Below are 55686 nucleotides of genomic sequence, written 5' to 3'. Positions count from 1 at the left end.
TGGCTCAAAGTATCAATACACAGAACGGTGGTGGTGATCCTTTAGAATGGATTAATTATACTGCATCAACTGCCGGTGATTACGCAATTATGGTTGAAAAAAAATCGGGAGTTGCCAAAACTTTAGAGGTCTATATTTATCCAGATAGCATAACGAGTGTCTATACAAACAGTTTAACACCTGTTGATGCGATATTCGGTCAGCCTGCCGTTGTTGGCGCAATCGCTGTTGGTGCTGTTCGAGCAGCAACGCCGGATACGATCGAGTATTTTTCTTCTCAGGGTCCAGTGACAATTAGTTTTCCTTCATCCCAGACGCGTGCGAAGCCGGATATTTGCGGAGTTGACGGGGTTACCGTCACTGGTGCCGGCGGTTTTTCAAATCCGTTTTACGGCACTTCTGCGGCTGCACCTCATGTTGCTGCTGTAGCCGCGCAAATGTGGGCGGCATTTCCAGGCAAGACCGGAAACCAAATTCGCGATGCTATCGAATCAACTGCTGATGATTTGGGCACGGTGGGATTCGATAATATCTATGGTTGGGGACGTGTTGATGCTCTAAATTCCTACGGCGTTCTTCCAGTAGAGCTTGTGTCGTTTACCGCTTCAGTAGAACATTCTCGTACCACTCTGAAATGGGGAACTGCAACAGAAATAAACAATTATGGATTCGAGGTAGAGAGACGAGCGGTGAAGTACCAACCGTTAACAATGAGTCGTTGGGAGAAGATTGGATTTGTGCAAGGCAGCGGTACCAGTAATGCAATACACAATTATAGTTTTATCGACCAGATACTTCCGGCCGGCTATTTTGCCTACCGTCTGAAACAGGTTGATAACAGCGGAACGTATAAATATTCGAGCGAAGTGGAAATAAAGAATGCCATACCGAATGTATTTGTGTTGAACCAGAACTATCCAAATCCTTTCAATTCAGAAACAGTCTTGAGCTTTGAGATTGGAGCTTTTGGATTGGTGAAATTAATAATCTATGATGTACTTGGACAAGAAGTGGCAACGCTCGTGAATGAAATAAAACCTGCAGGAGCATATACGATTCAATGGAATGCTTCATCTATGCCAAGCGGTGTATATTTCTATCAGTTACAGACAAATCATTTTATTGATACTAAAAAACTTGTATTGCTGCGATAAAAGAAGCAGAGGCAAGAAGATAGAAAAGAGAATACAAGTCACCTTACAACTCCCTCCCCATGATACCTTATTATGAGTGAATTATCTAGAGTAGAGCTTACCTTGCTTGTACATCGTTTTCTGGCTATATTCTATCAAGAAAGACTCGAAAATTTTGGAAACGTTCAATGGTTAATTTTACTCCGAATCGTCTGGAAGAAATTCAAAAAAGCTTTACTGGTAAGCGTATCGCAGTGGTGGGTGATTTGATGCTGGATCGGTATTTTTGGGGAAAAGTATCGCGTATTTCTCCAGAAGCGCCTGTTCCGGTAGTAGAGGTAGAAGAGGAATCCACGCGACTCGGCGGTGCGGCTAATGTTGCAAACAATATTGCATCGCTTGGCGGTGTGCCAATTATGATTGGTATTGTTGGTAACGACGCCGGCGGAGACGCTTTGCGAAAATTAGTAGCAGAAAAAGAATTCCCGACTGATGGAATCATTACTGATGAATCCCGACCAACAACTGTGAAGACACGGGTCATTGCACATAACCAGCACGTTGTCCGGATAGATCATGAAGAAAAAACCGATCTCAACGCTGATGTAGAAACAAGAGTTATTGCGAGCTTTGAAAGACAGATTCAATCATTGGATGGAATCATTTTAGAAGATTACAATAAAGGTGTGCTGACGCAAGGATTGATTGCATCGCTCATCCGGCTTGCAAAAGAGCACAAAAAGACCATTACAGTCGATCCTAAGTTCAATCATTTCTTCGAGTATCAAGGCGTATCTGTTTTCAAACCAAATAGAAAAGAAACTGAGGAAGCGTTGGGCAGGCGTCTGAATGTTTTTCAAGACATAGAAGAGGCGGCACATGAACTCATTTCTCGTCTCAACGCAGACAATGTATTGCTCACAATGGGCGAGAAAGGTATGCTGCTCCTTGAGCGAAACGGAGCTCTTGCACATGTAGAAACAAAAGCAAGACATGTGGCTGATGTCTCTGGTGCAGGCGATACTGTTATTGCAACACTGACAATGGCGATGGTGGCGGGTGCATCTATTGGAGAAGCTGCTGCGATAGCAAATTACGCCGGTGGAATTGTTTGCGGTGAAGTTGGTATTGTGCCAATAGACAAGGGAGGATTGATTCAAACGATCCTCAAAGACATCAATCAGGAAGGCAGACGGTAATGGGTGCTGTCGTTACACGCGCCGCGTTGGCAGAGATAAGAGAAAAATTGAAGCGTGAAGGAAGGAAAGTTGTTTTCACAAACGGCTGTTTCGATATCGTGCATCGAGGACACGTGGAATATTTGACAAAGGCAAAAGCGCTCGGGGACGTACTTGTGGTTGGAATGAATACCGACGCATCAGTGAAACGCCTCAAAGGAACATCACGGCCCATCGTCTGTCAGGATGACCGTGCCTTGGTGCTTGCCGCTTTTCGTGTGGTTGACTATGTGTGCCTCTTTGATGAAGACACGCCGCACGAACTCATCAAAGCCGTTATGCCCGATGTGCTTGTGAAAGGTTCCGACTGGACGGTTGACTCCATTGTAGGAAAAGATATTGTTGAGGCAGCAGGCGGCACTGTGCAAACGATTGATTTTGTTCCAAATCGCTCCACAACAGACATCATTAAAAAAATTGCAGACGGCAAAACGCACTGAATGAACGCCGGAATTTTTTTTGCGTTTCCCTACGTCTGCGCCGCTTTTTTTGTTCTTCGTCATGTGCCGGTGGAATGAACAACGTGCGCAAGCTTTTCCGAATCACATATTACATAGGCGGTATTCTCTTATTTGTCCTTATTGCCATCATCGGGTATACGCAGACCCGATCCTTTAAGACATACCTTCGCGATCTTCTCCTGCATGAATCCTTGACCGCCATCAACGGTGAGCTTCAACTTGGCGTTATCGATGGAAATCTTATCACAGGGTTCAGGGTGAACGATGTCATTGTGACTGAAGGCGGTGTTGAGCTTCTTTCGGCTCAACGGATCGAATTGAAATACGATCCGTTTGGAATTCTTTTCAAACGTGTGGGAGTCAGCAACGCTATCGTTGTGAAACCCCGCATTCATATCTCTCGATCACTGAACGGTACAATAAACATTGCCCGCCTCATAAAACCAAACCCGACTGATACGACTTCCTCAGTGTGGACCATTAATATCAAGCGATGGGAATTAGCAGACGCAGAAGTACTTTTCATAGATTCACTTCTGCTTCATCAACGGCAGATGGGAGAACGCGAAGCGCCGCCGGATAGCGTCATCGATTATGCACGCATTAATTGCCACGCACTTACGCTTGTGTTTTCTGCACAAATACAAAACAATACATATGCTGTGAAGATAAGAGATCTTACCACATCAATTTATCGAGATGAACAGTTCATTTCAGCCGCTACCGAAAACCTATCAAAAGGGCAGCATCAAGCGCCGGTATTTACCTTTAAACACTTGAGCGGCGATTTTCTGCTGACGAAGAATGAAGTCAGTGTGCGAAATATGAGTATTGAAACACCAGGGACACATCTCCGTTTCGATGCCGGAATGAATGGATTTGATATTACTCACTTGTCCAGTTTGGAGGAGTTGAAATCAATTCCAGTCGATCTCTCGCTATCAGCGGATGATATTGATACTCGGGAGCTAAAGCAATTTCTCTATCCCTCCGTAAACTTTCTTGATCATTCACTCAAGCTCCAATTAAAAGCAAAGGGAACGCTTGGAGCATTAAACGTTGAGAACCTTTCTATCCAAATGCCCAATTCGATGGTCAAACTCCATGGTCAGGTTCGCAATATTCACCATCCCCGTGATTTGGAAATGACCGCGGTGGCTGGCGATAACTTCATTGTTCCGCGCGACCTTTTCGACTGTCTGCCGGGTCTTCATCTGCCGAACCTAACATTTCTTGGTTATGTGAAATATTCGCTGACGTATGAAGGACGGCCGTTAGATTTTAAAACTCGATTTTCGGGCAGCACAGCTGTCGGAGATATAAACATTGATGGAAAAATGAAAATCGACACGGAGAATACTGCGTATTCTGGTATGGTAGCTGTACATTCATTGGCAATGGGAACTATTCTGAATGATCAAAAACTATCCAGCAATCTTAATGCAAAGATGACCATCGATGGAACCGGATTTAATCTGCGCACCATGACCGGAATTGCGAAAGTGGAAATGGATTCCTCCTTGTTCAATGGACTTTCCATTCAGCATTCAGTCGCCGTATTCGATGTTGCTGACGGAATACTGCGATCTCATGTGGCAGCTTCCGTTGGAAGCGGAATCTATGAGATATCAAGTCTTCTCACGTTTTTTCAAAAAGACTCAACAAGGTATAACATTTCCGGCAGAATTCGATCGCTGGATCTTGCCGATGTGCTGAAAGATCCACAATACGGAAGCGATCTTTCCTTTGATCTTACTGCTGCTGGAGCAATCGGTGCTTCGACACGATCCGACACAGCAGAAGTACATTTTTATCGTTCGGCGTTCGCGCTGCAGACGTTCGAATCGGCGCAGGCAAAGGCAATATTTCAAGTGAAAGATAGTGTGAATAGTAATTTGCAGATTACATCAACAATAGGCGATTTGAATGTGAGCGGCAATTTTACACCTGCCTCATTTATCGCGGCATGGCAAAATTCTTATCAACTGGTCACCGAGGGAGTTGCGTACCGGTTTCAAAGTCTTGACTCCATACGCTCGTTCAACAGATACTTGACGACACCGCAAAAATTTCATCCTTCGCACGTGTCTAGTGTCAATCCGATTGATGCACACTATCGCTTGCAAGTAAAAGATCTCAAACCAATCGGTGTCTTCATTCATGTGCCGCTTGCGGGCATGGGAATCATCGAGGGTACAATTGCTGGAGATTCAATAGATATGCAGCTTCGCGGCAAAGCGGATCTTGAACAATTTGAGCTTGATGCCGCAACCGATACGCTGACGACGGATATGGCGTCGTTCAAATACTTCTTCGGCGGCATTGGGTATGAGAAACTCTTTAAAAAATTCCACGCATCCGTCGAACCGGAGCTTACTAATTTTGAGATCAACGGACTTCTCTTCAATCGAATTTCCGGTGAAATGAAAGCGGATGCCGACTCAAGTGATTTCCAATTTTCAGCATACATAGATTCTACTGCACGTGTTGAATTCGAGGGAACGTCTCATGTGAATGCTAACCTCATGGAATTTGATATTCCACGATTAAAAACCGAGATAGGTCGGTACATTGCTGAAAATAAAGACACCGTTCGATTGATATTGGGACGTGATGGGTCCTACATCAAAACGCTCAAGATGGAACACGAAGATGAAGAAGCATCATTGGCGGGGCACTTCAGCCCGACAGGGATTTCAGATCTGAATATTTCGCTCAATAAATTTCATCTCTCTCATCTGAGACAGATACTTTATCGCGGTCCCTACGCCAAATCTTCTATGCAGTTTGACGGGATGCTTAATGCGAAAACTCTTTTTCGCGGCAGTTTTAAACATCCCAACATCGTTATAGATATGCACGCTCAGGACGTTCGTGCAATTGATTCGGTACAAAACAAACAAAAAACTCTCGGTAAAATCGATTCATACATATCATATTTCGAACATGTTCTTGGATTGGACGTGAAATTCACAAGCCGGTCTGGCGATACACAAGCCCCGCCAGATTTACTCCTTTCTGGGTCGCTCCCATATGATTTTGTTCTTGTACGAGAAGCACCGCATCCGTTGGAAGGAAGTGTGGATCTTACGCTGAAGTCCACCGGCATGAATTTGGAAATTCTTGATCCATTTATTCCTGTTATTTCGAATCTCTCGGGAGTCATGACATGCGATATGCAAATGAAAGGTCCAATCGATGCACCGCACTATCAAGGGTCAATGTCGATTCGGAATGCGAACTTTGTTTTTGATCCGCTTGGAATGCCGTTTGTCTTGAACGGCGATTTAATTCCAGCAGGAGACCGAATTCAATTGGAAAAGTTCACCATTCAGAACAGTCCGCAGGAACGGTTGCATGTTGGAACGATGAAAGTTTCGGGAAACTTTACTCTTCTTGGATTGAATTTTAAGCAGTTCGATCTGCTGGCGCAGGGCGATTTAAAGGTTATGAGTGAAGAAAAGCGACTTACCGGACAAAAACTGTATGGCAATTTGTTTGCAGCAACAGGACCGAGTGGACTTGTTTGGCAGGGTGACCTTACTGCTTCTACGGTACGCGGCGAGGTATTTGTAAAAGACGCAGCATTAACTCTCCCGCCGGAGCAAGAATCAGAATTAGCCCGCACAACCGGTGTGAACATCACGTTTAAAGATGACACATCGCATGTAAGCTTATCTGAAATAACAAAATCGAGCCAGGCGGTTGTTAAAAAAAATAAGGATGCAGTATCTTCTGCATTAAAACTCATTCACAATTCGTTTCTTGACGGCATCAGTTATGATGTTCGTATTGAAACGCAGGGGCCAACGACTCTCCGTTTTGTCTTCAACACCCAAACGAGTGAAGAACTTTTTGCAGACCTTCAGGGCCGCCTCTCCTTCAACCGGACGCCGGAAATGTCGCGTTTGACCGGCCAGGTCGAAGTGAGTAATCGTTCGTATTATTATTTCATCAAGAAATTTGAAGCAACCGGAAAACTACTTTTTACAGGCAACATTCTGAATCCTGAACTTGACGTTACCGCAACATATCAGGGAATGCACGAGGGATTAGCTGACACTATTTCTACTAAATCTCCATCAAATCAGTCGCAATCAGCCGGAATTTCTGGAACAAGTAAGGCACCACAAGTATTAGTCACACTTAAAATCACTGGCACAAGGAATGAACCGAAGACGAAGATTTCATTACAGACAAAAATATTTTCTGATAAAGATTGGACAAATTGGAAAGATGGTGACGATGAAGCCAATGCCGTCTCTTTTATCCTTGCCGGTCAATTCCGCAATGAACTCACGGATCAACAGCGTATGGGACTTATAGGAACGAATCTTGGCTTTGCATTGGCCTGGGGAAGTGTCAATGGACTAATTAGTGATGCGCTTCGCCGTAATACATCGGGTTATATCCAGTCTATGGATGTCATTTATGTCGGCGGGCAATTTAATCAGTCAACGGATCTCCGATTGACCGGACAGGTGGGTGAAGCTGTTATCCGAGCCGGGGGAAGAGTGTTAAGCGACTTGACAAATGCAAATGTGAGCGTTGAGTTTCCTGTGAGCAGCATCATGAACTCGGAGAAATACCGCAACCTCATCCTGACATTTGAGCGCCGTGTCGAAGGCATCCAAAATGCGGTAGAAGAACGCCGTGCCTCCAATGGTGTCCGGTTGTTCTACCGCATTATATTCTAAAATAACTTTCATGACTCTGTCATTTGCATTGCACGAACTATTTCATCAAGGAGTATTCAGTGACCAATAAAAGTACCGGCGAGAGTTTTGAGTCTCTTCGAGAACGCATCCTGCAATTTCTCGCCCGCTTCCCTCATGAATCCTTCAAATCAAAAGAATTATCACGCCGCATAGGTATCCGCAGCGCGAAAGATGAACAGATCTTTAAGCGGTCGCTCCGGTCTTTGCAGGATGAAAACAAGATTTTACGCATCCGCGGGAAACGGTACGGTCATCTCCACGAAACGCAGCTCTTCTTTGGCACTTTGGAAGTTACTTCTCGCGGCTTTGGCATTGTCACAGTTGAGGAAGGCGGAGAAGAGCTATTCATTCAGCAGGAAAATCTGGGAGATGCCGCTCATGGCGACACGGTAGAGGTCTCGCTCTTAGCGCAAAGCACAAAACAGAAGGAACGCGGTGCGCGACGCGAGGGCGAAGTTGTGCGGATTATCAAGCGCGGAATTCAGACATTTGTTGGAACGGTGGAACGGGCACACAAGCAATTCTTTGTTGTGCCGGATGACCGCCATTTGGCGCGAGAAATTTTGATTGCAAAAGAACAACTGCATAATGCAAAAGAAGGCGATAAGGTTGTTGTAAGGATGACCGTGTGGGGAAAGCATCGTCAGAATTCGGAAGGGCAAGTTGCGGAAGTGCTTGGAAAGTCAGGCGAATTATCGGCAGAAATCAAATCTGTCGCACGTGAGTATCATTTAACAACCGAATTTCCTCCGGAAGTTTTATTGGAGGCGAATGCTGTTCCATCGAACATTCCCCAGACTGAAATAGACCGCAGACGCGATCTCCGTCATCTGCTTTGTTTTACAATCGATCCGGAAGATGCGAAGGATTTTGACGATGCGGTTTCCCTTGAACCGCTGCCGGATGGCAATTTCCATCTCGGTGTGCATATTGCAGATGTTTCATATTATGTAACAACCGGAAGTGAATTAGATAAAGAAGCGCTCAAACGCAGCACAAGCGTTTATTTTCCAAATGGCGTTATTCCCATGCTTCCGGAAAAACTTTCCAATGGCTTGTGCAGTCTTCGTCCGGATGAAGACCGCCTGGCGTTTACTGTTTTCATGATTGTTTCGCCACGAGGCAGTGTGAAAGAATATGAAATTGTGGAAAGTGTTATTCGCAGCAAATTCCGATTCAGTTACGAACGAGTGCAGGGACTCATTGACCGGTTGGAACAGAACCTGGCAGCATCACCGAGTGATGCCCCATTCGCTGAAGTTGTTGCGCAGATGTATCGGTTGAGTGCATCATTGACGAAAAAACGTCTGAAGGAAGGCAGCATCGATTTTGATTCTGCAGAAGCGAAATTTGAATTTGATGATCAGGGAAAGCCGATCAAGATTATGAAGAAAGTGCGATTAGAAAGCCATCGGTTAGTGGAAGAATTTATGTTGCTGGCAAATCGGGTTGTGGCGCGGCATATTGGTTTAGCGAAGAAAGAAGAACAGGCAAAGCCGTTTTTGTACCGCGTGCATGATTCGCCCGATCCGGAACGCATTGGCGAACTTGCCGTGTTTGTTGAGAAATTTGGTTTTACATTGAACACAGACGGCGGTGTTACGTCTAAATCTTTACAGCAGCTTCTTAATCAAGTGAAGGGCACAGAAGTCGAAAATGTGATAAATGAAGTGGCGTTAAGGTCGATGGCAAAAGCAGTGTATTCTGATCGCAACATCGGTCACTACGGTTTGGGGTTTGATTACTATTCGCATTTTACATCACCGATTAGACGTTACCCTGATTTAATTGTTCATCGAATGCTCAAACAATACGCGACAGGTATTTCGCTCCAGGAACGGAATGCGCTTCGCCAACGTTTGCCGTATATCGCCAAACAATCGTCTGTAATGGAACGGGCGGCGATGGAAGCTGAACGTACTGCTGTGAAAGTGATGCAGGTGGAATATATGAAGCGCCATATTGGTGATGAATTCCACGCCGTCATTTCCGGTGTAACAAACTTTGGCATTTTTGTCGAACTGACAGATTTGCTGGTTCAGGGATTGCTTCACGTGCGTGACCTGAGCGACGATTATTATACCTATGATGATAAGCAGTACACATTGAAAGGGCGTCGAACAGGTAAACAATATCGTCTTGGCGATACGTTAGAAGTTAAAGTTGTTCGTGTTAACCCGGAGGATCGCCAGATCGATTTTTCGCTTGTAGAAAAAGATGAAGTTAAAGTTCAGCGGCGGCGCAAACACTGAGTACTTAAGACTGCGAGGACATAAGATAGGAAAGAGATGAATTGAAAAGATATTGTCTTAAGGGGCTCACAGACTTAGTGGCTCAGCGGTATTTAATACAAAACAGTATTTAGAGGAAAAAATAATTCAAGAGAAGAAGGGTAAGAATATTATGCGGCAGTTTATTCTCATCAGTTTAATTCTCTGCGGAGTCGCAGTTGAGGCGAATGCGCAGAACTCCGTCTTTGGTAAGAATAAAGTTCAGTATAAGAATTTCCACTGGCAGTATCTCCAGACAGATCACTTCGATATATATTTCTCACAGGACGGCTACGACCTTGCGCAGTTCGCCGCCAACGCCTCAGAAGCGTCGTATGCTTCTATCAAGAAACTTTTGCGTTACGATATTAACAACCGCATTTCCTTTGTCATTTATAACTCGCATAATGAGTTCCAGCAAACGAATGTGGTAAGCGAATATATGGAAGAAGGCATCGGCGGAGTCACTGAATTGTTTAAGAATCGCATTGTTATTCCATTTGAAGGAGGCTATGGACAGTTTCGGCATGTCATCCATCACGAATTAGTGCACGCGGTCTTGAATGATATGTTTTATGGCGGCACAATCCAATCTCTTATCTCCAGCAAATCGCCGGTACAGTTGCCCATGTGGATGAATGAAGGCATCGCAGAATACGCCGCGTTGAAGTGGGATAATAATTCGGATATGTTTCTCCGTGATGCAACAGTGCACAATTATCTGCCGCCCATCAATTATCTCAGTGGATATTTTGCATACCGCGGTGGGCAATCGGTGTGGTATTACATTGCCAATAAATATGGCGAGCAGAAAATTGCAGAAATCTTCAGCCAGATAAAAAGTGCTCGAAGTATTGAAAGAGGATTCAAATCTGCCATTGGTATGTCTGTCAAAGAACTTTCAGAACGCTGGCAGAAAGAACAAAAAGTGTACTATTGGCCGGACGTTGCAAAGCGTGAAGAGCCGGCGGATTTTTCGTATAAGCGGATGACGAATCACACGAAGGATGGCAATTTCTATAACACCAGTCCTACGATCTCGCCGCAGGGCGACAAGATTGCATTTATCTCCGACCGAAATGATTACTTCGATGTCTATATCATGTCAGCGTTGGATGGCGAAATTCTTGATAAAGTTGTCAGCGGGCAAAAGACGAACAATTTTGAAGAGATGCACTTGCTGACACCCGGTATCACATGGTCGCCGGATGGAAAGAAACTTGCGCTTGCCGTAAAGGCAGGTGAACGCGATGCTATTTTTCTTGTAGATATTGAATCCGGCAAACAGGAAAAAATTCAGCTGGATTTAGACGGTGTGTTTTCAGTGAATTGGAGTAGCGATGGCAAGTTGCTGACATTTGTCGGCGTAAAATCGCCGCAGTCTGATATTTATATTTACAATATAACTACAAAGGAAGTGAAGAATCTTACGAACGATATTTTCTCGGATAGTGATCCGGTATTTTCACCTGACGGGAAAAAGATTTACTTCGCATCAGACCGTGGAGATATAACATCACGGACTATGATATCGAAGAACTTCAAAATTTGGAATTATGATCATGCACAAATCGATTTATATTCGATCGATATTTCCACGGCACTTATTCGACGAATCACTACGCAGCCCAATGGTAGTAAAACATCACCTGTCATATCGCCGGACGGCAAAAAGCTTTTATATATCGCCGATATGAATGGTATCAACAACATCTATGTGCAGGAACTAGATTCTGGCAAGTATTATCCCATTACAAATTCCATTAGCGGATTGTACCAACTCTCGCTTTCACACGATGGATCCAAATTGGTGTTCGCATCCCTCAATGAGGCAGGGTTTGACATTTACTTGATGCTGCGCCCGTTAGAGCGCAAACTCAACGTTTCGTCGCTGGAGCCGACTGAATATTATAAGATGAAATTTAAACTTCCACGTGAAGAGAAGCCGAAAGAAGTTGTCGCTCTTGCTCCATCCTCCGACACCATTTCGGTACGCAGCAATGTTGTTGTGGTTGTCGATTCCGTCGGCGTGGAACCAACATATCATTCAGGTGTGAAAGCCGATCTTTCCAATTATATTTTTTCCCCTGAAGGCATGCACGACACAACGAACGGCCCACCGCCGATTTCACAAGTGGAAATTACAGACAATCAGGACGTCGACAGTAATTATATCCCGCACCGTTATAAGTTAAACTTCTCGCCTGACCTTGTCTACGGTGCGGCGGGTGTGAGCACTTTTTACGGATTGGAAGGAAGTACGATTTTGGCTTTCAGTGATATGCTGGGCGATCATCAGATTATTTTTCAAACAAATCTGTTGATCGATCTCAAGAACAGTGATTATGGACTCTCATACTATTATTTACCAGGGCGCATGGATTGGGGATTCCAAGCCTTTCATGATGCGAAGTTTCTGTATGTAGGTTCTCCGGGTGCATGGTATGATACGCTTTATCGTTTCCAGACGTGGGCTGTTGGGGCCGTTGCGTCCTATCCGATAGATCGATTCAATCGCATTGATTGCTCTTTGATGTGGCTCAATCTCTCGCGAGATAATTTGGATAATGCATCCAGCCCCTCAGAGCGGCGCTCGCTTGTATTACCGCTCGTGAGTTATGTGAATGATAATTCCATCTGGCAGGGGGAATGGTTTGGCCCTAATAACGGTTCACGCTTTAACGCTACGTTTTACGGAACGCCAAAGATAGGAAATGATGGATTGGATATGCAGACATTTACAGCAGACTATCGAAGCTACAACAAATTGGCAAAAGAATTCATCTTCGTGTACCGCCTTTCAGGCGGGATAAGTATGGGAAGTAATAAACAAAATTTTCTACTTGGTGGGACAGAAGGGTGGTTGAATTACCATCTTGCGACAAATGAAATTCCTATTCACAATGTAGAGGATTTTGCGTTTCTGACACAAGTCCTTCCGCTGCGCGGGTACGATTACGCCCAGGAGATTGGCACGCGGTTCGCAGTAGCGAACATGGAATTTCGTTTCCCGCTTCTCAAATATCTTATCTTCGGTGCACTTCCGATTGGTTTTGCAAACATTCTTGGTGCAGCATTTGTTGATATGGGATCAGCGTGGAGCAACGATCCTTCGTGGAGGGCGTTCGGCACAGATCCTAACAACGGCGAGACAATAACGAAAGATTTGCTCATTGGTACCGGTTTAGGATCGCGGATTATTCTTTTTGGATTGCCGTTGCGCATCGATGTTGCGTGGCGCTTCAACTGGTCCGGTTTCTCGGAACCGTACTATTACTTTTCACTGGGCGGAGATTTCTAAGCTATTACTTGTATTAATACGAATTCAATAGGTTCTGTTCATTCAGCCAAAGAGGGCGGTGATCTACTCAGGTTGACTAGATCGTAACTTAATCTTTTGTGTACCGGGGAGAAGTCCGCGTTTGAGAAATAGCTTTTGTCCTTCTGATGTAGCAACGTAAGTGCCAAAGCCCGTCGCCAAAGTGACCGGCCCCCTCGTGTACATATAAATTGCCCGCTTAAGTGGATAATAATTTCTATAAATATTTGCTGGATGAGGTGAAAAGAATTTTCGAAGTGCTTCGGCTGGAGTTGTAAACGCTGTATCAGTGTCTTCACTTGTTCTGCCGAGGCTGAGAATTTTAGCATCTGACTTTACCGAATCAATCCACACTAATGCTGCAAAACCGATTGCATACGGATCTTTTTCTACCGATCGAAGTGTCTGAATATCAGAACTTGTGCGCGTGAATATTGCCGAGATGCCAGCTTGCTTTAATAAGCGTTGCTTAAGATATTCTGATGCATCCGATGAATCCTGGCAGTAAATTTTAATGGTGCCTTTCATCGGTTTCGCAAGTTGTTCCCACCGCGTAATCTTTCCCGATAATATTTTTTGAATTTCCGTTGTCGTCATTTCAACGACAGTATTCTTTGGATGCACAACAGCAACAATACCATCATACGCAACAATGACTTCGTTGAGGCTGGCAGAGATTATTTTTACTTGTTCTTTTTCAGTCTGTGTCAATGAACGGGGAAGAAAAGCAATGCGTGCAGTGTCCATCACGAAGTGGCGTGCGGCTGTTTCAGCGGATACGATAGTATCCGTTATATATGCGCCGTTTGCTTGATAGAGGTTCAGGAATTCATTCACTTCGTCAATCATGACCGGAGCGATAGATTCCGGAATGAAGATATGCAGGTTGCCTTTCGTTGTAGTTTCCTTTTCTTCAGTATGACAGCCCAAAATGACAGTCATGATACAAACAACGCAGAGTAAGCGCATGAGATGCCCCTTCCTGAGAAAAAATTAAGAGGTTATAGAAGAACTCTCTATAGCCCTCTCTTCTACGCGCTGTAACAGAACGAGGCCGGTGAGAAGAAAGAATCCAATAGAGAGAATGGCAAACCGTTGATTGAGATACGACGAAACAAATCCAAAAACGACCGGTCCAAGTATCGCAGATGCTTTTCCGAAGAACGAATAAAATCCAAAAAATTCTGTTTTCTTTTCTTGCGGAGTGATAATAGACATCATGCCTCTGCTGATTGATTGAGAGGAACCGAGAGCTAATCCGGCAAGCACGCCAAGCCCGTAGAACATCCATTTATCTTGAATAAAAAAAACAATGACTACAATAGTCAGCCATAGAAACAAAGTGATGCTGAGCGTCCGTTTATGGGTAGTATGGTCTGCCAAGATGCCAAATAGAATAGAACCAACAATGGCAGAAGTCTGCACCATGGCAAAGTACACGACAATTTCGCTTATATCCATCTTGAGTGTTTCGCGTGCAAAAATGGAAGAAAAGACGATGATCGTATTGACACCATCGATATAAATAAAATAAGAAATCAGAAAGCGTGCGATGTTGCGGTACCGCGGAAATTGCTGATAGGTGGTTCGGAGCCGGGCAAAACCAATTTTAATAAAGTCCAACTTTAAGCTTCCGGTTCGCTGTTTATCTGGGAGAAAGAAAAATAGGGGCAGGGAGAATACGAAAAAGAAAGCAGCGGCTATAAGAAAGCTTAATCGAATGTTGAAGAGATTGTCTATACCGAATCCACCTGCGTACAATGGAAACACCACCGCAAGCGAAACGAGCGATCCGACATATCCGAGGGCGAATCCATAACCCGAGACACGGCCATAACTTCGAGCCGTTGTTATCTCCGGAAGAAACGCATCATAGAATACAAGTCCTGCTTCGAATCCGATATTCGAAACTACGAGAAGCGCCATCCCGAAGAAGATCATTCCGGCGTGCACGAAGAATAGACTCGAGGTTGCAAGAACGCATATTGCCGTGAAAATCCCAAGGAATCGCTTCTTGCCTGCGCCATAATCGGCGACCGCGCCAAGTACGGGGGAGAAGAGAGCCACTATGAACATAGAAATACTAAACGCAGAACCCCACAAAAAATCTCCTTGATGGCTGCCTTGCGCAACTATTTCTTTGAAGTAGAGCGGATACCCAACGGTAAGAATGAGAACGTAAAATGCAGTGTGCGCAAAATCGAAGAGCGCCCATGAAAAGATTTGCCAACGTGTTGCCGTATGCAAAGATGGAGGTTGAAGAGTGCTGCTCATCTTTGTTTGGATTGTTTGTTCGCTCCAGTGTTCACTAATCCTCGTCCTGATTTCTTTATACGGCCATCTTTTTTCAGATCATCGAGAATTGAGTCGAGCACGCCGTTAACAAATTTATCACTTTTCTCGGTGCTGAAATCACGCGCAATTTCTATGGCTTCGTTGATAGTGACTTTCGGCGGGATGTCATCAAAGTACAATAATTCGCAAATACTCATTCGCAGCACAATCCTATCGATAATAGCGAGACGGCTAAATTCCCAATGTTCTATCCGCTGGCGGATTAAATCATCTAACTCATTATTGCATTCAATAACCTTGAGGATTAGCTGCTTTGCGAAGGCAAACGATTCCGGCTGTTTCTCCAAATCAGCGACAATGTTCTCGATGATAAACTGGATAGGTTCATGAGAGAGTTCGTACGCATACAGCGCCTGCAAAACCCGTTCTCGTACTACTCGTCGTCGGAGGGACATGGTATTACCAGCGAAAGAACTTATAAATAAAATGATTGTACTGCACCCTCAAACTTAGGGAAAAAAAAGGAGGGAGGCAACTGGTGATTGATAGATGCAGCGCGTAAGGCAACAAGGAATGAGCATCTCTGTAGAACAAACTCATCTCTACTTCAACGGCCAATTGCCTTCGATCTTTCGTGTTACTGCCGGGAGAAATTCTGGTTCGCGTGCTATAAAAGAAAAATCCGGATTCAACAGCTCTGCAAAATTGTACTTCCGACGTAATGCCTTTTCGAGGGTAGAAAATGCTTTCTGTCCATTACGCTGGATAGAATAGAGGGCTGCGCTTCGAAACAATATTTCAGCTGAGTTGCTATTGATCTCTATTGCCTTATTCATTGCTGTTTCACCATCAGAAAAATTTCCAAGCCGCGAATGAAACAATCCGACATAGGAAAGAGCTATGGCATCTTCAGAGTTTGCTTCAATTGTTTGCTGCGCTATTACTAATCCATCTTGCAGCCATTGTTGTGCAGTGTTGATTTGGAGTGAGAGCTGATAGGCACGCCCGATCCAATAATGGTATCGATAATCTTTTGGAGATGTGAGGAGCTTTTGCTGGAAGTATTTAATAACCTTGTCGTATTTTCCATCGTTGAGCCAAATACTTTGAATAAAATTAGTCGTCAGTCCTTCCTCGTCTTCTCCAAAAGATTGAGCTTGTTTATAGGAATTCTCTGCAGCGGAGTATTCTTGTTTCATCTGCTGAGTTATTCCCATCGTGAAATGTGATTTCGCGTTGACTGGATCGTGCTGAAGTGCGATGGAGGCGTACATTGAAGCGTCGTCGAATTTCCCGGCAATATTGGAAAGAAAAGCGAGTTCCCGGTAACATTCCGGATCTTGCGGCTGCAACGTCACGCTCTGTGCTATGGAAGATAAGGCCGCATTATAATTCTGCTGCAAACGGGCACAGGTTGAAAGAACCCTATAAGCAAGCGCAATGTTGGGTGAACATCGCAAGGCGCGTTGTGCATATTCGACGGCAGACTGCAGATGCTGCGGATCGTTCGTTGCAGAGAACATGCGCAGCTCAATATCAGCGAGCATTCCATACGCCGGACCGAAGGAAGGATCGATTTGTACCGCAATGAGCAAGAGAGTTTTTGCAGAATCTATTCCTGATCCAAAATTTAATTGCAGTATATGAATAGCTTTTAGATATTTTTCAAAAGCATCAACGTTGGAAATCCGTGCAATCTCTGGCAGTTTGGATTTTATTTCCATTTGATCAATCACTTTTTGCACAATGCTTATGCGCATTTCGCTCAATGCGGAGATCTGTCCTTCCACTGACCCGATAGAGACAATCTTCTGTTGATCTGGAAGGAATAAGCGTATCAGCAAAGTGTAGCCCCCATGGTTTTCTTGAATATTTACCATCACCAGATAACATGTAGGAAGCATGGTTGTGATCTTTTGAATGTGTGCCTGATCTGGTACATATAAAAGTGATGAAGATGGGGCAATAACGGTGAGGTGTTCGCATTGTGAAAAATCTTCTGCGAGGAGGATTGGAAGTGCATCGAACACATCAAGATTGCTTGTATCGCGAGGAGTATTCATGAGCTGCATGATGGCAATCGATGCTTTCTTGGGGAATACGATGTCTAATAGTTTTGGAATACCCAAGATCGCCACCCCCAATGTTATGATTGCAGCTATTATGTAGTACAATCTTTTGTGCCTTGATTGATAGTCCATTTGTTGGCGGACAATCGCTTGCTGCCGTTTTTGTTCCTCTACTTTTTGCTGAAGTTTAGCAAGTTCTTGGACATGCTGCTCCTCGCGTGCCTGCTGGGCTTGAATGCGTAACAGCTCTGCTTTTGCCTGCTCCGTTTGACGAATACTTTCTTCTAATCGCCTCGCGTCGGAATGATTCGGATCAATAACAAAGAGTTCATGCAATGTAAATGTTGCTTCAGTGAATTTTTCTTCCTGAAGAAGACCTCGCGCTTGATCAAGAAGTTCTTCAATATGCCGCTCTTCACTGGATATTTGTTTAGGTGCATTTTCTAATCGTTTAGTTCTCTTTCTTTCCTCAAGCCGGTAACGCTCTTCCTCGATTTGCGCAAGGAGTTGTTGGGCGCCGACATGCAATGGACGGAGTCGGAAGATTTCATTTACTTCGTTTTCAGCCGCGTCTAACTGACCTTCTGTAAAAAGCTCATTCGCTTTTTGAAGGGATAGTTGCATTGTTTTTTCTTGTTCTTCTTCTGCTTTCTTGCGTTCGGTGTTGATGCGCTGCTGAGGGTCGAGTTGATAGATTTTGTTTAATTCTGCTTCAGCCTCGCTTGTCTTGCCCTCTTCATAGTATTTCTCGGCTTTCGCATAATGCTCGGCAATTTGCTTTTTTTGTTCTCCTTCTCTCTTTTCGAACCCCTCCTGAGCCCGTTGCTTTGCCTCTTCAACATTTCTGGCTTCGAGCGCTTCTTCGGTTTCTATTTTTTGCGCCGTCTCTTCCTGATTATGTGCCAGTGTTTCTAACGCGGTAGCAGACGGTGTTGCAAGCTCGGCAATGCTATCGATTAAGATTTCATACACTTCTATATGCTCTGGTATGTTCTTCAATTGCTGAGGACCAAGCGGGAAAACCCGTAGTTGTATCTTATTGCGCACCTGCTGGTACACATGTTGTGAAATCCAAATTCGATTCGGCCCTGCCATCGCTTCAATGCGGGAAGCGATGTTCACGCCATCCCCGATAATATCCTCATCACGGATAATCACGTCGCCAAGATGAATGCCGACGCGAATTTCTATTTTATCTAATTCCGATTTTTTCTTGTTGAAATGTGAGAATCTTTTTTGCGCTTCCATTGCGCATCGAACTGCATTGACGGCGCTCGAGAAGTCAATCATAAACGAATCGCCAATGGACTTTATGACACGTCCATCAAATTTTGCAGCGAGCACGCGCAAAAGAGCGTCATGTGTTTTCAATAACTCAAAGGCTTTCGTTTCATTCTGAGCCATCTTTTTGGAAAAGCCTTTGATATCTGTGAACATAATCGCAGTGAGTTTGCGGGTTTCAATGTCGATCGGAAATGGCATTACAATGTGCGCTCAAATGAAAAATCGTGAGTCTTCGAGTATCGTAACTCTTTAAAGATAGGTGTGGAGAGATTGAATGTCAACACATGTGAAGAAAAAAGGTGATGGTGTTTGGGCAGAAGAACGAGAAGAACTGAATATTGGAACAAAAAATTCTCTCCTCTCATTGAAATAATTGTTCAATGAATATAGTATTTCTGTACATATTCCTCCAGCATCCTATTCGTGCTAAACTGCGAGAGCAGTGTTTGCATTGCGTTTCTGATGCGCTTTAACCACGCGTGCGGAATGCCTCGCTCGTCACGGTCGTAAAACTCCGGAATGACCGATTCGGAAAGAACTTTGACTAAGCTTTCAAAATCATGTTCATCTTGTGTTTCCAAATCGGTTTCGTTCTGATCGTCACCAATATTCCAGCCATTATGTCCGTTGTATCCTTCACGCCACCAACCATCCATAATGCTCAGATTCAACCCACCGTGGATGGTGATTTTCATGCCGCTTGTTCCGCTGGCTTCAAGCGGACGGCGTGGATTATTCAGCCATACATCGGCACCGGAAATGAGATGACGGGCTACGTTAATATCGTAATTTTCAAGGAAGACAACTTTTCCGTTTAACTCTGGCTGGCGCGATATTTCTATGATATGTTGAATGAATCGTTTACCGTCATTATCATGTGGATGTGCTTTACCAGCAAAGATGATTTGAAGCGGATGCTGTGGATCTGAAAATAACGGAATGATTTTTTCTAGATGTTTGAATATCAACGGTGCTCGTTTATAGGTTGCGAACCTGCGAGCAAATCCGATCGTCAATGCATCGGGAGATAAGATATGACTTGTTGCAAGAGATGTACCGCCCATGCGAATATATTTTTGCCGGCGAGCATAGTCAACTAAATCGCGTCGCAGTGAATAACGCAACGCCCAGAGTTCTTCGTCGGTTGCAAGTTCGTCGTCCGCAATCTTCTTCCAAAATTTCGGTTCCATCAACTTAGCGGTCCAATCAAAACCAAGTCGTTTGTTCCAGAAATCGTGCGCATGGGCTGTTGCCCATCCTGGTGTGTGGATACCGTTGGTGATGTATCCGATGGGAACATCATCTACCGATCTTTCGTGAAATAATTCCTTCCACATTTCTCTGCTCACGTGTCCGTGCAATTCGCTGACGCCATTGGCTGCGCGAGACATCTTGATCGCTAGTACTGTCATCGTAAATGGTTCATTCTTCTCAGACGGATGAACACGACCGTACGACATAAGGGCTTCATGCGCCAAGCCGGTGGAATTCCAGAATTTTCCAAGTGCGTATGTCATCAATTCGGTATTGAATCGGTCATGTCCTGCTTGTACAGGAGTGTGAGTTGTGAAGACGCATTGTGAGCGAACTGCGCGCTCTGCCTCATCCTGTGCTTTTCCGGTTTCTAATTCCTGCTTCAGTAATTCCAGTACGAGGAATGCGGAATGTCCCTCGTTCATATGAAAAACAGATGGTGTTATTCCCAGTGATTGCAGAAGCCGCACACCGCCGATTCCAAGAACAATTTCTTGCCCAATACGCGTGTCTATGTTGCCGCCGTACACCGTAGCTGTGAGTCCCTGAAAATGTTGATCATTCTCTGGAAGATTTGTATCGAGTAAATACAGAATGACCCGTCCGATATGGACAGCCCATGTTTGGAAGTACACTGTGCTGTGTCCAATTTCGACAGAGTTTAGTAAGCGGCCGCCTTCAGGTTGAAGTACGAGTTCCATCGGAAGACTATCGGTCGTATTGAGGGGATATACTTCTTCCTGCCATCCATCTGCATTCAATCGCTGTTGGAAATATCCTTGGCGATAAAAAAGTCCGATTCCGATGAAAGGGATACCAAGATCGCTTGCAGATTTTGTATGATCACCGGACAGAATGCCGAGACCACCCGAATAAATCGGCAGTGATTCATGGATGCCAAATTCAGCGCTAAAATATGCAACCGGATTCTTCAATGTTGATGCATGGTGTTTCGCCCACGTTGCGGGCTCTGCCATATACGAATCGAATTCTTCCAGCACGCTGTGCACACGCCGAGAATACTCATGGTCTCGCAGCCGGGCTTCTAATTCCCATTCGGATATATCTCTCATGATCTCAACAGCATTGTGATTGGAATGCCGCCATATATGCGGTGAGAGTTCGTTGAAAAGGGCTTGCGCTTCCGGATTCCATGTCCACCACATGTTTCTCGAAAGAGCGCGCAGGCGTTTCGCAAGAGAGTTGTGAGTGTGATTTTTCACTTTGAAAATTGTCGGCATGTTACCTCTATCCACTGATTCAATAATATCTTATGAAGAATGCGAAATAATTACTAATAAAACCAGATGGAAATGAATCCATGAAAAACAAAAAGCGCGAACTCGCATGTCCGCGCTTATGTGAGATTGAATTCCGAAACGGATCCTATATTTTTCGAGGCACATCGAAAACACAGCGAACGGTATCGCGAGCGATCAATAGTTCTTCGTTGGTCGGGATGACGAACACCTTTACACGGCTTTTCTTTGTGTTGATTTCTCCTTCTTTGCCGCCAACCTTTTCAAGGTTGAGTTGCTCGTCGATTTCGATGCCAAGCCATTCAAGATTGGCGCAGATGCGCTGCCTGATAACCGCAGAATTTTCACCAATACCTCCTGTGAAGATGACGGCATCAGCGCCATTCAATTCTGCTAGATATGAGCCGAGGTATTTTTTTGCACGCTGCGCAAAGATGTTGATGGCGAGTGTGGCGCGGCGATCCTGATGATCTTTTGCTTCGTCCAACAAATCTCTCATATCGTTCGTTAAGCCTGAAATGCCGAGCAGCCCTGACTGTTTGTTCAGCAGTGTGTCGATCTCGCCCATCGACATACCTTCTTTGTGCGAAAGAAACTCAAGTACTGCCGGATCGATATCGCCGCTGCGCGTTCCCATGACCAATCCTTCTAATGGAGAAAGTCCCATGGACGTATCGAACGATGCTCCATTTTTGATGGCGCATGCAGAACACCCGTTGCCAAGATGCACGGTGATGATATTCGTCTCTTCACGTGTCTTGCCGGTCAATTGTCGATATCGGAACGCTACATAACGGTGCGAAGTTCCATGAAATCCATACCGCCGTATTTTATGCCGCCGATAAAGCTGGTAGGGAATAGCGTACAGGAACGATGATTCCGGCATTGTAGAATGGAACGATGTATCAAATACTGCGACTGCAGGAACGCCGGCTCCGAGCAGTTCGCGCGCGGCACTGATGCCTTTCAAATTTGCCGGATTATGCAATGGCGCGAGGTCGATGCAATCTTCAATTCCGCGAATGACAGAGTTGTCAATGATGATTGATTTCGTGAACAACTCCGCACCATGCACCACGCGATGACCAACAGCGTGAATGTCTGCAAGCGATTGAATACCGGGAATTTGTGCGTCAGCTGAAATGATCCATTTGACGATATGGTCAAGTGCCGCTTTGTGGTCGCGTAAAGGCGCCACATGTTTCACCGGAGTTTTCCCGGCAGCTTGAAATGAGACGAGTGCCTGGCTGCCGATTCGTTCGATGATACCTTTTGCTAGTTGTTTATCGGCATCTTTCTCGATCATCTCAAGGTCAGTCTGAATAATCTGGAATTTGAGAGACGAACTGCCGCAATTTAAGACTAAGACGTTCATAGGTTTATTCAAAGATTAATAGTGAAATGGAAAGAGTAGCCGTTCTGTTTTTGAATATGCACCACTCTGTTGATTTTAAAAATAACTGTTCCAACGTACGGCTTTGTTGCTGAAAACTCAAGTTAGGTTTGTTTCATTTTACGGGTTTTTTCAGCTATCTTCATGACTGGAATTCATGAATCCATTCATCAAAGAATTAGATGTTTCTTGAAAAAATTCACACTCAAACCCCTTCCGGGTGATCATCTGCACCTCGTCCAGCCGCAGAACCTGCGTATTCATTATCAGCAGGAATTGAATGCAGCACAGTACGAAGCGGCTACATCTGTCAATGGTCCACATCTCATTATAGCCGGAGCAGGAACAGGAAAGACGCGCACAATCGTGTACCGCGTGGCGTATCTCGTGGAGTTAGGCGTAAAACCGGATTCTGTGCTGCTGCTGACGTTTACACGAAAAGCCGCCCAAGAAATGCTGCGCAAGGCATCGATATTATTAGACAGCCGATGCGACCAAATCTCAGGAGGAACATTTCACTCTTTTGCAAACAGCGTCCTGCGGAAGTATGCGGGTCAACTTGGGTACGAAAGTAATTTCACTATTCTTGATCAGACAGATGCCGAAGATGTTGTCAATCTTATTCGTACACGGCAAAAATTAGACACAAAAGAAAGACGCTTTCCCCGCAAAGAGACGCTGTACGATCTCTACAGCCGCTCTCTTAATACGATGACACCGGTGAAGGAATTACTGGCGATGGATTATCCGCAATACCTTGAAATTGAAACCGACATCGTCGCGCTTCATACCGCCTATGTGAAATATAAGCATGAACATAACCTGATGGATTACGATGATCTGCTGCTGAATCTTGCAGTGCTTCTCCGTAAGAACGAAGCTGTGCGCGCAACACTCTCCGATCGCTACAAATATATTATGGTGGATGAATATCAGGACACGAACAGATTGCAGGCAGAGATTGTAAAACTACTGGCGTTCAAACACCGCAATCTGATGGTCGTTGGTGATGATGCTCAGTGCATTTATTCTTTTCGGGGCTCTACGATTCAGAATATCCTTTCATTTGGTGAAGAATTTAAGGATTGCAAAATTATTAAGTTAGAAGAAAACTTCCGAAGTACACAACCGATTCTGAATTTGGCAAACGAAATCTTGTTGAAAGGTGGAGGAAGGTTAGTTGGCTAAAATGTACACGAAAGAACTTTTCACCCAGAAATTTGGTGGCAGTTTACCACAGCTTGTTTCCTCACAAACGGAAAACCAGCAGTCGCGCTACGTTGTGCAGAAGATTCTTGAATACCGTGAAATGGGTATTCCACTGGAAGAAATGGCTGTCCTGTTTCGCTCATCATTTCATTCGTTTGATCTCGAAATTGAGCTGGCAAAGGCGAACATTCCATTTCTCAAATTTGGTGGATTCAAATTTATTGAAACAGCGCATGTAAAGGATGTTGTTGCGTACTTGCGCGTGCTGGAAAATCCGCGTGATGTCGTATCGTGGAATCGCATTCTGTTGCTGATTGATGGCGTTGGTCCGCGCACAGCGGAAAAAGTTGTAGATGATATTCTTAAGAAGCGCGTTGGTCTTGCGAAGGAATTTAAAGAAGCTGTCACTGCGACGACAAAGTTTTGGATGGACTACGGAAGTTATCCGGAAAATGTCCGCACGTTGTTCAACATGCTCAAAGACATTGCCGCACCTCATATTTCTCCAGCAGAAAAAACGTTTCACATTCTTCAATATTACGAACCGATTCTGCGTACGCGGTATGAAGATCACTTAAAAAGGAAGAAAGATCTCGACACGTTCCAAAATATCACCGAGCGTTATAAGTCGGTGGATGAGCTGCTCACCGATCTCGCACTTGAGCCGCCGAATGAAAGCGTCGCCGACATCGAATCGCCGGGCCCGGAGACAGAATATCTGACGCTTTCGACCATTCATAGCGCCAAAGGGCTGGAGTGGAATACTGTGTTTGTTATCTATGCACTCGAAGGAAGATTCCCGACAATGCGTTCTGCTGCAAGCGATGAGGAAATGGAAGAAGAACGCCGCTTGATGTACGTTGCTTGTACACGTGCAAAAGAACATCTCATCATCACGTATCCCATGAATATCTATGACCGTGAAAGTGGTTTGATCCTCACAAAACCGTCGCGGTTTATCGAGGGCATTGGCGAGAATTTGTTGGAGCCGTGGGTGGTGGAGTAAATAATGAACTGTGATGAATGATCAGTGATCAATAATAACCTAATAGAAATTTCATTGACAGAAAATAAATTACCAAATTGCCAAATTGCAACATCGAACACTCCAAAATGTGTGATCCTTGCTGCTGGTGCTTCTACACGTTTGCGCCCGTTGACGGATGCGATGCCCAAATGTCTGCTCAAAGTTCATGGGAAGACACTCCTTGAGCGAACTATCCAAAACATCCTCACTGTCGGTATTAAAGAAATCGCACTAGTTGTAGGTTACCGGTCGACAATGATTCGTGAATTTGTAAAACAACGATTTCCTCAGCAGAGAATCCGCTTGATCCTCAATCCCAACTACGCGAGTACAAACAATGCTTATTCGCTTTTGCTCGCACGTCGATTTCTTGAGGATGAAAACGGGAAAGTGGACTCTACTTTGCTTCTCCTCGATTCAGATATTCTGTTTTCCAGTAAATTATTGCCGCACTTCTTAAGTATCAAAGCAGCAAATAAAATTACGGTACGTGTATTGGGTGAGCATGATGAAGAAGAGATTCAGGTAGGAAGAAATCCGGATGAGAATATTATTTTTATCGGCAAAAGACCTGCTCTCACCAAAACACCTTGCGAGTCAATCGGGATTGAATTGTTTTCTGCAGAAGCTGTTGCAAGGTTATTTTCTGTTTTAGAACGGCACGTACGGCAAGGAGTAGGGAGATCTGAATTTTACGAAACAGCATTTCAAGAAATGATCAACGAAGGTGTCAAACTGAAAGCGGTGGATGTGAGCGCATTTCCATCAATTGAGATTGATACTCCAGAGGATCTCGAATTAGCAGAGCGGCTAAAAGTCGACGAAAAGAATGTATTCCTATCGTAATTCACTCAAATCTGATAAGTCCGACGAACTCATCAACACATATCTGCTGCGTCCGATTGCAGGCATTATCGTCTGGGTGCTCTATGATACTCCGATCACGCCAAATCAAGTTACCATTGTCTCAATCTTATCGGGCATGAGCGCTGCACTATTCTATCTCAAAGGAACGGCAAGCGCTTTCATTGTTGCGGGACTGCTTGTGACATTAAAAGATATTCTGGATTCTGCTGATGGACAACTTGCGCGAGCCAAACATCAACAAAGTCGAACTGGAAGATTCTTAGATTCCATCGGTGATTTTGTCGTGGATGCCGTTGTCTTTGGCTCTATCGGGTGGACATTATGTAAATTGAATGATGATTGGTTGATGGTGTTTTTGGCTTTGCTCGGACTTATTGGAATATCTCTTCGAGTGTCATTTCATGTATTTTATCAGGTGCACTTTCTCCATTTACAGAAACAGTACCTGAATAATCGCATTACAGAAGAGGTACAGGAAAAAGACTTGAATAAAGGTGGATTTGAACTTACACTTCAACAAATCTTTCAGATTATCTACGGTTGGCAAGATAAGTTGGTCGCCCGGATCGATGGATGGAGTGCAAAGGAAGCCTTCCGAAGGATTCCAGCGAATGAACATAGAGAACCTTCGGAAGGGTACAGCATATGGTACTCCGATACCATCGCTCTGCGCATTTCTGGACTGCTTGGTTTCGGTACGGAATTATTTCTGCTGATGGTATTTTCTGTTTTGAATCAATTGGAATTATACCTTTATCTTAATATGTTTCTCATGAATGGAATTCTGATAATTTGTATTATGTACAGGCGGTTTATTTTGTCCACGCGATGCTGTTCTGAGAAAAAACTCTGACGTCGAATCTAAGGAGAATACATTGAAAATTCGTTTTCTCATGATACTCACTTTTATCGTAGTTGCCACTCTTCATTCTCAAATTCCGGGTGAGAAAGACAACCGCATGCTCTTGCCAAATGGATGGTGGCTCTCACCCGCTGGTGAACAGATTCGTTTGGGTGATTTTCCCATGAATGCAGCCCTTTCCGAAGATGAAAAGTATCTTGCGATTTCGCACAGCGGACAATCGAAGGCAGAAATCTGGCTGATGGATTTAAAAACGAAGAAGAATGTGCAGAAGATCGAATTGCCGGACACGTGGTACGGAATAAAGTTTGTAGGCAGAAAGCTCTACGTTTCAGGCGGTTACCAAAACTGCGTATTCACATTCAATGTGAAAAAAGGGAGATTAGCAGCGGCGGACACGATTTGCTTTGCCGAACCGCGCCCTCAGTACGATGGAGCGCTGCAAGGATTGGATGTACAGAAGAATATGCTTGCAGTTGTTTTCCGTAAAGACAGTTCTTTCCGTGTGATGGATCTGAAATCAAAAAAGCAGGAAGTGATGAAGTTGGATGGAATGCCATTTACTTGCGTGTTCCTGAAAGATGGTTCAGTGATGGTTTCAATTTGGGGATCGAAGAAGGTGGAAGTATTCAAGAAGATGAAGCTTCAATATGAAATTCCGACCGGTGATCATCCTAATGAAATAACGCTCTCGAAGGACGGCATGTACGCATATATCGCTTGTTCCAACGATAATACAGTGACCATCATCGATTCTGAAAAGAAGAAAGCCATTGCATCTGTTTCTACAGCAATTCATCCGGATGCACCGGAAGGCTCGACGACGAACTCACTTGCACTGGTTCCAGATCAAAACAGAATACTTGCGGCGAACGCAGACAATAATTCGCTTACCGTCATTGATATAGAAAAAAAGGATACACCGATGCCTCTTGGATTCATTCCTGTTGGTTGGTATCCGACAAAGGTCATGGTGCTGAAGAACAAAACGGTTCTTGTGCTGAACGGCAAAGGCAGCCGTTCGTTCCCAAATCCTGATGGACACTATATAGCCAATCTCATGGAAGGTTCGCTTTCAATCTTCCCGCTGCCGGACGAAATGAAATTGGTAGAGTACTCGACACAGGTTTTCTCGAACACACCGTACAAACATGAACAGTTGCTTAATGTTCCTTTCATAGACGAGAGTGCCATTCCTCACAAAGTTGGTGATCCGTCGCCGATTAAGCATGTCTTTTATATCATCAAAGAAAATCGGACGTACGATCAAGTGCTGGGTGATATGAAAGAAGGCAATGGTGATTCGTCGCTCTGTATCTTTGGCGATAAAGTAACTCCGAATCATCACAAGTTGGCACGCGAGTTCACATTGTTTGATAATTTTTACGTTAATTCGGAAGTCAGCGCAGACGGACATAACTGGTCTATGGCCGGCTATGCAACGGATTATATCGAGAAGACGTGGCCTACCCAGTATGGCAAGCGCGGCGGTGAATATGATTTTGAAGGCGGGCAAGCTGCCGGCACTCCAACATCAGGATATATTTGGACGATTGCTGCGAAACACAAAGTCAGTTACCGGAGTTATGGCGAATTTATTACTGCGGATGAAATCGTTGGGAAGCCTGGTACACCGCGTGAAAAAGAATTGGAAGGACATTTTGCACCGTACTATCGCGGATGGGATTTGGAATATTCAGATGTAGATCGTTTCAAAGAGTGGAATAAAGAGTTTTCAGAGTTCGAGAAGAATGGTAGTTTGCCCCAGCTTTGCATTATGCATTTGCCAAATGATCATACTGCCGGATCAAAAAAAGGCGCCTTATCGCCGCGTGCGTACGTTGCGCAGAATGATTACGGACTTGGTATGATTGTCGATCGAATTTCGAAAAGTAAATTTTGGTTGGAAAGTGCGATTTTTGTTTTAGAGGATGATGCACAGAGTGGTCCTGATCATGTGGACGCTCACCGTTCAATGTGCCTTGTTCTAAGCCCATTCATCAAGAAGCACGATGTGAATCACACTCTTTATACTACTGCTTCAATGCTGCGCACGATGGAATTAATTCTCGGGCTGCCTCCGATGAGCCAGTACGATGCCGCCGCTCCGCCGATGTTCAATGCTTTTACGACTCCGGCAGATACCGCGAGCTACACAGCAGAAAAACCGCGTTGGAATTTGAACGAACGAAATAAAGGCGGTTCCTATGGTGAAGCGTTGATGGATAAATTCAATATGAAAAAAGAAGATAGCATGCCGGACCGCGAGTTCAGCGAAATTATCTGGCGGGTGGTGACAGGTAACCCAATGCCTGCGCCGCGATATTCCATATTCTCGAAAATAATGCTTTCCGACGAACGCTGCGAAGATGCAAAAAGCATAAAGTACTAATTACGTGTGAATGACTTATTTTTTTGCACCTTCACCAAATCGTTTATGCCGCCGCCATCGTAGGCAGAGGAGCAGTTATTATTTTATTGAGTTGTCTAAACCGCTTCAATTTGCCGCGCAGCGTCGAAACCAGCGTTTGTTCGGAAATCGGTTTCATGAGATAATCATCCACGCCAAGTTCTTTACCGGTTCGAACGAGGGCTTCATCTGTAAGCCCGGTTAAGAAAACAAATGGAATGCTTTGAACGCTTTTCAGTTCCTGTACTTTTTCGTAGAACGTAAATCCGCCCATCGTAGAAGTTTCTAAATTGATATCACACAGGATGAGATCGGGGACGAATTTTCGGAGAAGTGCGTACGCCTCATCAGAAGTAGGAAGTGCGGTAACATCAAATCCGCTGTCTTCCAACGATGCTGCAAGCAATTCTAAAAGCCGTGTATCGTCGTCGATGACGAGCACTTTGTCCCGCTGTTTGTGTTGTATGGTATTCATCAACTGTGTCTGAATATGCAGATGTTCCTCGTCGGAGATTTGAAAAGTGTGCTGCAACTCGGTGAGGGATTTCGAGTCAGAAAACGTCTTCGAATTGTCGGAGAGCTGTCGAAGCAATGCATTCCGATAGCATTCATATTTTACATCCTTTTCAATGTGTTCATAATCGGCTTTCGAAATATCGAATACCGTTCGGAGTTCGTTCAATTGTCGTTCTTCGTTTTCTGTCAACGCTCCGTCGGACCATGCATGAATGAGGGCTTGCCGATAGGAATCCAAATCAGCAGATCGATCAAGAATGCGATCTTCCCGTTTTTCTTGTGGCTTTATTACAGGACCGACAAAAAATGGTGAAGGCAGAATAGATGAAGTTGTTACATTAGGAGTCGGTGAAGAAATCGCAATAGTCGGTTCTGGCTTGGGTGGAGTCGGCATCTGCGGAGTCTTAGTTTCTGGTTTGGAAATTTGTCCGATCACAGGCGCAGAGATTGGTTCCTTGACAGTCTGTTTCTCTTCCACATGAACAATTTGATCTTTAAGAATAGAGATGCGTTCTTCTAAGGCAAAAACATAAACATTGCGCGGATCCACTGCCTTTGCTTTCGAAATCTCTAGTTGTGCATGGTCGAGATTACCCTGTCGAATCAGTTGATCCACACGTTTTAAGATTTCGCTGACCACTTTCTTAGCGTCGTCGCGATGTGTTGGTTCGTGTGGAATCTGTGGTTTTTGCGGGTTTACTGTTTGTCCAAGCATTGTCTCAATCCTTCAGACCGCTCTTTTGTAAGAGATCGTCATTATTAACTTGTTACTTCTCTATTCAAGATCACGTTGTCTATTTCATTTCTCTGGATCTAATATTACAATAACCGTTCCAACTTTAAAACAATCAGTTTGGTAGAGATATGGCATAAAAACGGCTTTATTTGCAAAAAACGCTTGAAAAACCATTGCTAAAAATTTCAACACTAAAGTTGCTGAATTGAAAATTGTAGAAAAGTATATTTTAAATAGGAAAAGGATGATATACGAATGTATAAAAGGAATGCAGACTACTCGGCAAGTGCTGCTGCTGCGGCAATGATTTTTGCTGCGCCCGCTAAATGCATTACTTGCGCGCATGAATTCGTTGTAGCACCGGTCGTGATGACGTCGTCCACCAAAAGACATTTTTGTTCAAACAGGATGTCCGATGAATGTGGACTGAGCTCGAACGCATGTTCCATGTTTTTGCGCCGCTCTTCGATAGTGAGTTTCGTCTGCGTCAGCGTGTGACGTGTCCTGCATACTGCATTCAAAACAATCGGTTTGCCAATGACGGAGGAAATACCGCGCGCAATGAATTCGGACTGGTTATAGCCGCGCTCACGCTGCTTTATGCGGTGAAGCGGTACCGGGATAAGAAGGTCGACCTCAAAATTCCATTCTTCCAACGTTTCTCCGATGCGAATTCCCAAATCTATGCCGATAGACTTATACTCTTTATATTTCAATGCATGCGCAATGTGCTGAAATGATCCTTCCTTCTCAAAAACAAAACATGAAACAAGATCGTTGATATCGCCTCCAGAGCGAAGTTTCGCTCGTGTCTCTTGGTAGAGATGGAGATGTTGTGTCACGAGCGGAATTGCATTCCAGCAGTCCATACAGACTTTCTGACCTCCATCCGGCAAGGGTTTATTGCAAGCGACGCACACCGGCGGGTAGAGGAAGTCGAGAAAAGGAGAAGTAAGGCGATTTGTTAAGTCGCGGATTTTCAATGTTCAATGTATTGATGTTCGATGTTCAAAGAGAAAGTAATTTCTGATTTCTAATTGACGATTGCCGAATCACTTTACACGTTTGCTTTTTGCAGTTATTGCTGAGGCTGCAAATATAGCGACCAATTCTTTTGTCTCCTGTAGCAATTGAAGACATCGATTTTTGTCAACAAGAGATAATTCTAAAAGATAGTCAAGCCATAGCGTAGTCTCGTCAGCCTCTTCTTCAACGATTCCAATTTTATTGATAAAATCTGCCCTTGACCGTGCTTTACACGCAGCACGGTAATTTGCAGCAACAGACGTTGCTGATCGTATGATCTGTTTTACGATGACATCACCCTCTCTCGTTTTAGGTACCGTGGCAACGAGCCGAAGAATATTTAAGGACATTTCCTTTGTGCGTTGTTTCAATTCTTCAGAAGTCATCTTTTCAATTCTCAATTGGAAATTGACATTTGGCATTCTGTTATCAAAACTGTCATTCGTCGCATATAATTGTTTTCTTAGCCACTACTTATAGCCTCAACTAATTCCTGCCTTCCAGCCTCTCAATCTCATTCCGCAGTTCTGCGGCGCGCTCGAACTCTAAATCTTTTGCCGCCCGCTTCATCTCTGCCTTTAATTCTTCCAGCATGTCTTTCTTTTGATCGCTTGTTAGATATTTTGTGACTGACTCGGCAATAACCATTGGTTTTGAACGCTGATATCGCTCGTCTTGTTTCATTTTCACGTCAGCGATAGATGTCGCGGCAAGAATTTCCTCCGTCGTTTTGTAGATGGTTGTCGGTGTAATACCATGCTTGGTATTGTACGCGACCTGTTTTTTACGACGGCGATTTGTCTCGCTCATCATTCGTTCCATTGAGCCGGTCATTTTGTCTGCATAAAGAATGACTTTACCATTCGAGTTGCGTGCGGTACGGCCTGCCGTTTGGATGAGCGAGCGTTCGGAGCGGAGAAAACCTTCCTTGTCTGCATCGATGATGGCGACGAGCGAAACTTCCGGTAAATCAAGACCTTCGCGAAGCAAATTTACGCCCACGAGGACATCGAACTCGCCCAATCGCAAATCGCGCAGTGTCTCCACACGCTCCAGTGCATCCACTTCCGAATGAATGTACCGTACTTTGATATTTATATTCGATAGATACTCGGTCAAATCTTCAGCCATGCGCTTCGTCAGCGTCGTCACGAGCGTACGTTCTTTCTTCGCAGTGCGAGTACGAATCTCCGCAATCAAATCATCAATCTGATGTTTGCTCGCACGTACTTCCACTTCCGGATCAATGAGTCCGGTGGGGCGAATAACCTGCTCCACTACAACACCTTGGCATTTCTGTAATTCGTACGTTCCGGGTGTTGCGCTGACGTAAATAATCTGTTTCTCCATCGCTTCCCATTCATCGAACATGAGCGGTCGATTATCGAGCGCTGATGGAAGGCGGAATCCGTACTCAACGAGTGTCGTCTTGCGCGAGCGGTCGCCGGCATACATGGCGCCGATTTGCGATACGGTAACATGCGACTCGTCGATGATGGTAAGAAAATCCTTTGGAAAGTAATCTAATAAGCATGAGGGGCGGGAGCCTGGCGACCTGCCTGCGAAGTGCCGCGAATAATTTTCGATGCCGGAGCAATATCCAACTTCGCGCAGCATTTCCATATCGAACCGTGTCCGTTGTTCAATTCGCTGCGCCTCGACAAGTTTGCCAAGTAAACGAAGTTCTGCGGTTCGTTCGCGCAATTCATCGTAGATGCCGTTCATTGCACGTTCGATAGTCTCGCGCGAAGTGATAAATTGCTTTGCTGGATAAATCATCTCGCCGTCCGCTTCGCCAAGAACTTGTCCATCAACTTTGTTGATGTAAGAAATCCGTTCGATTTCATCGCCAAAGAATTCGATGCGAATAGCTTCTTCGTTCTCATAGCTTGGGATTACTTCCACGACATCGCCGCGCACGCGGAATGTGCCCCGGGCAAATTCGTAATCATTTCGTGTGTACAACAAGTCGATAAGCCGCTTGAGCAATCCCTGACGGCCGACACGATCGCCTTTTTTAATCATGAGTGTCTGGCTGATCCATTCGTCCGGTGCGCCGATTCCGTAGATGCAGCTGACAGATGCGACGACGATGACATTTGGATCGCCGCTTAACAATGCGCTTGTCGCCCGCAACCGCAAGCGGTCTATTTCATCGTTTACCGATGAATCTTTGGCGATGTACGTATCGGTTGTTGGAACATACGCCTCCGGCTGATAATAATCGTAGTAACTAATAAAGAACTCAACGCGGTTATAAGGAAAATACGTTTTGAATTCTGCGTATAATTGTGCCGCCAACGTCTTATTATGGGACATCACCAACACAGGTTTATTGATGTGCGTGATAACATTGGAGATGGTAAATGTTTTACCGCTGCCGGTGACACCAAGAAGTGTTTGATGACGATCACCGCGTTGTATTCCTTCTACAAGCTGTTTGATTGCTTCCGGCTGATCCCCGGAAGGAGTTAAGTCAGAAATAAGTTGATAAGCCATAAATAGAATTTCTATCTTCCAGTTTTCTATTATTGGTTGAGGAGTATTATTTTTGATAATTTGTTAACTAAAATACATATTTTATTCACTTGTGCAAAGCACTTATTAAAAGATCATTAGACTCGCATTCTGATCCCATCTGTATAATGATCTCCCTTGCTTTGATTTTGATAATGATATAGTGTAACTTTATACAAATAATCTTGGTTTTCCGCATAGACGTCTTTCGATATATGTTTGAGATGTTTTAGACCTAGGAACCGCTCACCGGTAAAAGCGTTGTCAATTCTTCAAAACGTCTTTTTCAATGATTGCAGTATTACAATGCTTTGGAAAAAAGCAGAGGAAAGCTTTGCGTATTTTTCATAAACTGATATTCAGCTTATTATCGGTCATTTCTATTTCCTCTGATATACCCAAACTTTTTACTCAACGGCATTATTCATGATATGTATTATTGCTGACTATTGAAGAAAGTATCAGATCCATTAAAACCGTTTCTTTATGAATTACTGGAAATTAGCATAAAAATTTTTATCCAAAGGTTGTGCAAATCAAATAGTATTTTATCGGTGTTTCGTAAGATATTGGATGCAAAATATAAGGTGAATCAATGAAAAAAATCATTCTCCTATTCATTGTTGTCAGTAGTTTGTCAACCAATTTATTTGCTCAAATGCATGACATCAAATTCAAACGTTTATATGAAGGTCTTTCTCAAAGTTCGGTTAGTTGCATTCTGCAAGACAGAAAGGGTTTTATGTGGTTTGGTACGGTAGGAGGGCTGAACAGATATGACGGCGCTGAATTTATCGTTTATAAAAACGTTAGTAATGATACCACAAGCCTGAGTGCCAATTGGGTACTCGATATCTTAGAAAGCAGTAAGGGCAACTTATGGATTGCCACGGCCGATGGTTTGAACATGTTTGATAGAGATAAAAACAAGTTCGTTCGATATGTTCATAAAAAGGAAGATAAAGGCAGCTTGAGTCACAACGTTGTCAATACAATTTTGGAGGATTCAAGAGGAAACTTGTGGGTCGGCACAGATCAGGGCGGACTCGATATGTTTAATAAAAAAGATAATAACTTTATTCATTACAGGAATGATAATAAGGACAGAAGGAGCCTGAGCAGTAATACAGTTTATTGTCTTTATGAAGATCGTAAGGGGAATCTATGGATTGGCACGAGAGACGGACAATTAAACTTGTTTGATAGAAATACTCGAAGTTTTACACAATTCAAATTTGATAACGGAGGGGCAAGCAACCTGAACCCGGGTCGATTCAGAAAGATAGTAGAAGATAATCAGGGCAAATTCTGGGTTGGTACTCAAGATAATGGGCTTTTTTCAATAGAAAGTTATAGTGCAGGTCATATCAAATATAGACAATATGTGCATGATGCAAATGACGTTAATAGCCTGTTGAATAACCACATCCTGTCAATGCACTTGGACAAAACCGGCTACTTGTGGATAGGAATTGAAAATGGCGGTCTAGAAATATTCAACATTGAGAAGAAAACTTTGAAGCATTACAAAAATGATCCCAATGATGAATCCAGCATTAGCAGTAACTCCATCTGGTCCATTTATCAAGATCCGATTGGAAGAATATGGATTGGAACTTTTGATAAAGGTCTCAATTTGATTGACAGGTACTATGAGAAGTTCATTACTTACCGACGTCAAGCGAATAACAGAAATAGTTTGAGTAATGAAAACGTATCAAAGTTCCTTGAAGATAAACATGGGAATCTTTGGATTGCTACTGATGGAGGAGGTCTCAACTACTTTAATAGAGATAAAAAATCATTTGAACATTTCCGACATAACGAGAATAATAAAAACAGTTTAAGCAGTGATGCAGTATTAGGTCTCTATGAGGACAAAGAGGAAAATCTTTGGGTGGGCACGTGGGCGGGCGGGATTGATGTGTTAAGTAAAGACAGGAAGACATTTAAACACTATAATACAGGTAACGGTAGTCTTTTAAGTAATAATGTTTACACAATGATCAATGATAATAAAGGCAATATTTTAATTGCCACGAATAGCGGACTAAATGTTTATGATCCCAAAAAGAAACGGTTTTTTACCTACATCCATAATGAATCGGATGAAAACAGCCTGAGTTTTAATGCTATCATACAGCTTTATCGAGACAGCAAGGATCAAATTTGGATTGGTACAGAGGGGAGCGGATTGGATTTAATGAAAAAGGATAAATTGGGTAAAGTTTCGTTTGCCCATTATCGAAACGATCCAACAGAACCAAGCACTTTAAGTAATAATATCGTAGAAAGTATTTATGAAGACAGTTATCACAACATATGGATTGGTACGAGTAATGGACTGAATTTGATGAATAGAGAGAGTGGTACGTTTACCATCTTTCGTAAAGAAGATGGTTTACCTGACAACGCAATTCAAGGAATCTTAGAAGATAATCAAGGTACTCTATGGTTGAGTACTCTGAAGGGTCTATCCAGGTTTAATTTCAAGACGAAAACTTTTAGAAATTATGATGTGAGCGACGGACTTCAGGGAAATGAATTCAATGGTAGGGCTGCAATGAAGAGTCGTAATGGTGAAATGTTTTTTGGGGGCAGGCAAGGTTTTAACATTGTTCATTCTGAAAGTATACTCGAGAATCCATTTGTTCCTCCTGTATATCTTACGGATTTCAAAATTTTTAACAAATCTATGAATATAGGAACAGAGGGCTCACCGCTTAAAAAATCCATTGCTGAGACGAAAGAAATTACGCTTTCTTATACACAATCGGTTTTTTCGTTCGATTTTGCGGCTCTCAATTATACACATCCTGAGAAAAATCAATATGCATATATGATGGAAGGATTTGATAAAGAATGGAATTATATTGGCATAAAACGTACAGCAACCTATACAAATTTAGATCCCGGAGAATATGTTTTTCGTGTGAAGGCTTCGAATAACGATGGCATCTGGAATGAGAAAGGTGCATCGTTGAGCATCCGCATTACACCTCCATTTTGGCGAACCTACTGGTTTTATGTTATACTGTTTGCAATAATTGCATGCGTTATCTTCTTGTTCTATCAAAGTCGTATACGGGCAAGAGAGCTTGCGGAACAAAGACGAATGGATGAAGCAATTGCCAAGGAGCGCAACTTATTACGCATGGTAATAGATAACCTGCCTGATGCGATTTATGTAAAAGACACTAATTGTCGCAAAACTATTGCCAATGTCGCCGATGTGAATTATATGGGTCTCCAATCAGAAGCGGAGGCAATAGGCAAAGACGACTTTGATGTTTTCCCTAAGGAGATGGCAGAGGAATTCTATGCTGGTGATCAATCAGTCATTCAGACCGGCAACTCAGTATTCACCAAAGAAGGGTATGTATATGATAAGCAAGGTCAGATACGTTGGTTAGCTACAACGAAACTCCCACTGCGAGACAATGAAGGTAAAATCATTGGACTAGTCGGTATTGGTAGAGATATCACTGAACGAAAGCTTGCAGAAGAAGCACTTCAAAAGGAGAGAAACCTACTGCGGACATTGATTGACAATCTTCCTGATTCGATTTATGTAAAAGACGTCAACTGCCGCAAAACTATTGCCAATCTTACTGAAGTGCATTATATGGGTCTCCAATCAGAAGCGGAGGCAATAGGTAAAGATGACTTCGATATTTACCCGAAGGAGTTAGCGGATGGATTTTATGCTGACGACCAATCGGTCATTCAGACTGGCAAGGCAGTAGTCAACAGAGAAGAGTATGTAATTGATGAGCAAGGCCAGAAACGTTGGCTGGCTACATCTAAACTTCCATTACGGAATGAAAAAGGTCAAACCATTGGTCTGATTGGCATTGGCAGAGATATCACCAAACGCAAGCTTGCAGAAGAAGCACTTCAGAAGGAGAGATACTTACTGCGGACATTGATTGACATGTCGCCGATGTGCATAACATGGGTCTCCAATCAGAAGCGGAGGCAATAGGTAAAGATGACTTCGATATTTACCCGAAGGAGTTAGCGGATGGATTTTATGCTGACGATCAATCGGTCATTCAGACTGGCAAGGCAGTAGTCAATAGAGAGGAGTATATAATTGATAAGCAAGGCCAGAAACGTTGGCTGAACACATCTAAACTTCCATTAAGAGATGCAGAAGGTCAAACCATTGGTCTGGTTGGTGTTGGCAGAGATATCACCGAACGCAAGAAAGCAGATGAAGCGTTGCGTGAAAGCGAAGAACGATTTCGGATCATTGCTGAACAAACGGGTCGATTAGTCTATGACTATCGTTTTGAAACAGGTATTATCAAATGGGCAGGGGCTATACAAGATGTTACTGGATACACACCCAATGAACACCGTAATTCAACGATCTTCGATTGGCGGAATAACATTCATCCAGAAGATCGCGAACGTGCAGTGTCTCTAATTGATGAGGCAAATAAAACTATTGGCCATTATCTGATTGAGTACAGGTATCGCCGCAGGGATGGAGAATATATTCATATTGAGGATCAAGGAGTATCTTTGAAGAATGAATCAGGGAAGGTAGAGCGTGTACTGGGCGCTATCGAAAATATTACAGAACGAAAACGCACCGTATTAGAACGTGAGCGTTTGATTAAAGAGCTGCAAGATGCTGTCGCAGACATTAAAGTCTTGAGCGGACTTGTCCCAATTTGTTCAAATTGTAAAAAGATACGAGACGATAAAGGATATTGGACACAACTCGAAGGGTATATACAAGCGCACTCACAGGCTAAATTTAGTCACGGTGTCTGCCCCGATTGCATGGTAAAGTTGTATCCGAACTACATACCTAAGAAGAAAGAATGAAAGTGTTGCAGGAGGAATAAATAACTCTGAAGTGTTTCACTTCGGAGTTTAATCTTTCGTGTATATTGAATGAGATAGGAAATCAATTCGGAGTAAAGTATTTCGTCGTTCAATGCTTTTACAAAACCCAAAAATATTTTTAAATATTGTCTAAATAGTGTAACTTAAAATGATTATTTAAAAAACGAAAAAACATGAGTCTTAAAATTGTTTTCAATATACTTTTCCTCTTGGAATTCATTTCAACAACTATTACAGCCCAGGGGCTCAAGTTCAAGTACATTACTCCTGAAGATGGATTATCTCAATCTTCAGTAAACTGCATATTACAAGATAAAAATGGTTTCATGTGGTTTGGCACAATGAATGGGCTAAACAAATTTGATGGTTATAATTTTGTGAAATATTATAATAACCCTGCTGATTCAATGAGTATTGCCGGCAATCAAATCGATTGTATATATGAAGATAGTCATGGAGAACTCTGGTTCGGTAGTGACAGGGGCTTAAGTCGATATAATCGAGACCTCGATGTTTTTACTAATTATACACATAATGCTAACGACCCGAACAGTTTGAGTGGACAAAGGGCATATTGTATTTATGAAGATAAAAAAGGACGTTTTTGGATTGGAACAACCGATGCCGGTCTGAATTCATTTAATGGAAAAGATAATAAATTCACCCATTTTATCCATGCAGAAGATAATCCTAACAGCATAAGCAATAACGATATTCGCTCTATCATTGAGGATAATGATGGCAACATATTGATTGCAACTATGGGGGGCGGGCTAAATCTTTTGAACCCGGAAACAAAAACCAGTACCCGGTTTATACACAAAGAAAATGATTCCCGAAGTATTTCTTATAATGAAATCTTTTCGCTTACAAAAGATAAGCATGGTACTATATGGATTGGAACCTTAGGTGGCGGATTGTGCAGGATGAATACATCGAGGTCAGGAAAATACTTCTTCGATACATTCAAACCTGTTACGGATGATGAGCATCGCAATATAATATTAGTTCTTTATGCCGATCAAAAGGATGGTATTTGGATAGGCACCGAGAATGGAGGATTAGATTACTTCAATTCTAAAAATAAAACATTTATCAATTATCGGGTGAATGAAAATATTCCTAATAATTTGAATAATAATTCAGTTCATGCTATTTGTGAAGATAAAACAGGAAACCTCTGGATTGGTACTTATACCGGTGGAGTCAATGTAGTAAAGAAAAACGAAAAAAAGTTTTATACCTATAAAAAAATTCCTGGTAATCCCAATAGCCTTAGTTACAATGCAGTAAGTTGTTTTTATGAAGATAACGATGGTACTCTATGGATTGGTACCGATGGGGGTGGAATCAATATTTGGAATCGAAAAACGGATCGGATTATACATTATAATTCAAAGAATTCAAGTCTGAAAAGCGATGCAATATTATCAATTTGTAAAGACAAGGATAATGATATTTGGGTAGGCGGATGGGATTGTGGCCTTAACTTGTACAATAAAAAGAATAAAACATTTACAACATTCTCAAAGAAAAAAAATGGAATCCCGAACGACAATATATTTGAAATATTAGTCGATCACAAAGGCCGGACATGGGTTGCATTTGGGAACCTTGGTTTTGCCAAATACGATAAGAAATGGAACACTTTTATTACATACTCATCGAATAATAGCAAACTTCCCTCAAATTGGGTGCTCAATATGGCCGAAGATTATGCCGGGAATATTATATTGGGGCATACTTCTGGTTTCAGTATATTCAATCCTGACAAAGAAACTTTTGAGAACTTTTACAATAAAAAAGATGATGAAAATAGTTTGAGTTACGCCCAGATCAATAATATATTGCCGGGACGTGATTCTACACTATGGATAGGGACAGTTAATGGCCTTAATCATTTCAATCCTAAAAATAAAAAGTTTACCCGTTACTACGATAAAAATGGTTTACCGAATAATAATATAACCGGTCTGATTGAAGATGACCATGGTTTCATTTGGGCAAGTACTGCTAAGGGGATTTCTAAATTCGATCCGGAATTGAATTCATTCAGAAATTATACACTAACCGACGGACTTCAGGGCAACAGTTATATTAGAAACAGTTGTTTTAAAACATCCGGAGGCGAAATACTTTTTGGAGGTACAAATGGATTTAATATTTTTCGACCCGACAGTCTATTTGACAATCTCAATTTACCACAGGTAATGATAACCGATTTCACAGTTTTTAATAAACCCGTGAAAGTTGGTGAAGCCGGATCTCCATTAAGTAAGCAAATTTCCCAGTCCAATCAGATTGTATTATCGTATAATCAATCGGTGTTTTCTTTTGAATTTGCAGCTCTGGATTATACCGCTCCAGGTCAAAACCAATATGCATATATGATGGAAGGATTTGATAAAGAGTGGAATTATATTGGCACAAAACGCACAGCAACCTATACCAATTTATATCCCGGAGAATATGTTTTTCGTGTGAAGGCTTCAAATAACGATGGCATCTGGAATGAGAAAGGCACATCGTTGAGCATCCGCATTACACCTCCATTTTGGCGAACCTACTGGTTTTACACTATACTGTTTGCAATAATTGCATATGTTATTTTCTTGTTCTATAGAAGTCGTATACGGGCAAGAGAGCTTGCAGAACAAAGACGGATGGATGAAGCAATAGCCAAGGAGCGCAACTTATTGCGCACACTAATAAACAATCTTCCTGATTCGGTCGCCGATGTGCATAACATGGGTCTCCAATCAGAAGCGGAGGCAATAGGTAAAGATGACTTCGATATTTACCCGAAGGAGTTAGCGGATGGATTTTATGCTGACGATCAATCGGTCATTCAGACTGGCAAGGCAGTAGTCGATAAAGAGGAGTATATAATTGATAAGCAAGGCCAGAAACGTTGGCTGAACACATCTAAACTTCCATTAAGAGATGCAAAAGGTCAAACCATTGGTCTGGTCGGTGTTGGCAGAGATATCACCGAACGCAAGAAAGCAGATGATGAACGCGAACGGTTGATTAAAGAACTGCAAGATGCCATCGCAGATATTAAGGTTTTAAGCGGACTCGTACCGATATGTTCCAATTGCAAAAAGATTCGCGACGATAAAGGATATTGGACGCAGCTCGAAGGATATATTCAGGCGCACTCACAAGCTAAATTTAGTCACGGTGTCTGCCCCGATTGCATGAAGAAGTTGTACCCGAACTTTGTGCCTAAGAAAATTGAATAGAGTATTACAGGCGTAGGAAAAAAAACACCGAAGTGTTTCACTCCGGAGTCTAATCTATTCGGGAATTGAGTTTTTTTTACCTCAATGGTCTTTCTCATCAGCATGATGTTTCACAACGCGTGCCTGCGTGTGGAAGATGACTTCTTCCATAATGCCGGTTGTTCAATCGGAGGTAAGCAGGAAATTTTAAGTGTAGGTTTTTTTTCAATAATTTCTCAAAAGAAATTTGCGTACTATGAAAATTATTATGTAAGTTTATCAGCCATATGCAAAGAATACAAGCCATAAGCATCGTTTTTGTCTGTCTGGGATTGTTTTGCGGTACAGGAAGTACTTTTTCGCAAAGCAATTCAATGAGATTTGATTATCTCACCGCCCGCGACGGCTTGTCAGATAACCGAATATGGTGCATCTTTAGAGATAGTAAAGAATATCTCTGGGTGGGCACCGATGCCGGCCTTGACAAATATGATAGCTATCAGTTTATAAGATACCGACACGATGACCAGCAGCCGGAAACAATCAGCAATAATTATGTAAAATGTATTTATGAAGACCGGGAAAAAAATCTATGGTTTGGTACTCTTGATGGATTAAACTTATACGATCCTGCAAAAGATAATTTTAAGGGATTTAAAAATAATTCTACCGATACAACTAGTATAAACGGCAATTACATTGCCAGTATCATCCAGGACAAAAAAGGAAACCTTTGGATTCTCACCGATGCGGATTGCCTGAACAAATGGATCCCCGCAACTCAAAGCTTTGTGCGATATCCATTTGAGAGCAAGAAGGAGGCTTTATCCTTCCCATCCAAGATGATGGCATTTGATTCAAAGGGATACCTCTGGGTCGTCTCACTGAGCCGGGGCATCCGTCGTTTCGATCCTGAGTCTGGAAAATTTAAAAAATATGATGATCCTTCTATTAATTTCGGCACTATTTGTTATAAGAGCGTATACATCGATCATCAGGATAAAATATGGATTACAACGGATGCCAGCGGATTCATTTCGTATGATCCGGCCGCCAATACATTTGAACAATTCAGATCACAAAAAAATGGTAAAGGTCCCAATCAAGATCTCATTCTTTACATTGTACCGGAAGATGACCGCCATTTATTGTTAGCAGTCGATCAGGGAGGAATAAACCGTTTTGACAAAGTATCGAAGACATTTGAATATATCGTGCATGATGAGACAAATGATCATAGTCTTAATAACGACGGCATTTGGTGTTTCCATAGAGATAGGGAAGGAATTTTATGGGTAGGTACTTCAGGCGGAGGAATCAATTATTATAATCCCAAAAAGAAGAATTTTAAAGTCTTTACGCATAATAGTAATAGTTCCAGATCATTGTCATACAATTTTACTGGTTGTTTTTATGAGGATCATCAAGGCTTGATTTGGATTGGCACCGATGGCGGCGGAGTGAATGTTTACAATCCGAAGACAGGTATTTTTACGGCACACAAAAACGATCCTTCAAATCCGTACAGCTTGAGCGGGAACATCATACGATGTATCGCTGAAGATAAAGATCATGATATGTGGATATCGACTTGGGATGCGGGGCTGAACCGGTATGACAGAAAAACAGGGCGGTTTTTTCGATATCTTCCTCAGAAAAACAATCCATCGAGCATCTCTGGCAGAACCATTTGGCACTTTACGATAGATCATGAGAACATACTTTGGTTGGGGGTTTTGCAAGGAGGAATCGATCTCTTTGATAAAAAAATTGGAGTAGTTAAACGATTCAAACCGGGCCACGCTAATCCCCAAGCGATTAGTAGTGACAAGATTTGGCAATGTGTTGAAGACGCTGAAAAAAATATGTGGATCTGTACGAGTGACGGACTCAACCGTTATGATAAAAAGACTCATTCATTTAAAGTATATAATTTCCGTGACAATGATATCCAGGCATTCTGGAGGGATAGGGACGGTAATTTGTGGGTCGGTAGTAATACTTCGGGGATATACTATTGTAAGCCTGATGGGACAATTATAAAAACATTTACAATGGTCGACGGTTTACCAAACAACCAAATAAAAGCGATTATCGGAGATAATAATGGCAACCTCTGGATTTCCACCAATTATGGTATCAGCAGATTGGATCGAAAGACTCAGAAGGTGAGGAACTATTCGAAAGGGGATGGTTTAGTCGCGAACGAATTTCTTGAGCAATCATTTCTTAAAACTCGTCGCGGGGAAATCTATTTTGGCGGATATGACGGTTTCAACTCCTTTTATCCTGACAGCCTGAAAGATAATGACCTTGTCCCTCCGGTGTATGTCACTGATTTTCAAATATTTAACAAACCAGTGGTTTATGGTGGACCCAGCTCCCAATTTCAAACACACATCAGTGAAGCAAAAGAAATTAAACTGACCTGGGACCAGTCGGTCTTTTCATTTTCATTTAACGCCATCAATTACACGTATCCTGAAAAAAACCAGTATGCATATATCATGGAAGGTTTTGAGAAAGAATGGAATTATACAAATGCCGCTCGGCGATATGTTACCTATACGAATCTCGATCCGGGCGAATACACATTCAAAGTCAAAGCTTCTAATAATGATGGAATTTGGAATACTGAGGGCACTTCGCTGAGGATCGATATTATTCCTCCATTCTGGCAAACCTCATGGTTCTATAGTCTCTGTGCTGTAAGCCTTATCATGTTTGGTACAAGCGCGTATCTTTTCAAAGTACATCAATTGCGTGCGAATGAACGAAAACTTCGGCATATGGTCGACGAGAGAACACAGGAGCTTGCGTCTGAAATAGCTGAACGCGAACGGTTGATTACAAAGCTGCAAGATGCCGCAGCAGATATTAAGGTCTTGAGCGGACTCGTTCCCATCTGTTCTAATTGTAAGAAAATACGCGATGACAAAGGGTATTGGACGCAACTTGAAGGATATATTCAGGCGCACTCACAAGCCCAATTTAGTCACGGTGTCTGTCCCGAGTGTGCAGAAAAATTATATGGTGACCTTTATGCAAAGGTGAAAAAACAAATAGATGCAGCTTCCGCAAAACCACCGCTATCAGATTCATCGAAAGAATAAACTATTAACACCGACTATTATCGCGGCAAATATTTTCAGAAAAAATAGTCTTCAAGTCGCGCGCTTCATTTGTCCGTTGCTGAACGCTCTTTCTCGTCAGCATGATGTTTCACAACGCGTGCCTGCGTATGGAAAATGACTTCTTCAGCAATGTTGGTTGCCAAATCTGCCACGCGTTCTAAGTTCCTGCTCACCAGGCTCAATTCCAATCCGCATTCAGCAGTCTGTTTATTGTTCTTCAGCAATTCGATGACTTTTCGTATAACTATTCGATTGAGGTCGTCGATCTGATCATCTGTTTTTAAAACAATACGTGCTTTCACAGGATCAAGAAGGATGAAGCTGTCGATTGCATCTTTTAACATTGTCCTTGTGATTTCTACCATTTTGGGAATTTCGTCCAGGAGCTCGACATTGGGGAGCGAAGAGAGTACTTGAGCAGCCTGAGCAATGTTCACTGCATGGTCGCCAATACGTTCCAAGTCGTTGTTGATTTTGAGTGCGGCAAGAATAAATCTCAAGTCGCTCGCCACAGGCTGTTGCAGAGCCAGTAAATCAACGATCGCATTATCGATTTCGATTTCAAGCGCATCGACTCGTGTGTCTGATTCGATGACCTTGAGTGCCAGTTCTTGATTACTCTCCATCACTGAACGAATTGCTATCGCAATATTTTCCTCCACCACACTTCCCATTTTAATCAGCGATGTCTTCAGGCTTTCTAATTCTTTTTGAAAATGTCGTTCCATAGCGGTATCTCCTTTTATCCAAATCTTCCAGTAAGATAATCTTCCGTTTGCTTTTCTTTCGGGGCAGAAAAAACGCGTTTTGTTTCGCCAAATTCTATCAATTTGCCAATATAGAGAAATGCGGTATAATCGCTGGCACGGGCGGCTTGCTGCATATTGTGCGTGACAATGACGATTGTATAATTCCTTTTTAATTCTTGCATCAGTTCTTCAATCCTCAATGTTGCAATAGGATCGAGTGCTGAACATGGCTCATCCATAAGAATGATTTGCGGTTTCATTGCCAGGACCCGCGCAATACACAAACGCTGCTGTTGTTCCAGCGAAAGGCGCAGCGCAGATTGATCGAGACGATCTTTCAAGTCATCCCACAGAAGTACATCTTTTAACGATTGTTCAATAATATTGGTATGGTCCTTTTTTGAGTGCTCGCGATGAATCTCAAGGCCGAATGTAAGATTATCCCGCACGGACAACGGAAAAGGATTCGGCCGTTGGAACACCATCCCCACTTTTCTTCGTAATGCAATCAAGTCTGTTTCCGGAGAAAAAATATTTTCCCCCTGAATCACTACCTCTCCGGTGACCCGAACTCCTTCGATTAAATCGTTCATTCGATTGAAGACCCGCACAAGAGTCGATTTACCGCAGCCGGAAGGCCCGATCAAAGCGGTGATATGCTGTTGCTCGATCTCGATGTCAATATCGACAAGTGCCTGAAAATTTCCATAAAATAAATTTAGATGACGCGCTTCTATGATTGGTGTATCTATACTCATCCGAATTTCCCGGTAAGATAATCATCGGTGCGTTTATCTTGCGCCATGGTGAAAAGGCGTTTAGTTTCATTCAGTTCGATCAATTCCCCCATCAGAAGAAACGCCGTTCGATCTCCTACGCGTGCCGCCTGCGCAACATTGTTGGTGACAAGGATAATCGTATAGCGTTCTTTTAGTATTCGCAAGGTTTCTTCAACTCGTGCAGTCGAAATCGGATCAAGCCCGGATGTCGGCTCGTCAAACATAATGACTTCCGGCTCTACCGCAAGGATTCTGGCGATGCAAAGACGCTGCTGCTGTCCGCCGGAAAGATTCATCGCTGGAATGTGAAGCCTGTCTTTCACCTCATCCCATAAATATGCTTCACGCAGACCTTTCTCAACAATTTCTGTGAGCTTTGTTTTGTTTTTAAGTCCGTGCATCCGCGGTCCATACGCAATGTTGTCAAAAATCGACAATGGAAGTGGAAATGGCAAAGCGAAGACGATGCTGACTCGTGTGCGAAGTGATTCTACCTCAAGGTCATCGATGTCTTTGCCATCCATGACAATTTTCCCGCTTTTCCGGTACGTTGTATTGAGATCGTTGAGACGATTCAGCGACTGCAATAATGATGACTTGCCGGAATTTGCCGGGCCAATGATTGTAAAAATCTCATTGTTGTAAATATCAAGATTCAAATTCTTGAGTGCGGGTACATTTCCGAAATGAATTGATAAATTTTGAATCGATATTTTTATCGTCTTTGCCTCTACCATCTTTTTCGCTTTCTAAATTGATACCTGAGGATGATGGCGGCAAGATTGAGTACAAGCACGAGCAACAGTAAAACAAGAGCAGTTCCATAGCGAACGTTTTCCGGAATGCCCGGCACTTGCGTCGAGATGACATACAAATGGTACGGAAGCGCCATTGTTTGGTCGAACACAGATTGGGGCAGTTTTGGAAGATAGAACGCAGCGACGGTGAAAAGAATAGGAGCCGTTTCGCCCGCAGCGCGGCCGAGGCCAAGTATAGTTCCGGTGAGAATTCCAGGCAGCGCATGCGGCAGTACGGAATGACGAATTGTTTGCCATTTGCTTGCTCCGAGCGACAAGCTGACTATGCGGAAAGATTGAGGAACACTTTCCAATGCTTCGCGTGATGAAGTGATAATCACCGGCAGAATCATAATGCCGAGTGTCAGCGAGCCAGAAAGGATGGAGGCGCCAAATCCTAAAAAAAGAACAAAGATGCCTAATCCGAAAAGACCGTACACAACCGATGGCACACCGGCAAGATTCACAATCGCCAGTTTCACTATGCGGCTTAATGCATTATCGTGAGAATACTCGACAAGGTAGATTGCAGAGAGAACTCCGAGCGGCACAGCAAAAATTATTGCCCCCAGAACCAGATACAGTGTTCCTAAAATTGCCGGGAAAATTCCGCCTGCGGTCATTCCGCTTGTGGGCATCTCAAATAGAAAACTTAAACTTAACGCACTTGCTCCTTTGACGAAAATGATGACAAGAATGATCAACACAGGCACTACGACTAACAGTGTGCAGAGGAAGAGAATACTAAATGCAATTTTTTGTTTAAGCTGAACGTTCATCTGTTCATTCTGGAATTATTATTTTTTTGTTTTGTGAAGATAAATGTCCGCTACGCCGTTGATCAGAAATGTAATAATGAACAAGACAATACCGATAGCGAAGAGAGCTGCATAATGCTCACCGCCCTGTACTGTCTCACCCATTTCCGCAGCAACGGTTGCCGTTAACGTGCGGACAGGTTGAAGAATACTGTGCGGAATGAGCGCCGCATTTCCTGTCACCATCATGACCGCCATCGTTTCGCCGATCACACGGCCGATACCGAGCATAACCGCTGCAACCATACCGGGGCGCGCTGCGTATGCGACGATGCGCCATGTCGTCTGCCATTTTGTTGCACCCATCGCGATTGCAGCTTCACGGTACTGGCGCGGAACAGCAGTGATGGCATCTTCGGCAATCGAAACAATTGTCGGCATAGCCATAAAAGCGAGCGTGATGGAACCGGAGAGTGCCGTGAGTCCGGTGGAAAGATTGAAGAGCTCTTTAATGAACGGACCAAGTGTTATCATGCCAATGAAACCGATCACAACAGAAGGAATGGCGGCAAGAAGTTCAATGCCTGCCTTCAGCACTTCTTTTGTTTTGCGCGGTGCAATTTCTGCGATGAAGAGCGCACTGGCAATTCCGATTGGGATTGAAATAATTCCCGCGCCGGCTGTTACGAGTATGGAACCGATGATCAGCGGTAAAATTCCGAATTGCGGCGGATCAGAAATCGGATACCAATTGCGTGCGAATAAAAAGTCCGATATCGGAACTCTCCAGAAAATAGAGAGTCCTTCCTTCAGCAGAAATGCAAAGATCAAAGCGACAATGACGATAGACATCATGCCGCTCAGGAAGATCGTCCGCTCAATGAAGAACTCTTTTATTTTTCGCAACTGCATTTATTTTACTTGCTCTGTTCCAACGGTTGCACAGGGACAAAATCCAGCTTCTTGACAACTTGCTGTCCTGCCGGCGAAAGCACATAATCGATAAATGTCTTTGCAAGTCCCTTGGGTTCGCCTTTCGTGTACATGAGGAGCGGGCGCGAGATAGGATATGCGCCGCTTATTACATTTTCCATCGTCGGAGCTTCATAGGGTGAGTTTTTATCCTTAGCTATCTTCAGGGCTTTTTCTTTTACAGTGATATAGCCCATCCCGTAATACCCGATTGCGTCCTGGTTTTGTGATACTTCGTCAGCGATAGCTTGCGAGCTTGAAAGCAGCAACGCTTCTGCGGCAAATTCCTCCTTGCCGTCTGCTTTTCCGTGACGAAGGACATGCTCTTTAAAGTACACATGGGTACCGGAATTCACTTCGCGCGACAGGAGAACAATCTTTGCATCGCGCCCGCCAAGTTCTTTCCAGTTCTTGATCTTTCCTGTAAATATATCAGCGAGCTGGTCAATGGTCAATTCTGAAATTATATTTGCAGGGTTTACTATAACAGCAAGGCCATCGAGAGCAACAATGATTTTCTTTGGAGCTTCTCCTTTTGATGCGATGAGTGTGATTTCGCTTTCTTTCATCTCACGCGATACTTCTGCAATGTCGCAAGTATTATTCACCATAGCAGAAATTCCCGTCCCTGATCCACCGCCGGTTACGGCTATCGACATACCCGGGTTCTGCTTCATAAATTCTTCAGCCCAGGCCTGACCGAGGTTCACCATCGTATCCGAACCTTTAATTTGCAGGGAATTTGCATCGTTACTTTTCCTCGCGCAGCCGCTGAGTAGCAGCAGTCCGATTGTCGTATAGATTATAAAATTCAAGTTTTTCATTCTCATTATCCTCATTGTCTTTAAAATTAGTGATATAAATTTAGTAAAAGAATGTCACGGATTCTGTTAAGTTAATATTATCAAATTGTTAAGTATTCTCACAAGAAAGTATAGAACAACGTAATTCTTGCGGTAATCGATGGATCCGGCGTACCGTGTCCGACTTGCGCTTCATAGGTCTCATACAAAACGTTCGGCATAATCGCAACGTTCTTGTCGACTTTCCATGACAATCCGGCAATAATATAATTGCGGGATAAATTTCCATTTGCGACACTCGCGGTTACTGCAACAGGATCTTTTCCCTTGTCATCAGTGCTCGGATTGAAATTATCATATCGAACAACAATTGCAAGCTCAGGCAGGATGTTGTAGGAACCAAACACAGAGAAACCCATAGTGGATTTTGTCGAATAGGACTTTGCAACTGTGTCTTTAAGCGAGTTGGAGGCAGATTGTAAGAAGGCTTCGACGCCGATGTTATAACTGAACGGCTCACTGTAGCCAAGAAACAACGCAGTTGTTACGGCGCTGTTGCTGACGGTACTCTTGGTGTAACTATTGAGTATATCGGCCGCATCTTTATAGTCGACGTACAGAGTGCCCTGGAAATTTACAGTGGGCTTTATATGGATGTGTGCATAGTATCGTTTGTATTTATCGGTTTCCGGACTGTTCGCACTGTTATTTGCAAACATAACCCAGTAATTGAACATGCCGTCATTTGTGATTTTTCCATGAAGAGAGATGCCCTGATCGCGGGAAGAAACGATTCCCCGCAAATCCATAATAGTTTTTTCGAGTGAGCGATATCCCCATGCTGCTTCGGAGACTTCGTACGCAGGAGGCGGCTGAATACCAAAGACTAAATCGCTGCCGGAGAAAATATTCTTCCACTTTATGTACGCATCTTTGACAAATGTACCGATCTTTCCATTACTTGCGTTTGCTGCTTGATCGGCTTCAAGACGGAAGCGTGTGGTGAATTGTTCTGAGATATCGTTGTCATACGTGAAATACATACGGCGTAATTGGAAGGCTTGAAATGCGGTCGTTCCAGCCGGGCTGGCGATGTTCGAGCTCGGGATACCTGCATCCCGGGATACATTATAATAGTAATCCCCGAACATGTAACCGCTGAATTTTCCCTGGCCAACGGCTGTGGATAATCCAAGAAGAATGAGAACCATAGAAACTGCTAGCATCTTCTTCATAAAAATTTGTTCCTTTATATAATTGTGATTGATATGAATTGAGTTTTATTAATCAAGAAATAATGATTTCATATTGTAAGTTGTACATACTTTAACGAAATAATTAAGGATGAACATTGCAATCGCCACTACGAATATAAAGAAATAAAATTCCCTATTGGTCATCTCTTGAACTTCAACCTCTTGCGTTTCGTCCGAACCAAAGAGGTCGAAGATAAGTTGAAAAAGAAAAGGCTCGTGCGGGATTTTCTTTTTTGCAGTCATTTTCAGGGATGAATGTTATGCACCAAGCACTCGCACAACAATCCCAAAGAGTGCGAGGGCGATGCCTACCATTGTTATTGAGGTTGTGAATTCCTTATCGCCGATAGGACCGGATTCGAACATCTGCATATTGTCGGTCGAGAGGATATTGTTTACTAACCATTGTTTCATATTTTCCTCCATTCTGTTATTCTTCTCGTTTTTGTCACACACAAAATAGAGAATGGACGTTTCCTAACGATGAAGGAATTATTATCAATTTGTTAAGCTGTTGGGTGAGTGATGAAGAGGACCTGCACTAACAATCACACCCATTAAACCTGAGACTCTTGCTCTCCCCAGATAAAACAGATACATATCTCGCAAGAACGTACCACTCCATGGTCTCTATCGCTGTTTTGGGGCTGACTTCAGATAACGGGCAATTCAATTATTACAATGACTCCCCGAGGACGATTATTGTTGATCGAAATTGTCCCTCACTTTATTCTTAACTTTTCTTCTGCTTCAGCAGCGCTGCATACCGCCGACTCATGGTGAGAGGTGTTTCGATCCCCTTGAGGTGGACCTGATAGGAATTACCGAACCACTCATCGATCTTTGTTACGAATTCGATATTGACGATGGTGGAACGGTGGATACGGCAGAAATATTTTTCCGGCAGGCGTTGTTCCCACTCTGTCATAGATTTTTGTATCAATCCCTTTTTCCCTTCGCTTGTGATAATCTCGGAATAATCTCCTGCCGATTGGATAGAGACAATCGAATTGACGCGGAGAAACTTCAAATGAGAATTCAGGGAGAGCAGCATGGCATCGTCGTAATCCAGAATGCGCTGCTTATTCGGGGAATACGCTTTTTCTCGATTAAGCCGCTCGATAGCGGTTTTTAATCGTTCGGGGTTGACTGGTTTTAATAAGTAATCGATGGCATCTACTTCAAATGCGCGAATGGCATATTCATCGAACGCTGTAACGAAAATAACATGAGCCTGGAGATCAATCTTCTCTAAGAGGTCGAAACCAGATTCACCCGGCATCTGAATGTCCAGAAAGAGCAGGTCTGGATCTTCTGCAGTAATCACTTCGATTGCTTTTTGAACGCTGTCCGCTTCACCAATAACTTCGATCGAATCATATTCAGAGAGCAGAGACCGGAGGTCGTTTCGAGCCAGGCGCTCGTCGTCAATGAGCAAGGCTCGCAATTTTTTCTTCATAGTTCACTCCGTTAGTGATTACTAATTCAAGAATACTCTGAGCCTGATTATTCTGTTGGCGGGATGAAAGATGGAATTGTCCAGGGAACAATTCTTTTAATCGCGCCTCTACTTGTTCCAAGCCCGATTCGACGGATCCATTTCCATTTATTGGTACATGTGATCCGGAATGGTTGACGGAGATCTTCATCATACCATCATGGAGTGTTGATGTGATCTCCAAACGAAGCGGCATCGTGCTAGTCTGCATCCCGTCCCGAAGTGCATCTTCCACAAGCGGATGGATAAGGAAACTTGGAACAGGAAGATCCTCCGTGTGTTCGTCGATTTCGTAATGAACCTGCAATTTATCTTCGTACCTCTGCTGTTCAATAGAAAGGTAGAGCCGTATCGCATCGAGTTCATCTTTGAGAGTTACGATTGGTTTATTTCTACTGACAAGCGAGTAGCGGAGGAATTCGGATAATTCCGTGATCATCGTCTTAGCACTGCGAGTATCTTCGTCCACGAGGGCACGAACGGAATTCAACGCATTAAATAAGAAATGCGGATTGAGTTGATAGCGAAGCATCTGGAGCTGGGCATGTTGTGCCTTTTCTATGGCGTGTTCTGTCTGTTCCCGTTCGTTTAACCAGTCACGCCACGCTTTAATACCAAAAAATAATGCACTCCACCCAAGAAAGAGAGGGAATGAATACGCGATGCGAGCCGTAATCCGCAGAGTGCTGCTGATGTATTTAATAAGCTTTTCCCCAAAGATTGAATATTCGATCCCTCCCCAGAATAATATCCAGATCATTGTAAAAATAAACGACGCGATAACAATTCGTGCGATCAGAGGAAACAGATGTAAAGTCTGAAATGGAATCCTGCTATAGTACTTCCGTAATCCAAGAAAGAGTACGTACATTGCAAGTAGTTGTATGGAGATGCTTAATAGTGCGGGCCATTGCCAGCCAGACCAAACGATATTGAGTGCTATCTGCAGACTGCCATATAATACCATGCCGATTGTATGATAATACCAAAAAGAAATGTCGCGTATACGTTTAGGGAAAAGTTTCATGGCATCACCCTTCTGCCGTTGAAGGATGAATTTCCAGTATAGCTTCTACCCATCCTTCGCATTCCTGAGTTATGAGCCGGTAGTTCTTTGGATAAGCATTTTCTAACCGCGCCCTCACATTTTCCAAGCCTGTACCTGTTCCATTAGACTTTCGTTCAGCTTCAGTCGCAGCTTCGCACCACGCACCTGAATTTGCGATGACGACACGCAAAGTTCCATTTGACGTGGAAGCCTGGATGCGAATGCGCAACGGCATAGGGCTCGTCTTCATCCCATACTTGATTGCATTCTCAACGAATGGATGGATAAGAAAGCTTAAGATCGGATAATCCTGAGCATGTTCATCAATATCAAACGAGACATCGAGTTTATCTTCAAAGCGTTTTTTTTCAATAGAAAGATAATGCCGGATTGCTTCTAATTCATGTTGAAGGGTTACTTCAGTATGATCTCGAGTAACAAGCGAGTAGCGGAGAAATTCGGAAAGCTCTGTGATCATTCCCTTTGCATTCTTCTTGTCTTCATCGATGAGAGCCCGGACCGAATTCAAAGCGTTGAAAAGGAAATGAGGATTGACCTGATAACGAAGCATTTGTAATTGCGCTTTCTGTGCTAATGATATAGCTTTTCGACCCCTCTTTTTTTCCGCATCCCAATCCCTCCAGTACTTCATTGCGAAATAAAGTGTACTCCATCCAAACCAAATTGGCATAATTTGGATTAACCAAGGAATTGCAAATTTCCAATGCGCCATTTGAAGGATTATTTCATGACCTATTAAATGATATCGAGTTGTGGCCATCGCGACATCCCAGAGGATTGTGAAAATGATGGACCAATAGATTACCAACGCAAGCAACCCAAGGATTGACAGCTTCTTGTAATCAACACGAAGATAAGCCTGTCGCAGAATAATTCCTAAAAGAAATGCAATAGGCGCATCTAATGCCTGAGCAAATATCTCACCGGGGTGAATTCGCTGCAACCAAATCATAATTACATCACCGCACCAGAACAGCAGCCATCCGCCAATATGGAAATGCCAGAAGGTTAAATTTTGAAGTGTAGGCAGCGTATTGAAAAATCGTGTTTTCATCCATTCTCTATAATAGTGATACAATGTCTGATTTTCTTGTCAGATTGTAAAGTCTTATGGGATGAATGGTTATTATAGTCGGTAGGCGGTAATAAAGTAGGACAACAAGTATTGCTGAAGAGATGTGTGAAGTGAATAAGGCAAAAAAAACCTAAGATTTTAATCTACCGTCCAGCGATTCATTTATCCGTTTATCGATTTTCCGCCTCTTTTTGACTGATTGATGCGTATATCTAGCCAAACGATAATTTTCCAAGTTCGATAAAGGAAATACTATGATAAGAGGGTTGTTTATGATGTGTATGCCGATAGCATTAGCATCATTGGCATACTCGGAAATTATTCACACCAAAGATATAAATATTGAGACGGTTCGAACTCATGAACAGATGAAAACCGATGGCAAGCTGACAGAAGCAGTTTGGCAAAGGCCAGGTTTTACAGGATTGGTACAGCAGGAACCGGATCAATTCACTGCTCCATCGCAGCAAAGTGAAGTATGGTTCGCTTATGATAATGAAGCCATATACTTCGCCGCCAAATATAAGGACACATGCCCGGATTCCATAATGGCACGCCTTGTTCGAAGAGATTTTATTTGGGGAGATCCTTCAGATGGATGCGTGCTCTATTTTGATACGCACCATGATCTCCGGAACGGATATTATTTCTATGTGTCTGCTGCTGGAACACTTGCTGACGGTATTATTGAAAATGATGTCAAGCAGCCCAATGATTTGACATGGGATGCTGTATGGGAAGGAGTTGCGCACTTGGATCCGGATGGCTGGACAATTGAGATGAAAATCCCTTTTTCCCAGCTTCGGTTTAAGGAGGCAAGCTCTCAGGTGTGGGGAGTCGATGTAGAGC

The 55686-nt window shown here is 43.2% G+C and carries 37 protein-coding genes (1 of these 37 running past the window's edge); 16 read left to right on the top strand and 21 right to left on the bottom strand.

Translation table 11 applies throughout. The annotated features are described in order from the left end of the window. The 6 genes from NTX44_05060 to NTX44_05035 all read left to right on the top strand — a co-directional run. The coding region (locus tag NTX44_05060) for a S8 family serine peptidase (GenBank protein MCX6120966.1) at positions 1–1154 on the top strand (1154 nt) is incomplete at its 5' end. A 167-nt stretch (positions 1155–1321) separates the two neighbouring features. Continuing rightward, complete coding sequence (gene rfaE1, locus NTX44_05055; GenBank protein ID MCX6120965.1) at positions 1322–2332, top strand: D-glycero-beta-D-manno-heptose-7-phosphate kinase; 1011 nt, start codon at positions 1322–1324, stop codon at positions 2330–2332. Further along, positions 2332–2811, top strand: a complete 480-nt coding sequence (rfaE2, locus tag NTX44_05050; protein ID MCX6120964.1) for a D-glycero-beta-D-manno-heptose 1-phosphate adenylyltransferase — start codon at positions 2332–2334, stop codon at positions 2809–2811. The genes rfaE1 and rfaE2 overlap by 1 nt, the downstream gene beginning before the upstream one ends. 83 nt (positions 2812–2894) lie before the next feature. Next, positions 2895–7529, top strand: a complete 4635-nt coding sequence (locus tag NTX44_05045) for a hypothetical protein (GenBank protein ID MCX6120963.1) — start codon at positions 2895–2897, stop codon at positions 7527–7529. A gap of 59 nt (positions 7530–7588) precedes the next feature. After that, positions 7589–9802 (top strand): ribonuclease R, encoded by a 2214-nt coding sequence (gene rnr, locus NTX44_05040; protein MCX6120962.1) that lies wholly within the window; start codon positions 7589–7591, stop codon positions 9800–9802. 151 nt (positions 9803–9953) lie between these two features. Further along, positions 9954–13121 carry a biopolymer transporter Tol gene (locus NTX44_05035; protein ID MCX6120961.1) on the top strand — a complete coding sequence of 1056 codons (3168 nt, stop codon included), beginning with the start codon at positions 9954–9956 and terminating at the stop codon, positions 13119–13121. A 63-nt stretch (positions 13122–13184) separates the two neighbouring features. Here the strand turns inward: NTX44_05035 and NTX44_05030 are convergent, their stop codons facing one another. The 6 genes from NTX44_05030 to NTX44_05005 form a co-directional block, all read right to left on the bottom strand. Next, positions 13185–14108, bottom strand: coding sequence for a substrate-binding domain-containing protein (locus NTX44_05030; protein MCX6120960.1), 924 nt, complete (start codon positions 14106–14108; stop codon positions 13185–13187). 24 nt (positions 14109–14132) lie between these two features. Beyond that, positions 14133–15413, bottom strand: coding sequence for an MFS transporter (locus tag NTX44_05025; GenBank protein MCX6120959.1), 1281 nt, complete (start codon positions 15411–15413; stop codon positions 14133–14135). Next, positions 15410–15889 carry a transcription antitermination factor NusB gene (gene nusB, locus NTX44_05020; protein ID MCX6120958.1) on the bottom strand — a complete coding sequence of 160 codons (480 nt, stop codon included), beginning with the start codon at positions 15887–15889 and terminating at the stop codon, positions 15410–15412. Before nusB ends, NTX44_05025 begins: the two co-directional genes overlap by 4 nt. Before the next feature lie 147 nt (positions 15890–16036). Next, the gene (locus NTX44_05015; protein ID MCX6120957.1) at positions 16037–18985 is read right to left on the bottom strand and encodes a hypothetical protein; all 2949 of its coding nucleotides are present in this window, start codon (positions 18983–18985) and stop codon (positions 16037–16039) included. A gap of 179 nt (positions 18986–19164) precedes the next feature. Continuing rightward, positions 19165–21282, bottom strand: a complete 2118-nt coding sequence (glgP, locus tag NTX44_05010) for an alpha-glucan family phosphorylase (GenBank protein ID MCX6120956.1) — start codon at positions 21280–21282, stop codon at positions 19165–19167. 145 nt (positions 21283–21427) lie between these two features. Then, the gene (locus tag NTX44_05005) at positions 21428–22675 is read right to left on the bottom strand and encodes an acetate kinase (GenBank protein ID MCX6120955.1); all 1248 of its coding nucleotides are present in this window, start codon (positions 22673–22675) and stop codon (positions 21428–21430) included. A gap of 207 nt (positions 22676–22882) precedes the next feature. Here NTX44_05005 and NTX44_05000 point away from each other — a divergent pair, with 207 nt between their 5' ends. From NTX44_05000 to NTX44_04980, 5 genes are read left to right on the top strand one after another with little or no spacing between them, the layout of a single operon-like run. Then, positions 22883–23881, top strand: coding sequence for an ATP-dependent helicase (locus tag NTX44_05000; GenBank protein MCX6120954.1), 999 nt, complete (start codon positions 22883–22885; stop codon positions 23879–23881). A 1-nt stretch (position 23882) separates the two neighbouring features. Further along, complete coding sequence (locus NTX44_04995) at positions 23883–24908, top strand: ATP-dependent helicase (GenBank protein ID MCX6120953.1); 1026 nt, start codon at positions 23883–23885, stop codon at positions 24906–24908. Between the two features lie 54 nt (positions 24909–24962). Continuing rightward, complete coding sequence (locus NTX44_04990) at positions 24963–25775, top strand: phosphocholine cytidylyltransferase family protein (protein MCX6120952.1); 813 nt, start codon at positions 24963–24965, stop codon at positions 25773–25775. Further along, positions 25759–26649, top strand: coding sequence for a CDP-alcohol phosphatidyltransferase family protein (locus tag NTX44_04985; GenBank protein MCX6120951.1), 891 nt, complete (start codon positions 25759–25761; stop codon positions 26647–26649). The genes NTX44_04990 and NTX44_04985 overlap by 17 nt, the downstream gene beginning before the upstream one ends. 22 nt (positions 26650–26671) lie before the next feature. Further along, positions 26672–29050 (top strand): beta-propeller fold lactonase family protein, encoded by a 2379-nt coding sequence (locus NTX44_04980; GenBank protein MCX6120950.1) that lies wholly within the window; start codon positions 26672–26674, stop codon positions 29048–29050. Between the two features lie 43 nt (positions 29051–29093). Here the strand turns inward: NTX44_04980 and NTX44_04975 are convergent, their stop codons facing one another. The 4 genes from NTX44_04975 to uvrB all read right to left on the bottom strand — a co-directional run bounded on the left by NTX44_04975 (position 29094) and on the right by uvrB (position 33845). After that, positions 29094–30299, bottom strand: coding sequence for a response regulator (locus tag NTX44_04975; protein ID MCX6120949.1), 1206 nt, complete (start codon positions 30297–30299; stop codon positions 29094–29096). Positions 30300–30595: 296 nt separating this feature from the next. Next, positions 30596–31303 carry a double zinc ribbon domain-containing protein gene (locus NTX44_04970; GenBank protein MCX6120948.1) on the bottom strand — a complete coding sequence of 236 codons (708 nt, stop codon included), beginning with the start codon at positions 31301–31303 and terminating at the stop codon, positions 30596–30598. A 69-nt stretch (positions 31304–31372) separates the two neighbouring features. Then, positions 31373–31768, bottom strand: coding sequence for a four helix bundle protein (locus NTX44_04965; protein MCX6120947.1), 396 nt, complete (start codon positions 31766–31768; stop codon positions 31373–31375). A gap of 64 nt (positions 31769–31832) precedes the next feature. Beyond that, entirely contained in the window at positions 31833–33845 is a 2013-nt protein-coding gene (gene uvrB / locus NTX44_04960) for an excinuclease ABC subunit UvrB (protein ID MCX6120946.1), read from the bottom strand. 613 nt (positions 33846–34458) lie between these two features. Between uvrB and NTX44_04955 the strand changes: the two genes are divergently transcribed. The 4 genes from NTX44_04955 to NTX44_04940 all read left to right on the top strand — a co-directional run bounded on the left by NTX44_04955 (position 34459) and on the right by NTX44_04940 (position 45060). Then, the gene (locus NTX44_04955; protein ID MCX6120945.1) at positions 34459–37848 is read left to right on the top strand and encodes a PAS domain-containing protein; all 3390 of its coding nucleotides are present in this window, start codon (positions 34459–34461) and stop codon (positions 37846–37848) included. Next, positions 37818–38702: a PAS domain S-box protein gene (locus tag NTX44_04950; GenBank protein ID MCX6120944.1), complete on the top strand. Its 885-nt coding sequence runs from the start codon at positions 37818–37820 to the stop codon at positions 38700–38702. The genes NTX44_04955 and NTX44_04950 overlap by 31 nt, the downstream gene beginning before the upstream one ends. A gap of 194 nt (positions 38703–38896) precedes the next feature. Next, positions 38897–41968: a triple tyrosine motif-containing protein gene (locus tag NTX44_04945; GenBank protein ID MCX6120943.1), complete on the top strand. Its 3072-nt coding sequence runs from the start codon at positions 38897–38899 to the stop codon at positions 41966–41968. Positions 41969–42321: 353 nt separating this feature from the next. Next, positions 42322–45060 (top strand): triple tyrosine motif-containing protein, encoded by a 2739-nt coding sequence (locus NTX44_04940; protein ID MCX6120942.1) that lies wholly within the window; start codon positions 42322–42324, stop codon positions 45058–45060. Positions 45061–45125: 65 nt separating this feature from the next. Here the strand turns inward: NTX44_04940 and phoU are convergent, their stop codons facing one another. The 11 genes from phoU to NTX44_04885 all read right to left on the bottom strand — a co-directional run bounded on the left by phoU (position 45126) and on the right by NTX44_04885 (position 54816). Then, complete coding sequence (gene phoU / locus NTX44_04935) at positions 45126–45809, bottom strand: phosphate signaling complex protein PhoU (GenBank protein MCX6120941.1); 684 nt, start codon at positions 45807–45809, stop codon at positions 45126–45128. 14 nt (positions 45810–45823) lie between these two features. Next, positions 45824–46588, bottom strand: coding sequence for a phosphate ABC transporter ATP-binding protein PstB (gene pstB, locus NTX44_04930; GenBank protein MCX6120940.1), 765 nt, complete (start codon positions 46586–46588; stop codon positions 45824–45826). Continuing rightward, positions 46585–47346, bottom strand: a complete 762-nt coding sequence (locus tag NTX44_04925) for a phosphate ABC transporter ATP-binding protein (GenBank protein MCX6120939.1) — start codon at positions 47344–47346, stop codon at positions 46585–46587. The genes pstB and NTX44_04925 overlap by 4 nt, the downstream gene beginning before the upstream one ends. Beyond that, positions 47340–48185 carry a phosphate ABC transporter permease PstA gene (gene pstA, locus NTX44_04920; protein MCX6120938.1) on the bottom strand — a complete coding sequence of 282 codons (846 nt, stop codon included), beginning with the start codon at positions 48183–48185 and terminating at the stop codon, positions 47340–47342. Before pstA ends, NTX44_04925 begins: the two co-directional genes overlap by 7 nt. A gap of 18 nt (positions 48186–48203) precedes the next feature. Further along, positions 48204–49076 carry a phosphate ABC transporter permease subunit PstC gene (pstC, locus tag NTX44_04915; protein MCX6120937.1) on the bottom strand — a complete coding sequence of 291 codons (873 nt, stop codon included), beginning with the start codon at positions 49074–49076 and terminating at the stop codon, positions 48204–48206. A gap of 5 nt (positions 49077–49081) precedes the next feature. Beyond that, positions 49082–49960 (bottom strand): phosphate ABC transporter substrate-binding protein, encoded by an 879-nt coding sequence (locus tag NTX44_04910; GenBank protein ID MCX6120936.1) that lies wholly within the window; start codon positions 49958–49960, stop codon positions 49082–49084. 98 nt (positions 49961–50058) lie between these two features. Then, positions 50059–51174 (bottom strand): hypothetical protein, encoded by a 1116-nt coding sequence (locus tag NTX44_04905; protein ID MCX6120935.1) that lies wholly within the window; start codon positions 51172–51174, stop codon positions 50059–50061. A 279-nt stretch (positions 51175–51453) separates the two neighbouring features. Next, positions 51454–51609, bottom strand: a complete 156-nt coding sequence (locus tag NTX44_04900) for a hypothetical protein (GenBank protein ID MCX6120934.1) — start codon at positions 51607–51609, stop codon at positions 51454–51456. Between the two features lie 319 nt (positions 51610–51928). Then, positions 51929–52654 carry a LytTR family DNA-binding domain-containing protein gene (locus tag NTX44_04895; GenBank protein MCX6120933.1) on the bottom strand — a complete coding sequence of 242 codons (726 nt, stop codon included), beginning with the start codon at positions 52652–52654 and terminating at the stop codon, positions 51929–51931. Continuing rightward, positions 52623–53720, bottom strand: coding sequence for a histidine kinase (locus NTX44_04890; protein MCX6120932.1), 1098 nt, complete (start codon positions 53718–53720; stop codon positions 52623–52625). The genes NTX44_04895 and NTX44_04890 overlap by 32 nt, the downstream gene beginning before the upstream one ends. A gap of 4 nt (positions 53721–53724) precedes the next feature. Then, on the bottom strand, positions 53725–54816 hold the full coding sequence (locus NTX44_04885) for a histidine kinase (GenBank protein MCX6120931.1): 1092 nt from the start codon (positions 54814–54816) through the stop codon (positions 53725–53727). 275 nt (positions 54817–55091) lie between these two features. Between NTX44_04885 and NTX44_04880 the strand changes: the two genes are divergently transcribed. Next, positions 55092–55686, top strand: the 5' end (the start) of a protein-coding gene (locus NTX44_04880; protein ID MCX6120930.1) for a DUF5916 domain-containing protein. 1997 nt of this gene lie beyond the right edge of the window; the window shows 595 of its 2592 coding nt (coding positions 1–595); the start codon lies at positions 55092–55094; its stop codon lies beyond the right edge, outside the window.

It is taken from the genome of Ignavibacteriales bacterium, from assembly GCA_026390575.1.
Classification (GTDB): domain Bacteria; phylum Bacteroidota; class Ignavibacteria; order UBA10030; family UBA10030; genus Fen-1298.
Note: the sequence above shows the minus strand (reverse complement) of the source record. Positions and strands in the feature narration are given on the sequence as shown.

Bases quoted from the DNA above. Each gene is read 5' to 3' on its own strand.
- rfaE1 (MCX6120965.1), top strand. From the start codon at position 1,322: ATGGTTAATTTTACTCCGAATCGTCTGGAAGAAATTCAAAAAAGCTTT.
- rfaE2 (MCX6120964.1), top strand. From the start codon at position 2,332: ATGGGTGCTGTCGTTACACGCGCCGCGTTGGCAGAGATAAGAGAAAAA.
- NTX44_05035 (MCX6120961.1), top strand. From the start codon at position 9,954: ATGCGGCAGTTTATTCTCATCAGTTTAATTCTCTGCGGAGTCGCAGTT.
- NTX44_05030 (MCX6120960.1), bottom strand. From the start codon at position 14,108: ATGCGCTTACTCTGCGTTGTTTGTATCATGACTGTCATTTTGGGCTGT.
- NTX44_05025 (MCX6120959.1), bottom strand. From the start codon at position 15,413: ATGAGCAGCACTCTTCAACCTCCATCTTTGCATACGGCAACACGTTGG.
- nusB (MCX6120958.1), bottom strand. From the start codon at position 15,889: ATGTCCCTCCGACGACGAGTAGTACGAGAACGGGTTTTGCAGGCGCTG.
- NTX44_05015 (MCX6120957.1), bottom strand. From the start codon at position 18,985: ATGCCATTTCCGATCGACATTGAAACCCGCAAACTCACTGCGATTATG.
- glgP (MCX6120956.1), bottom strand. From the start codon at position 21,282: ATGCCGACAATTTTCAAAGTGAAAAATCACACTCACAACTCTCTTGCG.
- NTX44_05005 (MCX6120955.1), bottom strand. From the start codon at position 22,675: ATGAACGTCTTAGTCTTAAATTGCGGCAGTTCGTCTCTCAAATTCCAG.
- NTX44_04995 (MCX6120953.1), top strand. From the start codon at position 23,883: ATGTACACGAAAGAACTTTTCACCCAGAAATTTGGTGGCAGTTTACCA.
- NTX44_04985 (MCX6120951.1), top strand. From the start codon at position 25,759: ATGTATTCCTATCGTAATTCACTCAAATCTGATAAGTCCGACGAACTC.
- NTX44_04975 (MCX6120949.1), bottom strand. From the start codon at position 30,299: ATGCTTGGACAAACAGTAAACCCGCAAAAACCACAGATTCCACACGAA.
- NTX44_04965 (MCX6120947.1), bottom strand. From the start codon at position 31,768: ATGCCAAATGTCAATTTCCAATTGAGAATTGAAAAGATGACTTCTGAA.
- uvrB (MCX6120946.1), bottom strand. From the start codon at position 33,845: ATGGCTTATCAACTTATTTCTGACTTAACTCCTTCCGGGGATCAGCCG.
- NTX44_04955 (MCX6120945.1), top strand. From the start codon at position 34,459: ATGAAAAAAATCATTCTCCTATTCATTGTTGTCAGTAGTTTGTCAACC.
- NTX44_04950 (MCX6120944.1), top strand. From the start codon at position 37,818: ATGGGTCTCCAATCAGAAGCGGAGGCAATAGGTAAAGATGACTTCGAT.
- NTX44_04945 (MCX6120943.1), top strand. From the start codon at position 38,897: ATGAGTCTTAAAATTGTTTTCAATATACTTTTCCTCTTGGAATTCATT.
- NTX44_04940 (MCX6120942.1), top strand. From the start codon at position 42,322: ATGAGATTTGATTATCTCACCGCCCGCGACGGCTTGTCAGATAACCGA.
- phoU (MCX6120941.1), bottom strand. From the start codon at position 45,809: ATGGAACGACATTTTCAAAAAGAATTAGAAAGCCTGAAGACATCGCTG.
- pstB (MCX6120940.1), bottom strand. From the start codon at position 46,588: ATGAGTATAGATACACCAATCATAGAAGCGCGTCATCTAAATTTATTT.
- NTX44_04925 (MCX6120939.1), bottom strand. From the start codon at position 47,346: ATGGTAGAGGCAAAGACGATAAAAATATCGATTCAAAATTTATCAATT.
- pstA (MCX6120938.1), bottom strand. From the start codon at position 48,185: ATGAACGTTCAGCTTAAACAAAAAATTGCATTTAGTATTCTCTTCCTC.
- pstC (MCX6120937.1), bottom strand. From the start codon at position 49,076: ATGCAGTTGCGAAAAATAAAAGAGTTCTTCATTGAGCGGACGATCTTC.
- NTX44_04910 (MCX6120936.1), bottom strand. From the start codon at position 49,960: ATGAAAAACTTGAATTTTATAATCTATACGACAATCGGACTGCTGCTA.
- NTX44_04905 (MCX6120935.1), bottom strand. From the start codon at position 51,174: ATGAAGAAGATGCTAGCAGTTTCTATGGTTCTCATTCTTCTTGGATTA.
- NTX44_04900 (MCX6120934.1), bottom strand. From the start codon at position 51,609: ATGAAACAATGGTTAGTAAACAATATCCTCTCGACCGACAATATGCAG.
- NTX44_04895 (MCX6120933.1), bottom strand. From the start codon at position 52,654: ATGAAGAAAAAATTGCGAGCCTTGCTCATTGACGACGAGCGCCTGGCT.
- NTX44_04890 (MCX6120932.1), bottom strand. From the start codon at position 53,720: ATGAAACTTTTCCCTAAACGTATACGCGACATTTCTTTTTGGTATTAT.
- NTX44_04885 (MCX6120931.1), bottom strand. From the start codon at position 54,816: ATGAAAACACGATTTTTCAATACGCTGCCTACACTTCAAAATTTAACC.